The sequence below is a fragment of the Polaribacter aestuariivivens genome (genome assembly GCF_005885675.1).
GTDB classification, from domain to species: Bacteria; Bacteroidota; Bacteroidia; order Flavobacteriales; family Flavobacteriaceae; genus Polaribacter; species Polaribacter aestuariivivens.
Genome location: NZ_VANR01000007.1, coordinates 115,343 through 173,013 on the forward strand (window position 1 = coordinate 115,343; position 57,671 = coordinate 173,013).

The window sequence follows — 57,671 nt, forward strand, 5'->3', positions numbered from 1 at the left end:
CTTATTTTACAGACAATACAGGAACTAATGATATTGCTTTTGCTGGTTTTTTCAATGCAGGAAAAGGATATTCAGTTAAAAAAACAGCAGCAGGAACTTTAACTTTTTCAGGGTTGATACATACAGATGCAACACCAGTTGCAATTGTTGATGGAGTTTCGGGTGCTATTGGTAATAAATGGAATTTGGTTGGTAACCCATCTACAGCATTTATAAACTTGAATGATGATGCAGATGCCACAAACAACTTCTTAACAGTAAATGCGACTAAATTAGATCCTTTAAGAGTTGCTGTTTATATGTGGAATGGATCAGGTTATGATATTTTAAATCATTCTGGTTCAGCAGCGTATTATGCAGCTCCAGGTCAAGGGTTTTTTGTGCAGGCTAAAGATGGTGGAGAAACAATTAACTTTACAGAAGAAATGCAAAGCCACCAAACAGGAAAATCTTTTTTTAAATCATCAAATTTAACTCCAGAAATAGAAATACTTGTTTCTTCTAAAAATATTACTAAAAAAACACAGATAAAATATTTACAAAACACAACTACAGGTTTAGATCCTGGTTACGATGCAGGAACTTTTTCAGCTGAACCAAGTAGTTTTGATATTTATACACATTTAGTATCTAATAGTGAAGGTCATAATTTTGCTTTGCAATGCTTACCAAATTCAAATTACGAAACTATGATAGTTCCTTTAGGGGTTACTGCTGAAAAAGATGCAAACATTACTTTTACAAGTAAGCAATTAAATTTACCAACAGGAATTAATGTTTATATTGAAGATAAAGTGACAAACACTTTTACGCAAATAGATGCAGAAAAATCTTCTTACACAATTACCTTGAATGAAGCAGTAAACGGAATAGGACGTTTTTACATTCACACGACCTCTAATGCTCTAAATGTAAATACGTTTGAATCGCAAAACGTACAGATTTATAGTTCAAGTAAAAACACTATAGAAATTGCTGGCTTGCACAACAAAAAATCAAATGTGACAATTTTTGATTTAGTGGGTAAAAAAGTATTTTCTCATACTTTTGAAGCGAAAGGACATAATCAAATAAATCTTCCAAACTTAAAAGTTGGAGTGTATGTAGTAAACTTGCAATCAGAAAAAGGAAACATCTCTAAAAAGATAGTTTTAAAATAATCACCTCTTTTTTAAATTATTTTGCCATTATCAAACTAAAAAATTGATAATGGCATTTTATTTTTATAAGTTTTCTGTTTGTATCTTTGTTGTCTTCAAAATTCATAAAAAATAAGATAAACATTGATTAATTTTTTCATACAAATTTTAGTATCTGTATTTATCGGAGTTTGTTTTATTTACTTAGCTAACAGATTTAAAAAAAATAGAATAATATACTTTTGTGTTGGTTTTTTCTCATCTTTAACAATTCGAATTAGCTATTTGATTATTTACGGTTTTGCAACAGATTTTAAAATCCAACAAAATTTTCAAAATAACAGAAATTTATCAATCTTATTAAGTGTTATTGTACCATATTTTCTCTTTGTTTTTTTAAAAAGAAGGTTAAAAAAGAAAAACAACTATTACAAAAAGATAAATGAAATAGGAAAATAAGATGGAATATTTAAGTTATATTTTTATTTTTTATGTAGGTTTTTATTTTTTCAGACTAGCAGAAAATCATCAAAAAAATAAATGGCTATATGGTTTTTTAGGAATAATAACTTACTATTCAAGTAGTATTATCTTTATGTTATTCTTAAAAATTTTTCATGAAGAAGAAATTGGCGATTTCGATTTTGTTTCAATTACCATGAAATCTTTTTTAATAGGCTTATTAAGTATTTTTTTTCTATTTCAATCGCTTAGTTTTATTTGGGGCAGAAAGAAAAAAAATAAAGAAAAAGAAATAAATAAAATAGGAAAAGAATGAAAGCAGAAATCATAACCATTGGAGATGAGATTTTAATCGGACAAATTATTGATACAAACTCGCAGTGGATTGGAAAGGAATTAAATAAAATTGGCGTTTCTGTATATCAAATCACCTCTATTCAAGATGATAAACAACACATTTTAAATGCCTTTAAAGAAGCACAAGAAAGAGTAGATATTGTAATTATTACTGGAGGTTTAGGACCTACAAAAGATGATATTACTAAAAAAACCATTGCAGAGTTTTTTAATGATGCTAAAATGGTAGAATATGCAGAAGTTGTAGCGCACATAAAAAAACTTTTCAAAAAAATTAATCATCCATTTAAAGAAATTCAACGAACACAAGCACAACTTCCATCAAAAGCTACGTTATTAATGAATCATTTTGGTACAGCTCCTGGTATGTGGTTTTATGAAAATAACACTGTTTTTGTGTCACTTCCAGGTGTTCCTTACGAAATGAAAGGATTAATTACGAATGAAGTTTTACCAAGAATTCAACAGCAATTCAAATTGCCATTCATACTTCATAAAACTATTATGACGTATGGACAAGGAGAAAGTACAATAGCAGAAACTATAGAAGAGTTTGAAGATAATTTACCCAATCATATTAAATTGGCCTATTTACCTTCTTTTGGTAGAGTGCGTTTGCGTTTATCTGCCAAAGGCGAAAATAAAGTACTTTTAGAAAAAGAGTTAGATGAAAAAGTAGCAGAAGTTTACAAATTAATTCCAGATATTATAACAGGTTTAGATGATGATGCTTCTTTAGAAAAAAGAATAGGAGTACTGTTAAAGGAAAAAAATCAAACAATATGTACTGCAGAAAGTTTAACTGGCGGAAAAATTTCAGCTACTTTAGTATCCGTTGAAGGTTCATCAGCTTATTATAAAGGTAGTTTTGTAAGCTACTCAGAGGAAACAAAAATTAATTTATTAAATGTTTCATCAGAAACAATAAAAAAACATACTGTAGTTAGTAAAGAAGTAGCTATAGAAATGGCAAGAGGAGCAAAAGAAAAACTAAAAACAAACTTTGCAATTGCAGTTACAGGAAATGCAGGACCCACAACAGATAATAATGATAAAAGTTTAGGAACTGTTTTTATAGCAGTCATAAGCGATTCAAAAGAAGTAGTAAATGAATTTAACTTTGGTCAACCCAGAGAAAAAGTCATTAATAGAACCGTAAGTAAAGCCTTAGAAATGTTACAAAAAGAAATTCTTTAAAAATTTGTAAAATTGTTTTGTTCAATATTGTATTTATTTGTAGATTTGCACCTCGTTTAGAGATAACACTAAAAAACTGTCGAAAAGATGTCTAGAGTTTGTGAATTAACAGGTAAAAAAGCAATGGTTGGGAACAACGTTTCTCACGCTTTAAATAGAACAAAGAGAAAGTTTGACGCTAATTTAATGACAAAGCGTTTTTACATTCCAGAAGAAGATAAATGGATTACTTTAAAAGTATCTGCATCTGCTTTAAAAAATATTAACAAGAAAGGAATTTCTGCAGTTATAAAAGAAGCGAGAGCTAACGGATTTTTAACTAAATAAGCTCAAGCGATTTAAAATTTTATACAATGGCAAAAAAAGGAAACAGAGTTCAAGTAATTTTAGAGTGTACAGAGCACAAAGCAACTGGAAAACCAGGTACTTCTAGATACATTACAACTAAGAACAAAAAGAACAGTCCTGATAGAATGGAAATTAAAAAATTCAATCCTATCTTAAATAAAATGACAGTTCACAAAGAAATTAAGTAATTTAAATATCTAGAACTCAGAACAGAGCACATAGATTAAAAACATTTAGACAATGGCAAAAAAATCAGTAGCATCGTTACAAACAGGATCAAAAAGATTAAGTAAAGCTATCAAAATGGTAAGATCTCCAAAAACAGGAGCTTACATGTTTGTAGAAGCAATTATGGACCCTGCAGAAGTAAATAACTTTTTAGCAAAAAAGTAATTTTTACTATATAAAAAATTAAAAACTACTTTCTAATTTTAGAAAGTAGTTTTTTTTGTGCCTTATTATTGCGTATTTTTGGGTGTTCCCTTTCAGGTCGCGCTTTCGGCAGTCGCTCTTTTCAAGGAGCTCCAACAAAGCCTCAATCGCTAACACGTAAGGAAATTTTAATGACATTTTGACCAAACAAACTAACTGGCACGTTTTTTAATGTACCGTTATTAGTGTATAAAAAATAAATATGAGTTTTTTTAAAAAAATATTTTCGAAAGAAAAAAAAGAAACGTTAGATAAAGGACTTGAGAAAACAAGTACCAATTTCTTTGACAAACTTTCCAAAGCAGTTGCTGGAAAATCTAAAGTAGATGATGATGTTTTAGATAATTTAGAAGAGGTACTAGTAGCATCTGATGTAGGTGTAAATACCACTTTAAAAGTTATAGATAGAATTGAAGAACGTGTTGCTAGAGATAAATATATTGGTACTGACGAGTTAAATAAAATTCTAAGAGAAGAAATAGCAGGTTTATTATCGGAAACCAATGTTGGCAACGAAACAGAATTTACAATTCCAGAAATTCCAAATAATAGTGAAGGCAAAAAAATGCCTTATGTTTTAATGGTTGTTGGTGTAAACGGAGTTGGTAAAACAACAACCATTGGTAAACTAGCAGCACAATTTAAAAAACAAGGTTTAAAAGTTGTTTTAGGTGCTGCAGATACATTTAGAGCAGCTGCAATTGATCAATTACAAGTGTGGGCAGATAGAACAGGAGTGCCAATTGTACGTCAAGAAATGGGGTCAGATCCAGCCTCTGTAGCATTTGACACTTTAACTTCAGCAGTAAAACAAAATGCAGATGTTGTAATTATAGATACTGCTGGTCGTTTGCATAACAAAGTTAATTTAATGAATGAGTTAACAAAAATTAAACGTGTTATGCAAAAAGTGGTAGACAATTCTCCACACGATGTTTTATTAGTTTTAGATGGTTCTACAGGGCAAAATGCATTTGAACAAGCCAAACAATTTACTTTAGCAACAGAAGTTACCTCTTTAGCAGTTACAAAATTAGATGGAACAGCAAAAGGTGGTGTTGTTATTGGAATTTCCGATCAATTTAAAATACCTGTAAAGTATATTGGAGTAGGAGAAGGTATAGACGATTTACAAGTATTTAATAAAATTGAATTTGTAGATTCCTTTTTTAAATAGAAATATTATTTTAATAAATAAATGAGAACTCCTTTTACATTTTGTAAAAGGAGTTTTTTGTTTCTTATCTTTGACTACTAAAAATATTTAGAAATGAAAAAATTACTACTCTTTACCTTATTAATAACTTTTATTGTTAGTTGCCAGCAAAAAGAAATTATTATTAAAGATGCTTTTAAAAAATATGACGAGACAGAAGCACTAGCTCAATCTCAAGAAAATGAAAGTAATCGTATGAAATTTAAACTAATTCAATCTAAATATTTAGATATGAATGTCGTTTTTAAACCGTTTCAAAAAGAATTGGCTGGTTTTTCTGAAGAAAATTATGAAGAATTAAAACCATTAATTTTAGAACAAAATATTCCAAATCTTCAAAAAAGTGTAAAAGAAGGGAAATTATCTTATGAAAAACTGACGCTTTTTTATCTGTATAGAATCCGAAAATTCGAAAGTGACTCAACATTATCTTTAAATAGTATAATTGCTTTAAACCCAAACGTTTTAGAGGAAGCAAGAGAAAAAGACAAAAATAAATCAGATATTTCTGAATATTCTATCTACGGAATGCCAATTTTATTAAAAGATAACATCAACACAAAAGATATGAATACAACTGCTGGAGCAATTGCTTTGGCAGATAATAAAACTACTAAAGATGCATTTATCGTTGAAAAACTAAGAGAAAATGGTGCAATAATTTTAGGAAAAGTAAACTTAAGTGAATGGGCTTATTTTTTCTGTTCTGGTTGTCCTTTAGGCTATTCAGCAGTTGGTGGGCAAACTTTAAATCCTTATGGAAGAGGAAAGTTTGAAACAGGAGGAAGTTCAGCAGGAAGTGGAGTTACTGTTGCTGCTAATTATGCAGTTGCTGCAGTTGGAACAGAAACAGCAGGCTCAATAACATCACCATCAAGTCAAAATTCTGTAGTTGGTTTAAAACCAACCATTGGTGTTTTAAGTAGAACTGGAATTGTACCAATTTCATCAACATTAGATACTCCTGGTCCAATGACAAAAAATGTAATAGACAATGCTATTTTTATGAATGCAATGTTTGGTTTTGATAAAAACGACAATGCTTCAAAAAAAATAGAAGAAGATTACTTTCAAAACGGATTCAGAAATAAGTTTGAAGGAAGAAGATTAGGCGTTTTAAAACCACTTTTATCAGACTCTATTTATAATTTCACAGTAGAAAAATTAAAAAAAGTAGGAGTAGAAATTGTAGAAATTACTCCTCCAGAAATTTCTTTTAATGGTTTTGTAACATTGTTAAATATTGATATGAAACATGATTTACCAAAGTATTTAAAAAACAATGCGAGTAAAAATATTGAAGTAAAATCGGTTAAAGATGTAACTTTATTTAATTTACAAGACTCTATTTTAAGAGCACCTTATGGTCAGCAATTATTTGATGGTATTGTAAATGATAAAACAACTTTAAAAGAATTAGAGGTTATAAAAAATAATTTAAACACTGAAGGAAAAAAATACTTACAAGCTTTAATTGACGAAAATTTAGATGCAATTTTATCTATCAATAATTATCACTCAGGTATTGCAGCCGTTGCCAAATATCCTACGTTAACAGTTCCTATGGGATATAAAGAATCTGGTGAACCTGTAAGCTTAACCTTTGTAGGACTTCCTTATACAGAAAGAAAATTATTAGAAATCGGTTACGCTTTTGAGCAACTAACGAAAGTTAGAAAAATGCCTAAAAACTATCAATAGAAAAGTTTTAATCATTTAAAAAGCATTATTTTTGCACTCGTTTTAAAATAAAATTTTATTACCTAATATTAGTTGCTAAAAGCCAATGGCTAAAAGCTAAAAGCCATAAATATGCGTACAAAAACCATTAAAAAAAATAAAATTAATGTTGTTACTTTAGGTTGTTCTAAAAACATTTACGATTCGGAAGTGTTAATGGGGCAATTGAAAGCCAATGGTAAAAATGTAGTTCATGAAGATGAAAATGATGATGGAAATATCGTTGTTATAAACACTTGTGGTTTTATTGGAAAAGCTAAAGAAGAGTCTATTGATACTATTTTACACTATGCACAAAGAAAAGAAGCTGGTGAAGTAGATAAAGTATTTGTTTCTGGTTGTTTAAGTGAACGTTATAAACCAGATTTAGAAAAGGAAATTCCGAATGTAGATCAATATTTTGGAACTCACGATTTACCAAATTTATTAAAAGTTTTAGAAGCCGATTATAAACACGAATTAATTGGTGAGCGACTAACAACTACCCCAAAACATTACGCATATTTAAAAATTGCTGAAGGTTGTGACAGACCTTGTTCGTTTTGTGCAATACCGTTAATGCGTGGTAAACATAAATCAACTCCTATTGAAGATATTGTTACAGAAGCCACAAAATTAGCAGAAAAAGGTATCAAAGAAATAATGCTAATCGCACAAGATTTAACTTATTATGGATTAGATATTTACAAAAAACGTGCTTTGGCAGATTTGTTAGAAGCCCTTGTAAAGGTAGATGGAATTGAATGGATTCGAATGCATTATGCATTTCCAACAGGTTTTCCAATGGATGTTTTAGAGGTAATGAAACGCGAATCTAAAGTTTGTAATTATTTAGATATTCCTTTACAACACATCAATACAGAGCTACTAAAATCAATGAAACGTGGTACAACTCATGAAAAAACAACAGCTTTAATTCATAAATTTAGAGAAGTTGTTCCAGAAATGGCAATTAGAACTACGTTAATAGTTGGTTATCCTGGTGAAACTGAAGAAATGTTTCAAGAACTGAAAGATTGGGTAGAAGAAATGCGATTTGAACGTTTAGGAGCTTTTGAATATTCTCATGAAGAAAATACAGGAGCATATGTTTTAGAAGATGATATACCTGCTGAAGTTAAGTTTAAACGCGTGAATGAAATTATGGAAGTTCAATCTCAAATTTCTTGGGAATTGAATCAACAAAAAATAGGTAAAACGTTTAAATGTTTGTTTGATAGAAAAGATGGAGAATACTTTTACGGAAGAACTGAATACGATTCACCAGATGTAGATAACGATGTTTTAGTAGACGCAAGAGAACATTATATTAAAATTGGCGAGTTTATTGACGTGAAAATTCATGAAGCTGGTGATTATGATTTGTATGGTGTACCAGTTAAAAAACAAGAAAAACCATTACCATTACATCAAAAAAGAAAATAATTATAATCTTAAACAAAAAAACCACTCATTAGAGTGGTTTTTTTATATATAAAATTTTAAATTACTTTAACTTATCAGAATTTAACAAGAAAACAGCATTCGCCACAAATAATTTTCCGTTTTCCCAAAAAGCTCTAAACAAAGGATTATCAACCATATAAACAACACTTCCATTTCCTATGGGTTGTTCACCAATAAATAACGATTCTGGTACATTTTTCACAGCTTTACTACCTGCATAACCAGATACATTTTTGGTGTTTTCATTAAAATAACCAACGTTATAACCGTTTTTTAAATACTCGTAAGAAGTTCCACCTAATTTTAAAGAAAAATATTCTTTACCATAACCAAAAGCCAAAGGATGTGTATTGTCTAAAGTACTTTTAAAAATACTTCCCGTAATTAAATTGGCAACACTTTTCCTTTCTCTATCTGCAAAAGGCGTTAAATTATCATTTTTATTATCTGCTTTATGTTCAGAGGTTTTCTTTTTTAGTGAGAAACCATCTTTGTTTGCAAAACTGTTAACAGCATTTCCAATAGCAATTAAAGTTCCTCCAGAGCGTATCCATTTTTTTACTTTTTCTAAGGTAGATTTATTTAAAACGGAATTATAATAACCACTTGGCATGATAATTACATCGTATTTAGAAAGGTCTGTATAAGAAAAATTATCCGAATTAATATTGGTAATTGGGTATTTTAATTGTGTTTCAAAAAAGTGCCAAACTTCCCCAAAACTTAATGATGATGTTGCTTTACCAGAAATAACTGCAATTTTTTGTTTATTAATTGGTTTTACAGAAGCAGAGCCAAAATCAACACCAGATTGAGAAAAACCTGTTGAAACAGCTGTTAATTGGCGCATGTTTCTATCTGCAACTTTTATTAGTTTAGCATCAAAATCATCATTTCTATTATCGTTTCTTAAAATGATTAAAGTTCCTTCTTTGTAAGATTTTCCATCTGCAGAAAATGCTTTTTGAGAAAATCTTGGTATTATATCGTTTTTTAATAAATCAGCTAAAAATGTAGCATCATCTATACTATTCCATTTTGAAATGTATGCATAAGCTGTTTTATCTTCAACATTATCAAAAGTGTATTTTTTACTTTTTACAGAAGAATTTACTTGAGAAGTAGAAGCTATAGCGTTAATTCCATGAGCATATGGTAATGACCATGCTGTAATATCGTAGGTTAAAGAATCTGCTAATTTGGCATTTGGCTCAAATAAAACTTTTACCATTTTACCTTTTGGTTGATTTGTATGAATGACCAAATCATTAGCGGAAACATCAAATTTTTCATTTTTTTGATTTCTGTAATTATACCCTTTTACAGATCCATTTGTAGCATATTCATACTTGATTTCATGTTTGTCTAATAATGTTTTTAAACGATTCATTTTATCTTCATTATCGTTTTTTAAAACATAACTTTTATAGTTTAAACCTGTATTATTAAAGAATTTTTTAAATTCAATATTTAATTTTTCTGCATTTTGTGAAGAAATTTCAACAGTAGATAAACCAGTTGTCATATGATGAATTGCTCTGTCTTTTAAGGTTAAAACTTCTCCTTCATCTGTATTTATTCCTAAACCTGCCATTCCATGACCTGCTTGTTCGTAGGTCATTCCAATGGCACCCATATATGTTGGGTAGGTATCACCATAACTTGGGTACAACAAATCGAAACTTTCTTTTGTAAAATACAACCAACCTTCTTTGTCGAAATATTTTGCATGATTTTTACCTATTTGAGTTTGAAAATCACGTTGCCAATCCGTAATTATTTCGTGAAACGGTTCTGCAGCAGGCGCAAAATAATATGGGTTATTAATGTATTGTTCGTGAAAATCAACATGAATGTGTGGCATCCATTTGTTGTACATTTTAATTCTTTGTGCAGATTCCACTTGCGTAACCCAAGCCCAGTCTCTATTTAAATCGAATAAATAATGATTTGGTCTTCCACCAGGCCAAGGTTCAGAATGTTCTTTAGCATTTTGATCTACATTAAAAGGAGTGCTTTTTACTTGGTTGTACCAATTTACATATCTGTCTCTTCCATCAGGATTTATACAAGGATCTATAATTACAATAGTATTTTCTAACCAATCTTTTTTATTGGTAACCAATTCGTAAAGTGTCAGCATAGAAGCTTCTGTACTCGAAGCTTCATTACCATGAACGTTATAACTTAACCAAACAATTGCTTTTTTATTAGTGGCATTTCCTGAAACAATTCCGCTTTGAGAAAGGTTGTTTTTTCTAATTTGGTCTAAATTATTGATGTTTTCTTGTGAAGAAATATAGCTCAAATACAAAGGTCTGTGTTCGTTTGTTTCTCCATATTTTTCCATTTTAACGTTCGATAAGGTTTTACTAACGTATTGGAAATAATCTACAACTCTATGATGTCTCGTAAAACGAGAGCCAATTTCATACCCCAAAAATTCGGATGGAGATTGAACTGTTTGAGAAAATAACGTTCCAGTAAAAAGAACAAGAACGACTAAAAATGCTTTAATTTTCATGTAAATAATTGATTAGAAAACCAAAAGTAATGATTATTTTTTTTAATATTTTGAAACTCTTTTTTTAAGTTGTTAAAACTTTGTTAGATTGAAAATGAAGTTCCGACAAAGCTTAAAATATTTGTATTTTTATAAAAAATTAAACGCGCCAAATGAATCTAACGTCAGAAATTGATTGTTGCCTTAAAAGTGTTATTATATAATGAAAGTAACACAAATTCCTTTTAAAAACACTGGTTTTTTCTCTAAAACCATGCTCGATTATTTAGAGCAAAAAGAAACAATTCAACCGTTTTATAATAATTTTCCTGATATTACAGGTTTTCATAATCAGATTGAAGAAAAAGAAAAATCTTACAGATTACAATCTAGGTTGACTTTGGTAAATGCGTTGGAAAATCAATACAAAGGTTTCAATGTTTCAGAAAAAACGAAAGAAAATATTGCTTTATTAAAACAGCAAAATACATTTACAGTAACAACAGGACATCAATTAAACTTATTTACAGGTCCTTTATATTTCTTATATAAAATAATTTCTGCAATTAATTTAGCGGAAGAATTATCAGAAAAATTTACCGAAAAAAATTTCGTTCCAATTTATTGGATGGCAACTGAAGATCATGATTTTGATGAAATTAATTATTTCAATTTTGAAGGTAAAAAAGTATTGTGGAATAGAACAGATGGTGGCGCAGTTGGGCGATTTTCTACAGAAGGTTTAGAAACTGTTTTTGAAGTTTTTTCAAATCAATTAGGAAATTCTAAAAATGCAGAAAAATTAAAAAAACTCTTTAAAAAAGGATACTTAGAGCACACTAATTTAGCAGATGCTACTCGTTTTATAGCCAATGAGTTATTCAATGAATTCGGTTTGGTAATTATTGATGGCGATGATAATTCTTTAAAAGAACTGTTTATTCCGTTTGTTAAAGACGAATTAGCGCATGAAACCTCTTTTAAAGAAGTGTCTAAAACCATTACTGAATTAGAAAAGGAATATAAAATACAAGTAAATCCAAGAGAAATTAATTTGTTTTATTTGAGTGAAAACTCTCGTGAACGAATTGTTTTTGAAGAGGGAGTTTACAAAGTAAACAATACAGAAATAATTTTTTCTAAAGACGAAGTTTTAAAAGAAGTAGATGAAAATCCGTTAGCATTTTCGCCAAACGTAATTATGCGACCTTTGTATCAAGAGGTTATTTTACCTAATTTATGTTACATTGGTGGAGGAGGAGAGATGGCGTATTGGTTTGAGTTAAAGAATTATTTTGAAAAAGTAAATGTTCCTTTTCCTATTTTATTATTGCGAAATTCTGTGCAAGTTCTTTCGGAAAAACAGCAGAAAAAATTGCATAATTTAAATATTTCTCATCAGGAATTATTTTTGAATCAGCATGAATTGTTGTCTAAAAAAGTAGTAGAAAATTCTAACATTAAAATTAGCTTTGGAGATAAAATCAGTTATTTAGAAAAACAATTTTCCGAATTAAAACAAGTCGCAGAAAAAACCGATGTTTCTTTTATTGGCGCTGTAAAAGCCCAAGAAGTAAAACAAATAAAAGGATTAAAGAATTTAGAAAAACGTTTGTTAAAAGCTGAAAAAAGAAGACAAAACGATTTAGTGGAAAGAATTACAGCATTGCAAAATCAAATTTTGCCAAACCAAAGTTTAGAAGAACGTCAACGTAATTTTTCTGAGTATTATTTAGAATATGGCGAAGATTTTATCGATGCTTTAAAGAAATCTTTAAAGCCTTTGAAATTAGAGTTTACGATTTTAGAGTTGTAGGTTAATCAATTTAAAATGATGTCTCCTCGAGCATTACTGAAATCAAAATTATTTTTGATTGAAAGTAACGAACGCAGTTCTCGAGAGGTTATAAATAAGTTCTGACTGCGCTCGAACAGACATTTAATACATGAAAGATAAAGGATTGCACCCAAAAAACAAATTTAATAAAGGTTATGATTTTAATGATTTAATCAAAGTAAATCCATCTTTAAAAGAATTTGTTTCGGAAAATAAATATGGAACAACAACTATTGATTTTTCCAACCCAAAAGCTGTAAAAGAACTCAATAAAGGGTTACTTTTTTCTTATGATAAAATTGCTGTTTGGGACTTTCCTGACGAGAATTTATGTCCGCCAATTCCTGGACGATTAGATTATATTCATCATTTGGCAGATGTACTTGCTGAAGAAAAAAATATAAAAATATTAGATATTGGTACAGGAGCAACCTGTATTTATCCGCTTTTAGGAGTTGCAGCATACAATTGGAATTTTGTGGCTACAGATATCGATTTAGATTCTTTGGACACTGCACAAGATATTATAGGCGATAATAAATTGGAGCAAAATATTACTTTAAGGCAGCAATTTGATGAAAACCATATTTTAAAAGGAATTATCGAAGAAGGAGATTCATTTACAGCCACCATGTGCAATCCGCCTTTTTACAAATCTGCAGAAGAAGCACAAGGTGCCAACAGACGTAAAAATAGAAATTTAGGAAATAGTGCTGTTCGAAATTTTTCTGGAAACAACAACGAATTATGGTATGTTGGAGGAGAAAAAGCGTTTTTACACAATTATTTATACGAAAGTTCTTTGTATAAAACGTCAAGTAAATGGTTTACAAGTTTGGTTTCTAAAAAGGAAAATGTGGAGAGTTTAGAAAAATCATCTAAAAAACTGGGTGCAACAGAATTTAAAGTAATTCCATTAAGTCAAGGAAATAAAGTAACTAGAATTGTTTGTTGGAGGTTTCAGTAGGTGTTTTTTAGTTAGCAGTCTTCAGTTATCAGTTCTCAGTCAGAAGTTGGCAGTCATTTGAATGAATAACAAGTAATAATCTGTTTAATCCGTAAAATTTGTGTCTTTTTTCTATATGCACCTCTGTGTATTCTTTGTGAATCTCTGTGAAATTACTAGTTAAAAACAACATCATTTATTTTATATTTTTTGCAAACAAAATGTAAAATAGTGTATACCAACATATGCACAAAAACCAAGCAAATAAAAGCATATAATGGAACACCAAAAATCTGGTAAGGCCAATAATACGTCCAAACGCCTAAATAAATAGTTATTACTTCACCAAAAGCAGGAAGAATTAAAGCCAAAATAATTGCCAAAATAATTTTATTTTTCTGACTTTGATTTTTCAACAAAGGAATTAAGTTTCGCTCTAATTTATATAAATAATGGAAAGCCAGCATCCAAGCAAAAGGCAACCATAAAGGCAATTCTCTGGTAACTTCGTGATATTCCCAATAACCATTTGCAACGCCCCAAGTTTCACCCACAATTCCGCCAAAACCAGTTAATAACATTCCTAGCAATAACAACCATTTTTTATTGATTTTTGGTTTTATAATCTCTTTGTAAATATTATGAATAATTTTTAGAATTAAAATCCCTGCAATAATTGCATCGTATTGTTTTAACAAACCAATTAAAACACCAGCAAGAATCAATTTAATAATAGCCTTAATAAATTCAAAAATGAAACGTTTTTTTTGAAGAATCATCTAATATTTATATAGTTTTAAAAAGTTTGGCGCGTAAAATAATAAAAAGCCGAAGTAAAAACTTCGGCTTTAATTTTAATAGATAATTTTTACAAATTAGGAATTACTAATTCTTGTCCAGGATGAATAACATCTGGATTTTTTAAGATGTTTCCATTCGCTTTAAATATTTCTGTGTATTTAGAAGCTTTACCATAATACTGTTTTGCAATTTTACCTAAAGTTTCTCCTTTTTCTACAGTATGTCTTGCGTAAACAGAATCATCTTCTACTTTTATATCTGCCATAATATCAGTTGGATTTTCACCACCAACTCTTTTAATTTCATCCCAAATTAAGTTTTTTTCATAAGGTGTTTTAGCAGTTCCCCAAACTTTTAATTGTCCGTTTTCTTCCTTAACGTCACCATCTTTAATATTTAACTGTTCTCCTAAATCTAAAACACTTTGATATTTTGCTTTCATTTTAATTCTTTTTTTAATTGTTATTTTAATGACTTAAAGATACAAAAAAACCGAAGTAAATTACTTCGGTTTTCGATAAATGTATCTATTTTCTCGATGAAATTCTTTTCAAGTGTAAGAAAATCGAGAATTTTTTATTTTATAAATGAATTACTTCATCATAAGCATCTGCAACAGCTTCCATTACAGCTTCACTCATGGTTGGGTGAGGGTGAATTGCTTTTAAAACTTCATGTCCAGTAGTTTCTAACTTACGTCCTAAAACTGCTTCTGCAATCATATCTGTTACACCAGCACCAATCATGTGGCAACCTAACCATTCACCATATTTTGCATCAAAAATAACCTTTACAAAACCATCTGGAGTTCCAGCTGCTTTTGCTTTTCCAGATGCAGAAAATGGAAATTTACCAACTTTCAATTCGTAACCAGCTTCTTTTGCTTTTGCTTCAGTCATACCAACAGATGCAATTTCTGGAGTTGCATAGGTACAACCAGGAACGTTTCCATAATCAATAGGTTCTGTATGCAAACCAGCCAATTTTTCAACACATGTAATACCTTCAGCAGAAGCAACGTGTGCCAAAGCTTGTCCTGGAACTACGTCTCCAATTGCATAATAACCAGGAATATTTGTTTGGTAGTAATCGTTTACCAAAATTTTATCTCTATCTACAATAATACCAACATCTTCCAAACCAATATTTTCAATATTCGATTTAATTCCAACTGCCGATAATAAAATGTCTGCTTTTAGAGTTTCTTCTCCTTTTTTTGTTTTTACAGTTGCAACAACACCTTCACCAGAAGTATCTACAGATTCTACTGAAGAATTTGTCATTACTTTAATACCTGCTTTTTTAATAGAACGCTCAAATTGCTTTGAAATATCTACATCTTCTACAGGAACAATATTTGGCATATATTCTACAATAGTAACCTCAGTTCCCATTGCATTATAAAAATGTGCAAACTCAACACCAATCGCACCAGAACCTACAACAATCATAGATTTTGGCTGACTTGGCAACGTCATTGCTTGTCTGTAACCAATTACTTTTTTACCATCTTGTGGTAAATTTGGCAATTCACGAGAACGTGCTCCAGTTGCAATAATAATATTATCTGCACTGTATTCTGTTACAGTTCCGTCTTCAGCAGTAACATCTACTTTTTTACCAGTTTTTATTTTTCCAAAACCGTCAATAATATCAATTTTGTTCTTTTTCATTAAAAAAGCAACACCTTTGCTCATTCCATCTGCAACACCACGACTTCTTTTTATTACAGCTTCAAAATCTTTATCAATCGCTTCTGCTTTTAAACCATATTCATCAACATGTTTTAAATAATCGTACACTTGAGCCGATTTTAGCAACGCTTTTGTTGGGATACAACCCCAGTTTAAGCAAATTCCACCTAAAGATTCTTTTTCTACAATCGCAACTTTAAAACCTAATTGAGAGGCTCTAATTCCAGTCACATAACCTCCAGGTCCACTTCCAATAATAATGATGTCGTATTTCATTCTTTTATATTTTAATGATTTGGGCGTTTTAACAGGCTTTCCATTATATCTTTTTTTCGTTCCTCAAAAAAGGATGCCATTTCAATCCTTAACGCGTGCTAATTTACTAACTTTTGTCCTTACTGCCAACTGCGTACTGCAACTGTTGACTTATTTTTACATTCTCTCAGGAACCTGAATTCCTAATAAAGAAAATGCTTGTTTTATAGTATCAGCTACTTTTTTAGACAACTGAACTCTAAATACTTTTTTATCTTGATTATCTTCTCCTAAAATATGCACATTTTGATAAAATGAATTAAATTCTTTTACCAAATCATAGGTATAATTTGCAATAATTGCTGGCGAATAATTGGTAGCCGCTTGCTGAACTGTTTCAGGAAACAACTCCAATTGTTTCAATAATTCTTTTTCTTTTTCGTGTAATTCAATCGAAACTTGTTTCGAATAATCAAAATCTGCTTTTCTAATGATAGACTGAATTCTTGCATAGGTATATTGTATAAAAGGTCCTGTGTTTCCTTGAAAATCTACCGAACTTTTTGGGTCAAATAAAATTCTTTTTTTCGGGTCAACTTTCAAAACAAAATATTTTAAAGCACCCAAACCTATGGTTTTGTACAATTCAGCTTTTTCTTCGTCAGAATAACCATCTAATTTTCCTAATTCTTCTGATATTTCTTTGGCTGTAGTAGTCATTTCTACCATTAAATCATCAGCATCTACCACAGTACCTTCTCTCGATTTCATTTTTCCTGAAGGTAAATCTACCATTCCGTAACTTAAATGATGCAATTGTTTTGCCCAATCAAATCCTAATTTCTTCAATATCAAAAACAATACCTGAAAATGATAATCTTGCTCATTTCCAACAGTATATACCATACCACCTACGTCTGGAAAATCTTTTACACGTTGTATGGCTGTACCTATATCTTGCGTCATATAAACAGCTGTTCCGTCTGAACGCAATACAATTTTTTCATCTAATCCATCACCTGTTAAATCGCACCAAACTGAACCATCTTCTTTTTTATAAAAAACGCCTTTTTCTAAACCTTGTGCAACAACATCTTTTCCTAATAAGTAAGTGTCACTTTCATAATACAACGTATCAAAATTTACACCCATGTTTTTGTAAGTAACATCAAAACCGTTGTAAACCCAATTGTTCATGGTTTTCCAAAGTGAAACTACTTTTTCATCTCCAGCTTCCCATTTTTGCAACATTTCTTGAGCTTCAATTAAAAGTGGTGCTTCTTTTTTTGCTTCTTCCTCGGTTTTTCCTGCTGCAATTAACTGAGAAATTTCCTTTTTATATTCTTGGTCAAATTTTACATAATAATTCCCAACCAATTTATCGCCTTTTAAACCGGTAGATGCTGGAGTTTCTCCGTTTCCAAATTTTTCCCAAGCCAACATCGACTTGCAAATATGAATTCCTCTATCGTTTATAATTTGCGTTTTATATACTTTTTTACCTGCTGCTTTTATTATTTCAGCAACAGAATAGCCTAATAAATTATTACGAACGTGACCTAAATGTAAAGGTTTGTTAGTGTTTGGTGAAGAATATTCAACCATTACAGCTTTTTCATCTGCCTTTGGTGAAACAATACCAAAACTTTCATCAGCATACATTGCATTGAAGAAGTTCGTGTAAAAAGCGTCATCAATTACCAAGTTTAAAAAGCCTTTTACAACATTATAATTGGTGATTTCTGGAATAGTTGAAACAACATATTTTCCTAAATCTTCTCCTATTTGAATAGGATTTCCTTTTTTGTAACGCAACATAGGAAAAACAACAACGGTAATATCTCCTTCAAATTCTTTTCTGGTTGCTTGAAATTCCACAGTAGGAATTTCTACATTATATAATGCTAAAAAACCTTCTTTTACTTTGGTTTCTATAGTGTTTTGAATATTCATTTACTTTCGAAAATTGAATTGCAAAATTAAGAATTTTATTTGTTTTTCAGATTGATTTTTGTGGAAGAATAATTGTAATTTTGTAAGATGGAAAAACGCTTACAAGAACTCCCAAAATTAGCACAGGAAGCAAAGAAAGAAAACGAAAAATATTTTGCGAGATTAAAGAAACGTACACCTAAAAGATTGGATTATTTAATGCAAGAATTGCATGATAAAGAGTTTGAAAAAACAGACTGTTTAACGTGTGGAAATTGCTGTAAAACTACCAGCCCTATTTTTACAGATACGGATGTAGAAAGAATTGCAAAACATTTAAAAATGAAAGTTGCTACTTTTGAAGATCAGTATTTACGTAGAGATGAAGATGATTTTAAGGTTTTAAAATCATCACCTTGTTCTTTTTTAGATTTGTCTGATAATACTTGTTTTATCTACAAAGTAAGACCCAAAGCGTGTGCTGAATATCCGCATACAAATCGAAAAAAATTTATTGGAATTACCGATTTAACTATTGCAAATACAGCCATTTGTCCTGCAGCTTATAATATTGTAGAGAATTTAAAAGAAGTTTTACCTTTAGAAGGAAATAAGAAGGTTAGGAGAAAGTAGATTTTAATATGTTTTCACTATTTTAGTACCAAATATAATTATTTTGGAAACTATTTTTAATTATTTCGAAACCATACCTTCTTCTCATAGAAGCATTATTTTAGTAGGCGGAATTACTTTTTTCTGGTTATTAGAAGGTGCAATTCCGTTGTTTAAATTCGATTACAAAAAATGGAAACATGCTATACCTAATTTGTTTTTTACGTTAACAACTGTTATCATAAATTTTGCATTGGCCTTTTTATTGTTAAAAACAGCTGATTGGGTTTCTGCAAATAATTTCGGAATTATCAATTGGCTTCCAGAAATGCCATTGTGGTTGTATGTAGTTTTGGGTGTTTTATTTTTAGATTTTTTTGGAGCCTATTTAGCACATTATACAGAGCACAAAATAAAACCTTTGTGGATGGTGCATTTAGTACATCACTCAGATCATAAAGTAGATACAACAACTGCAAACAGACATCATCCTATAGAAAGTGTGATTCGTTTTGCATTTACGTTATTAGGTGTTTTTGTAGTTGGAACTCCAATTGCAATTGTGTTTATTTATCAATCTATGTCGTTGATTTTTACACAATTTACCCATGCAAATATTAAAATGTCACCAAAAGTAGATAAATTTTTGAGCTATTTTATTGTCTCTCCAGATATGCACAAGGTGCATCATCATAATATGTTGCCATATACAGATTCTAATTATGGAAATATCTTTTCTATTTGGGATAGAATTTTTGGAACGTATTTAGAATTAGATAGAGAGAAAATCGTTTATGGTGTAGATACTTTTCCAGATGAAGTAAAAAATTCGTCTTTAAAAGAACTATTAAAACAGCCTTTTCAAGGTTATCAAAAGCCTACTGGTGTTGAGGAAGTTTAGTAATTTGTCATGAATAGAAAAACAAAACTATTCATATATCAAATATTTCTCACGAACAACTTTAAACTTCTCCAAACCATCAATCCAAGTCGCTCTAATTTCTTCTTCAGATAGACCTTGTTCTATTTGTTGTTGCAATTTTGTATTTCCAGCATGAATGGTAAAAGTACTGCCAAAGAACTTTTCTATTTTAGGAGTTTGTTTGTAAGCATTTATTAAAAAAGATAAGTCAATTTTTGATAAATGTGGAGTTTTACTTAAATCTACACCATAACAAATTTTCCCTTTGTGTTTAGGATATTTTGCGCCTTCATTTGCTTTTGGAGTGTAAGAGAAATCTGTTTTCTTAAAAAATGGTGCTCCATATCTTTGAAATTGATACTTAGTTCCACGTCCAGCATTAATGGTAGTTCCCTCAAAAAAACCTAAACTTGGGTATAAGTTGATGCTTTTATCATTTGGTAAATTTGGTGAAGGTTTTATGGGTAAAGAATACTTAGATTGATGTGTGTAATTTTGCAAAGGAATCACTTTTAAATCGCATTGTATTTCGTTTTTCAGCCATTTTTCGCCATTAATCATTTGTCCATATTCGCCAATGGTCATTCCGTAAACTACTGGAACTGGATGTTTACCAACAAAACTAGTGTGTTTCATTTCTAAAATAGGACCATCTATATAATGTGCATTTGGGTTGGGTCTGTCTAAAATAATCACAGGTATTCCATTTTCAGCACAAGCTTCCATTACATAGTGCAATGTTGAAATATAGGTATAAAATCTTACGCCAACATCTTGAATGTCAAAAATCATTACATCAATTCCTTTTAATTGTTGTGCAGAGGGTTTTTTGCTTTTTCCATACAAAGACACTATTGGCAAACCTGTTTTGGTATCAAGACCGTCTTTTACCAATTCAGCAGCATCAGCTTTTCCACGAAAACCATGTTCTGGAGAAAATACTTTTTTTACGGTAATTCCGCTATAATTATGCAAATAATCTACCAAATGATGTGTTACCTTTTTAGATCCCATTACATTAGGTTTAACTTCAGCTCTTTGTAAAACGGATATTACAGAAGTTTGATTTGCTGCTATACCAACATTTTTGTTTTTTAATAAATTTAAATACAAATCAGTTCTTTCTGCACCTGTTTTAATTTCTAAAACTTCATTTTGTGAACTTTTAACATTCAAGTTTAAATCCTTAACCTTTTTCTGGGCACAAGAAATCAGCTGAAAATTCAACAATAGAAATAAGAATAAATATGTACTTTTGAAAGGTTTAAAAATCATTATCAATTTGAATTACGAGTTATTTATTGCAAAACGTATTATTACTGGCAAAAAGTATAAAAATAGCATTTCATCACCAATAATAAAAATTGCAGTAACTGCAATTGCATTAGGAATTATTATTATGCTAATTGCTGTAGCCACTGCAACAGGATTGCAAACTAAAATACGCGATAAAATGGCTGGTTTTAAAGGTCATGTTCAAATTGTAAATTATGATAATAATAATTCAGATGTTTCTACGACACCCATAAATATTGAACAAGATTTTTATCCAGAATTTAACTCAATTGAAGGTATTAAAAATGTACAAATTTTTGCAAATAAAGTAGGAATTTTAAGAACTGAAACCGATTTTGAAGGTATTGTTTTTAAAGGTGTTTCATCAGATTACGACTGGACTTTTTTTAAGGAATATTTGGTAGCAGGAATTTTGCCAAATTTTGATAAACCAAGAACAAGAGATGTGCTACTATCGCAAACTATTGTAAATCGTTTACAATTAAAATTGAATGATACTATTTCTGCAACGTTTTTAAAAACAAGAACTAGTAAAATACCTTCAATAAAAAAATATGTAATTACAGGAATATACAACTCTGGTTTTGCTCAGTTTGATAAAAATATGATGATTGGTGATATTAGAGAAGTTCAAAACCTAAATAAATGGACAGAAAACCAAGTAGGTGGTTTTGAGGTGGTTTTAAATAGTTTTGATGATATTGTAGAAAAAGGTGAAGAAATTTACAGCGAAATAGGAGCAACTTTAAATAGTAAAACTATTTTAGATATGTATCCAACCGTTTTTGAGTGGATAAAATTATTTGATAACAATGTTTGGGTAATAATTGCAATTATGATTTTGGTTGCAGGTATTAATATGATTACTGCTTTACTTGTTTTAATTTTAGAACGTGTACAAATGATAGGTGTTTTAAAAGCTTTAGGAAGCACTAATACCAGTATCAGAAAAGTATTTTTATACAATGCGTCTTATCTTATTTTAAAAGGACTTTTTTGGGGAAATGCAATTGGTTTGTCCATTATAGGTATTCAACATTTTTTTGGTGTAATTACATTAAATCCAGAAACTTATTACGTAAGTATTATGCCGGTTTATATTTCTTTAAAAGCAATTATTTTGTTAAACCTTGGTACACTTTTAATGTGTTTTTTAATGTTGATAATTCCAAGCTACATCATCACAAAAATAAATCCATCAAAATCTATAAAATTTGCCTAATAAATTTCATGGTTTAAAAACCAAGAAAAATTATTTTTTATAGTTTCCTTTTTGTTATTTTCAATATGACTTTTAAATGCTTTCGCAACTGTAGACAGGTTTTTAGTTTTTAACCAAATTAAATTCCAGTTAGTTTCTAAAGGTAAGTTATGAATATTTAAAATTTGTAAATCGCCATTTTGTAATTCATTTTTTATACCAATAATTGGCATTATTGAAATTCCTAAACCAGCAATAACTGCTTGTTTTACAGCTTCATTTGAGGTTAGCTCCATTTTTTTATGAATTTCTACTTTGTTTTTTACTAAATAGCGCTCCATAGCTAAACGTGTTGCAGATCCAGGTTCTCTAAAAATAAATAAAGGTTTGTTTAAATCTTTTAGAGTCCCTTGCTTTTCTGGAAATTTAAAATTTTTATTCGCAACAAAATAGAGTTTGTTTTTCATTAACTCTATGCGCTCTATATTTAGCTTTTTAGGTATGGTAGAAACCATAGCAAAATCACAGTCATTATTTTCTAAACTTCTAATCACAGCCATTTTATTAGTAACATCCATAGTTAAATCTACCATTTCATTCTGTTTTATAAAGTTTGATAAAAAATATGGCATTGCATATTTTGCTGTAGAAACAATAGAAATTTTTAATTTTCCAGCAATTTTTCCTTCAAAAATGGCAGATTTGTAATTAATAGCAGCAACTTCTTCTAAAATTTTACTAGCAGCTAAAGCTATTTCTTTACCAAATTCTGTAATGTATAACTTTCTAGAAACCACTTCAAATAAAGGAAGTTTAAACTGGTCTTGAAAATTTTTTAACTGAATAGAAACAGCAGGTTGTGTTAAAAATAATTGCTCAGAAGCCTTTGTAACACTTTCTGTTTCTGCTATTTTTTTAAATATTTCTAATTGATGTAAAGTATAGTTCATAAAATGTATTTATGTATTTCATAATAAATATAAATAAAAATATATAAAAAAAACATCATTTCTTTGTAAAAAATTAAAACAATGGGACAAACACTATTCAATCCAACAGAACAAACTAAAAGTTTAAGTAACGAAATTGTAATTCAAATCACAAAAAAGCAAATCATTGTTTTTTGTAGGTTTTTAGTAATCATGTCTATGTTAGCTTTAAACGCATTGGCAATTTCAATTTCAAGCCCTTTTTTAAAAGAGCTATTAATTTCTCAAGCTATTTTACTGCTTGTATACTTTATAAAAACATCAAAATCTAACACTATCTTAAAATAATAAAATCATGAATAACGAAACATTACAAGCACCAGAAACTAAAAGTGAAAAAGTGAATCAACAATTAAAATTAATTGAAGGTAAGTTTACAAAAAGAGAGGCATTAAGTATTATAAATAATGTTGTAGATGTGAAAATTAATTTTCACAAACTACAAAGATTATCTAAAACAGAAGGCAATATAAACGATGCTTGTAAATATGATAATTCTAGAATTACAGAATTAATTGATGATAAAGCAGATATAAAAGCCTTTTTAATGGCTTTACAAACAAATGAATGTAACATAAAAATATCTAGTACAATAAATATCACAGTAGAGTAGTAATAAATATTTAAGTTGAATTTTTGAGTAGGAAAGACTGTCTGTAAAAGGCTTTCCTACTTTTTTTACGCTAAATTTTAAACAAAATGGACTTACATTATCTTGTAGATAACTTAACAAACCCAGCACTTTTATTTTTCTTTTTAGGCTTAATTGCTGTAAACTTAAAAAGCGATTTAAAAATACCAGAAAACTCTTCAAAATTTATATCTCTATACCTGTTGTTGGCTATAGGTTTTAAAGGAGGTCAAGAATTAGCACACAGTATTATTACTTTAGAAATTATTGGATCTTTATTATTTGGAGTTTTGTTAGCACTCTTAGTACCAATTTATTGCTATTATATTTTACGCTTAAAACTAAGTGTAGAAAATGCTGGAGCAATAGCATCAGCTTACGGTTCTGTAAGTGCTGTAACTTTTGTAACTACCATTTCATTTTTAGAAATGTCTAACATTCCTTTTGGAGGTCACATGGTAGCAGTTATGGCTTTAATGGAGGCACCATCTATAATTGTAGGAGTTTTATTAATTGCAATTTATAGTAAAGACAAAAAGAATAAAACTTCCTTTAAAAGTGTAATTCACCATTCTTTAACAAACGGAAGTGTTGTTTTAATTATAGGAAGTTTGTTAGTTGGTTACTTTACAAATGACGCACAAGCTGCAGGAATAAAACCATTTACCACAGATATATTTAAAGGTTTTTTAGCCGTTTTTTTATTAGATATGGGAATTACAAGTGGAGGCAAAATAAAAGCATTAATTAAAAAAGGCTGGTTTACAGTTTCTTTTGCTATTATAATTCCGTTAATTAATGGTTGTTTAGTGGCTGTAATTAGTGGTTTTTTTATGGAAGAAATAGGCAATAGACTTTTAATGGCAATTTTAGCGGCAAGTGCATCTTACATAGCAGTTCCAGCAGCAATGAAGTTAGCAGCCCCAAAAGCAAATCCTGGTTTATACATTCCTATGGCTCTGGCAATTACCTTTCCATTTAATATAACTTTAGGCATGCCACTGTATTTGTGCATTATTGGAGTTTGTTAAAATTATTGGGAGTTCTCAAGAGGTCACGTTTTGAATTTATCTTGAGCGCAGTAGAAAGGTTATATTTTCATGCTTCAAAAAAGGATGCCAATGCAATCGCTAACGCAAAAAATTTATAGTCTTTTATTGTAAATGATTAGCTTTTAGAAACTCTGCGTTAGCGATTGAATGGTTTGTTTGAGCTCTTTAACACTTCTTAAAAAGTGTTAAAAGCGAGTAATGAAAGCGCGACCTTTAGGGAACGCCCTAAAAATAATTTATCTTTGCAATCGAAAACAAAGATATGAACTACGCAAAAAATATATTAGAAACTATTGGAAACACTCCACTAGTAAAATTGAATGTTTTAACCAAAGATTTACCTTGTTTAGTACTTTCTAAATACGAAACATTTAATCCAGGAAATTCTGTAAAAGATAGAATGGCATTGCAAATGATAGAAGACGCAGAAGCAGATGGACGTTTAAAACCTGGAGGAACCATTATAGAAGGTACATCTGGAAACACAGGAATGGGTTTGGCTTTAGCTGCAATTGTAAAAGGTTATAAATGTGTTTTTGTAATGGCAGACAAACAATCAAAAGAAAAAATAGATATTTTAAGAGCAGTTGGAGCAGAGGTTGTTGTTTGTCCAACAAATGTAGAGCCTACAGATCCAAGATCATATTATTCAGTTTCTAAACGTTTGGGTGAAGAAATTCCGAATTCTTGGTATGTGAATCAATATGATAATCCAAGTAATTGCAAAGCACATTATTTAAGTACAGGACCAGAAATTTGGGAACAAACTGAAGGAAAAGTAACTCATTTTGTAGTTGGAGTAGGAACTGGTGGAACAATTTCAGGAGTAGGTTCTTATTTAAAATCTAAAAATCCGAATATTAAAATTTGGGGAATTGATACATATGGATCTGTTTTTAAAAAATATCATGAAACAGGTATTTTTGACGAAAATGAAATTTACCCATACATCACAGAAGGAATTGGAGAAGACATTTTACCAAAAAATGTAAACTTTGATGTTATTGATGGTTTTACAAAAGTAACCGATAAAGATGCTGCAATTTTTACCCAACGTTTGGCAAAAGAAGAAGGTATGTTTTTAGGGAATTCTGCTGGAGCAGCTGTAAAAGGTTTGTTGCAGTTAAAAGAACATTTTACAAAAGACGATGTTGTTGTGGTGTTGTTTCACGATCATGGAAGTAGGTATGTGGGTAAAATGTTTAATAACGACTGGATGCGTGATAGAGGTTTTGTAGAGGAAGATATTAAAACAGCTGCAGATTTAGTTGAAAGTCATAACGATAAACCTTTACTTTCTGTACAAACAGAAGAATTGGTTTCACATGCTATTGAGCGTATGAAAAGTTTAAAAATATCTCAGCTTCCTGTAAAAGATGTAAATGGTTTTGTGGGTTCTTTAGATGAATCTGTATTAATACATCATTTTATGAGTGATAAAAATATTGCAGATAAACCTGTAAAAGAAATTATGGGAAAACCTTATCCTGTAGTAAAAAAATCTGCTAAATTAGAGGAGATTTCTAAATTGATAAGTAAAGAAAATCAAGCTGTTTTGGTAGATTTAGAAAATGGAAACCATCAGATTATAACAAAATATGATATTATTAGTGCTATCTAAGTAGTAGTTAAATACTAAATACTATCAGTCTATTTTAAGTAACGATTTTTAATAAATCAAAAAACCATCTCTTTCGAGATGGTTTTTTTAACTAACTAATTCAAATAATTTACACAATGAAAGAGGTTTACTACGTCTCTTCGAAATGTATTTTACAAGCATCGTGCCAAAAATGATTTTTATAAATAAAATTGCTATTTTTTTTATAATTTTTATATTTCTTTAACAAAAAAACGATTCCTGAAAAGGAATCGTTAGTATTTGGTGTATTTTGTTATTGATTATAATTGTTTTTCTTGAAAAATTTATCAACCTAAAAAGATTTACTTAGCGTGTTTATGTGCTTTGTAAGAAGAACGAACTAAAGCGCCACTTTCAACATACATAAAGCCCATTTCTAATCCTATGGTTTCGTATTTTTTAAATTGTTCTGGAGTTATAAATTCTTTAACAGGTAAATGCATTTTTGTTGGTTGCAAATATTGACCAATAGTTATGATGTCGCAATTTACTCCACGCAAATCTTTCATGGTTTGTATAACTTCCTCTTCAGTTTCACCCAAACCTAACATTAAACCAGTTTTGGTACGCATTCCGTTTTCTTTTAAGTATTTTAAAACACCTAAACTTCTATCATACTTTGCTTGAATTCTAACTTCACGTGTTAATCTTCTTACAGTTTCCATGTTGTGAGAAACTACTTCAGGAGCAACTTCAATAATTCTATCTATTTGCTTAGTGTTTCCTTGAAAATCTGGAATTAAAGTTTCTAATGTGGTATTTGGGTTTGCTCTACGAATCGCATCTACAGTTTCAGCCCAAATAATAGAACCTCCATCTTTTAAATCATCTCTATCTACAGAAGTAATTACAGCATGTTTAATGCTCATAATTTTTATAGAACGTGCTACTTTTTCTGGTTCATCCCATTCTACAGTTTCCGGTCTTCCAGTTTTAACACCGCAAAAACCACAAGAGCGTGTACAAATATTTCCAAGAATCATAAAGGTTGCAGTTCCTTCTCCCCAACATTCGCCCATGTTTGGACAACTTCCACTTGTACAAATGGTATTTAGTTTGTATTTGTCTACTAAACCTCTTAATTCCGTATATTTTTTACCAACAGGTAATTTAACACGCAACCATTTTGGTTTTTTTGGTCTTTCAGGAAGGATTACAGAGTCTACAGCCATTTTCTTTCTTTATTAGATTGCAAATTTACAAAGAAAAGATTTAAATATTCGTTAAAAACCAAATACTAAACCCTATTAAAAATAGAATGCCAACAATGCTTAATGTTTTTAAATAAATTCCTGGTTGATGTTCTTTAGGGGTATGTTTTCCTGTGATTAAAATATAGTTTAAAATGGCATAAAAGGGTGCTGTTAAAAAAGATAATATAGTAGCTATTTTTACTAAAAGCCCCATATCATCCATAAAATATTTTAAAATTAAAAAAGTACCCGCAAATAAAAATACAATCCAAAACCAGTAACCATATTTTAATTTTTTATTGAATAATAATTTTGAGGTTTTATTCATGGCTCTTGGTGAAGCATCTAAGGTTGTAATTGTAGTACTAAACATGGTGGTAAAAGCTGCAATTGCAATAAAAATATATGAAAATTCACCTAAGTTTTTAGTGTATAGGTTTATCAATTGAGAGGCAAAAACAGTACCTTTATTAGAAAAGGTTTCACCAGATTTATACATTACCAAAGCTCCTAAAAGTACAAAGCAAATTCCTAGAAAAAGTGTTCCTAAATAACCAATGTTAAAGTCGAAAATGGCATCTTTTGGTTTTGTTTTTATTACAGTTAGTTTGTCTTTTTCAACAGACCAAATAGAGTGCCATATAGAAATATCTAATGGCGCAGGCATCCAACCTAAAAAAGCAATTAAAAAAGTGATTTCTACAGTACCAGAAGGTAAAATTTGTGTAACATCAAAAGCTTCTTTGGTACTAAAAAGTGCTACTAAAACTGCAATTATGGTGCTAATTGTTAAAATAACAATGATGTATTTCATTAAATTATCTAACAGTTTATATTTACCAACCACTAAAAAAAATAAACTTACAATTAGTAAAATGGTAGACCATAATACCAAATCGTTTGTGAAGCCAAAAAGCTGTGAAGCCAAACCAGCAGTAACAATAGTTACAGCAGCTTGAATGGTAAACATTGTTGCAAAGTTTATAATATAATACGCAATTAAAACGCCTTTGCCTAATTTGCGATAACCATCTAACAATGTTTCACCTGTAGCTGTTGCATAACGTGGACCAAATTGAAAAAACGGATATTTAATAATATGCACCAACAACAAAGCCCATAACAAACCAAAACCAAATTCTGCACCTGCTTTTGTAGATTGCACCAAATGCGAAACTCCAATTGCTGCACCTGCAAATAATAAACCTGGTCCTATAGATTGTAAAAAGGATTTTTTCATAGTTATTCCATTTTCCAATTTTTATTAGCAATTGAAATACACTTTAAAAGTAATTTATTATCAGATTTTACAACAGAAATTAAACGACTCACTTTCTCTAAACATTTTCTGTTTTTGGACCAAATAGCTATTCCTTCTGCTTCATCGTCAAATCTAATTTGAGTTAAGATTTTATCATCAGATAATTTAATTGCACCGTAAATAATTCCTGACCAACTTGCGCCACCAGACTGATAGCCTTTATTTTTTAAAAATTCCATATGAGAATCCTTTTCATAAACATCATAGTAATCCAATCTGTATTCATTTTCAATTTTATGAATTTGACCTCGGGGAATAATGTTATTATCTATTAAAGCTTTTACAAGTTCTGGTGATTTTTCTTCTTGGCTAGTACAACTAAAAACAAATAATGAAAAAAGAATTAAAATTATACCTTTCTTCATAACTAACTTCTTTTAATAATCTCCGATAACAACTTTTTAGCACGTAAAAGTTTTACTTTTACGTTGTTCATAGGTTCATTAATTTGTTCAGAAATTTCTTTATAACTTAATTCTTGAAAGTATCGTAATTGAATGACTTCTTGGTATTTAGGTTTTAATTGCTTGATGTCTCTTAACAATTTTGCCAAATTTTGTTCTCTAATAATTTTGTCTTCAGGTGTTGGGTTTTCATCAACCACTAAAAAAACTTTATCTTCTTGCTCTTTAGTAGTTTCTACAGAAATAGAACTGTTTTTCTTACGAAGTAAATCGATATGAACATTTTTAGAAATAGTAATTAACCAAGTTTTAAAAACATATTTATCATCAAAAGTGTGTATTTTATCAAATGCTTTCGAAAAAGTTTGAATGACAATATCTTCTGCGTCGTTTTCACTTTTCGTTCGCTTTAATTGATAGTTGTAAACATCTGCCCAAAAGGAATTCAATAAAAACCGAAATGCAGCTTGACTTCCGTTTTTTGCTTTCGTAATATTTTGTTCGATGTTGTTTTTATCTATTTCCAATGATTTGGTTTTGATATCAAATTTGTCATAAATATACTAAATTGAAATAATAATAGTCCAATTTCCAGAAAAGGTAATAAAACAACAATATTGGTTTCCTTCATTTTTTTTGCTGAAAAACCAACAACTAAAAACTGAACAAAATAATATAAAATTAAAATTGATAAGATAATTTTCCAAGGATAAAAGAAAAACAAAATACTTGCTAATAGTAAACAAAACACTTTGGAAATGAAAAATAAACCCAATAAAAATTGATATTGAATTTTATAGTAATTAGCGGTTGAAATATGACGTCTTTTTTGCTGAAACCATTTAGTAAACGAAGTAGGAGCAATGGATTCAGTAAAGCTATTATTTGAAGTACAAATTGTAGTATTATTTTTATTTGCAGCATCTTGTATGAATAAATCATCGTCACCAGATTTCACTTGTATGTGATTTATAAAACCTTTTACATTAAAAAACTCTGTTTTTTTGTAAGCTAAATTTCTACCAACAGCCATATATGGAGCACCTAATTTGGCATAGCTAAAATACTGTATGGCAGTTAATAATGTTTCAAAACGTACAAATAAATTTACCAAAGATTTTTCTTTTTTATATTTTCCATAACCTAAAACAATCGATTTTTCTGAAGAAAATTTTTTGCTCATCTCCGTAATCCAATTTTTAGAAACTGGTTTACAATCGGCATCTGTAAATAATAAATGTTCGTTTTTTGAAGCTTTTATACCTAATGTTAATGCGTATTTTTTATTGCCCCAAAAAGCTTCTGTATTTTCTACATTAATTAATTTTATGTTTGTGTGTTTTGCTTTGAATGCTTCCATAACATCTTGAGTTTCATCAGAAGAAGCATCATTTATCAGTACAATTTCAAAATCGGAATAATTTTGAGCAATAATGTAAGGAAGAAATTTTTGAAGATTTTTAGCCTCGTTTTTAGCACAAATAATTACAGAAATAGGAGTTTCATTAACTGGTTTTTCTGATTGTTTTTTATCAGAAAATAAAAAAGACGTAAAAAAAAGATAATATGTGATTTGTATGCCTGCAAAAACTACAAAGGCGTAGAAAAGTACAGGTAATATCATAAATAAAATATGGAATTAGTTATGTTGAGGTTCAGAACAATTTTCGAACTGATCTGGGGTTTTTCCACAAAAACCACAAGCTTCACCTTCTTGATTTAACATAGGGTTTTGGCTAGCGCAAGTTCCTGCAAATTTACCATCTTTTTTTGCCCAAATTTTTATGGCAATTCCAACAACAGCAAATGCTAATAAACCTAAAGTGATAAAAAATAATTTCATAAAATATAATTGTTTTACAAAGATACAAAAACTAACTATTTTCTTTTGAGAATTTTCTCTTTAAATCAATTATTAAAGAGATTTCAAATAAGTATAATTGCTAAATAACATTCACTTCAATTTCTAAAGCAATTCCGAAGTTTTTTAGAACTGTTTTTTGAATTTTTTGCGCAAGCTGATAAATTTCTTTACCAGAAGCGTTTCCATAATTTACCAAAACCAATGCTTGTTTTTTATGTACACCTGCATCATCAAAACGTTTTCCTTTAAAACCACTTTGTTCAACTAACCAACCAGCAGGAACTTTTATTTCATTTTCAGAAACATTGTAACTTGGTATATTTGAGTGTTTTTTTTGAAGTTCTAAAAACTGTTCTTTGGAAATTACAGGATTTTTAAAAAAACTACCACTGTTTCCAATTTCTTTTGGATCAGGAAGTTTTGATTTTCTGATGGCAATAACAGCGTCAGAAATATTTTTTAAAGTTGGTTTTGTAATATTTTTAGAAGCTAATTCAGTTTCTATGGCTCCGTAAGAAGTATTTAATTGATGATTTTTTTTTGTCAATTTAAAACTCACAGCAGTTAAAATTACTTTTCCTTTTAATTCATTTTTAAAAATGGAATTTCGATATCCAAATTGGCACTGTTCATTAGAAAAAGTAATTCTCTTTCCAGTTTCAATTTCAATAGCTTCTACTTTTGTAATGGTATCTTTGACTTCCACTCCGTAAGCTCCAATATTTTGAATTGGACATGTACCAACATTTCCAGGAATTAAAGATAAATTTTCAATTCCACCATAATTTTCAGCAATACAAAAAAGTACAAAATCATGCCAATTTTCGCCGGCATTTACTGTGATGTATACAAAATTATCATCTTCATTATCAATAGAAATGCCTTTTATATCAATATGAACAACTAATTTTTCAATATCTTTTGTAAGTAGCATATTACTTCCTCCAGAAATTAAAAAAAGATTTTTTTCAATCTTTAAAAGTTGCTGTAAATCGTAATAAGAGGTAATAGAAACAAAACGTTTGGCATTTACAGAAATACCAAACGTGTTGTAATTTTTAAGCGATATATTTTGTTGAATATTCAATTAATCTTTATAAACTTTTAAAGCTTCTTTTAAAATTGAAATTGCGTCAATTAAACTTTCTTCTTTTAAAACGTACGCAATTCTTATTTGATTTAAGCCTACATTTGGAGTAGAGTAAAATCCTGCTGCAGGTGCAACCATAATTGTTTTTCCATCTACTTCAAACGATTCTAAAAGCCATTTTGCAAAATGGTCAGAATTTTTAACTGGTAGTTCTACAATACAATAAAAAGCGCCTTTTGGTTTTGCTACTTTTACACCATCAATTTTTTGTAACTCTTCAATCAAAGTATTTCTTCTTTTTACATACTCTTCTTTTACTTCATCAAAATAACTTTGTGGAGTGTCTAAAGCAGCTTCAGAAGCTATTTGCGCTAATGTTGGTGGGCTTAATCTTGCTTGTGCAAATTTAAGAGCAGTACTAATTACTTCTTTATTTTTTGATACTAAACAACCAATTCTTGCTCCACACATACTGTATCTTTTAGAAACAGAATCTATTACAATTGCATGTTTTTCTAAACCAAAATCGGCTAAAATAGAGTGGTGCTTTATACCATCATAAGCAAATTCACGATATACTTCGTCTGCAACTAAAAACAAGTCATGTTTTTTTACGATTGTAGCTAGTTTTTTAATTTCTTCTTTGCTGTACAAATAACCAGTTGGGTTTCCAGGGTTACAAATTAAAATAGCTTTTGTTTTTGGTGTAATTAATTTTTCAAACTCTTCAATAGCAGGTAAAGCAAAATTATTTTCAATTTTAGAAATAACAGGTACAATAGTTACGCCAGAAGCTGTAGAAAAACCATTATAATTCGCATAAAAAGGTTCTGGAATAATTACTTCATCATCTGTATCCATAATACTTCCAAAAGCAAAAAGTAATGCCTCAGAACCACCTGTGGTAACAATAATATCATCGTGTTTTACATGAATATCGTGTTTGCTGTAGTACTTAGCAATTTTAGTTCTATATTCTTCAGATCCTTCAGATCTAGAATATTCTATAGTTGTTAAATTACTGTTTGCAACTGCTTTTAGAGCTACTTCTGGTGTTTTTATATCTGGTTGTCCAATATTTAAATGATAAATTGATTTTCCTTTTTTAGAAGCTATTTCAGCAAAGGGTACCAATTTTCTTATTGGAGATTCTGGCATTTTTAATCCTTTTTGAGATATTGAAGGCATATTTTTGTGTTGAGTTATTATCTCTGCAAATTTGCAAAATTTATTTGAAACAACACAGCCTAACAAAGGAAACTTAATGGTTAAAAGTTTCCTAAAAATAATTATAATCGAAACTTAAATTGTATTTTTATAAGGTATCTTAAAATTTATTTTTTTGAAAAAAATATTCATCTTTTTAACCCTTCTTTTTTTTAGTTCGCTTTTTAAAGTGCACTCACAAAATGGGTTTCGTTTTTTAAATTCTAACGATAAAAAACAACGCGTTAAATTTCAATTAATTAATAACTTAATCATTGTTCCTGTAGAAATTAATGGAAAAAAACTTTCTTTTATTTTAGATTCTGGTGTTAATAAAACCATCATATTTAACTTGTCTGAAAATGATAGTATTGGATTGTTAAACACAGAAAAAGTAAACTTAACTGGTTTGGGCGGTGGTAAACCAGTAGAAGCTTTGTTATCTAAAAACAATAAATTATCAATAAAAGGAATAGCTAGTTTTAACGAATCTGTTTATGTAATTTTAAAAGATTATTTTGATTTATCAGGTAAAATGGGGACTACAATTCACGGAATTATTGGCTACAATTTACTGCGTAATTTTATCATCAAAATTAATTATAGAACCAAAAAAATAGATTTTTATAACCCTGAAAAATATAGTTACAAGAAATGCAGAAAGTGTGAAGTTTTACCAATTCAATTTTACAGGAAAAAACCATTTGTAAATGTAAAAGTTCAATTAGATACAATTGGAAATGAGTTAACAAATGTAAAGTTGTTAATTGATTCTGGAGGGAGTGATGCGCTTTGGCTTTTTGAACACACAAAAAAAAATATAGTAACTCCTAAACGTTATTTTAATGATATTTTAGGAGAGGGTTTAAGCGGATCTATTTATGGAAACAGAAGTAGAATACCAAAACTAATTATAGGTCAGTTTGAAATTGAAGAACCCACTGTTTCTTTTTTAGATACAGTTTCTACAAAAAATGCAAGAAAATTTAAAAGAAGAAATGGTAGTATTGGAGGGAATATTTTAAAACGATTCAAAGTTTGGATGGACTATCCAAACAAACAAATAATGCTTAAAAAAAACAGTTCGTTCAAAAGTGATTTTAACTATAATATGAGTGGCTTAGATGTTGTTTACGCTGGCAAACAATTGGTAAGGGAAAAAGAGGAAATTAGAGTTTCTGATGCGTATAATAATGATGTAAACAAAAACAGCACTATTTCTTTTGTAACAAATTTTTCATACAAATTTAAACCAATCTTTAAAATTAGAACTGTTGTTAAAAATTCTCCAGCAGATAAAGTAGGTTTGCAGGCTAATGATTTAATAGTACAAATAAATGAAAAAGCAGCCCACAATTATACTTTAAACGAAATTATAAGTAAGTTTCAAGAGAAAGATAAGAAGAGAATTCGAATGACTGTAAATAGAAATGGAGATATTATAAAATTTGAGTTTAGACTAGAAAAAAAGGTTTAATTATCATCAGAAAGTAAACTTTTTTCTTTTTCTAAAGAAATTCCATCCGTTACAAAACCTTTAATTTTCAAAACTTTTCTATCTTTTTTTGCGTTTGAAGTAATTATAATTTGTTTCGAAAAACCTCCAGTAATTTTAGTGTTATATACAACTTTAATTTCTCCTTTCTCACCAGGCATAATTGGCTTTTCTGGTTTTTTTGGTACTGTACATCCACAAGAAGACTGTATGTTTTTAATAATCAAAGGAGCGTCACCAATATTTGTAAATACAAAAATACGCTCTCCATTCGCTTCTTTTGCTATTTTTCCATAATCAATTGTTTCTTTTTCAAACTTAAATTCTTGTGAATTAATTGAAAAAGTAATAAAAAGTAACATAAAAAAAATACCAAAAGTTCTCATAACTAATATTTTATATCGTAAAATTAAGATTTATATTTTGTATTAAAAAATCAACTACTAATTTTCTCTTGAAAATAGATAATTGTACTTTTGTCAACTATATATCAAAAACGATTCCAAAGTATGAATATTCCATCTAAATATGATGCAAGAAAAGTAGAAGATAAATGGTACGATTACTGGATGAAAAATAATTATTTTCATTCAATACCAGATGAAAGAGAGCCATATACTATTGTAATTCCGCCACCAAACGTAACTGGTGTTTTGCATATGGGGCATATGTTAAATAATACCATTCAAGATGTATTAATTCGTCGTGCACGTTTGTTAGGTAAAAATGCTTGTTGGGTTCCAGGAACAGATCATGCATCTATTGCTACAGAAGCAAAAGTTGTGGCAAAGTTAAAAGAGCAAGGAATTAGTAAAAACGATTTAACTAGAGAAGAATTTTTACAACATGCTTTTAATTGGAAAGATGAATATGGAGGAAAAATTTTAGAACAACTAAAAAAGTTAGGTGCATCCTGTGATTGGGAAAGAACTGCTTTTACGATGGATCCAGAAATGTCGGAATCTGTAATTAAGGTTTTTGTAGATTTATATAATAAAGGCTTAATTTATAGAGGATACAGAATGGTAAACTGGGATCCTGAAGCAAAAACAACACTTTCAGACGAAGAAGTAATACATGAAGAAAGACAAGGAAACTTGTACTATTTAGAATATAAAATCGAAGGTTCAGAAGATAAATTAACAATTGCAACAACGCGTCCAGAAACTATCTTTGGAGATACAGCAATTTGTATCAACCCAAATGACGAACGTTTTACCCATTTAAAAGGAAAAAAAGCAATTGTGCCTTTATGTGGAAGAATTATTCCTATTATTGAAGATGAATATGTAGATGTAGAGTTTGGAACAGGTTGTTTAAAAGTTACTCCTGCACATGATGAAAATGACAAGAATTTAGGAGACAAACACAATTTAGAAGTAATTGATATTTTTAATGACGATGCTTCTTTAAATTCATTCGGATTGCATTATCAAGGAAAAGATAGGTTTGTAGTTCGTAAAGAAATTTCTAAAGAATTAGAAGAAAAAGGATTTTTAGTAAAAACAGAAGTTCATACCAATAAAGTAGGTACTTCTGAAAGAACAAAAGCAGTTATAGAGCCAAGGTTGTCTGATCAATGGTTTTTAAAGATGAAAGATCTTGCACAACCAGCTATTGATGCTGTTTTGGGCGAAGATACAGATATCAACTTATATCCAAAGAAATTTGAAAACACTTATCGTCATTGGATGGAAAATGTTCGTGATTGGAACATTTCTCGTCAACTTTGGTGGGGACAACAAATTCCTGCATTTTATTACGGTGATGGAAAAGAAGACTTTGTAGTTGCAGAGAATATTGAAGAAGCACTTTTACTTGCAAAAGAAAAAACTTTAAACTCTCAGCTTCAAACTTCCGACTTAACACAAGATGAAGACGCTCTTGATACTTGGTTTTCTTCTTGGTTATGGCCAATATCGGTATTTGACGGTATTAGAAATCCAGAAAATGAAGAAATTAACTATTACTATCCAACAAACGATTTGGTTACAGGACCAGATATTCTTTTCTTTTGGGTAGCAAGAATGATAGTTGCTGGATATGAATATAAAGATGAAAAACCTTTTCAAAATGTTTATTTAACAGGTTTGGTTCGCGACAAACAACGTCGTAAAATGTCTAAATCTTTAGGGAATTCTCCAGATGCATTAAAATTAATTGAAGAATTTGGTGCAGATGGTGTACGTGTTGGTTTGCTATTAAGTGCTCCAGCAGGAAACGATATATTATTTGATGAAGACTTATGTCAACAAGGAAAAGGTTTTGCCAACAAAATTTGGAATGCTTTTCGTTTGATAAAAGGTTGGGAAATTGATGCAGATTTAACACAACCAGAAACTGCAAAAACTGGTTTAAAATGGTACGAAGCAAAGTTTCAAAAAGCACTAGCAGAAATAGAAGATCATTTTTCTAAATATCGATTATCAGATGCATTAATGGTAATTTACAAGCTAATAATGGACGATTTTTCTTCTTGGTTATTAGAAATTGTAAAACCAGCATACCAACAACCAATTGATAAAAAAACGTATGATGCAATTATTAAAGTTTTAGAAGATAATTTGAAAGTATTGCATCCATTTATGCCATTTTTAACTGAAGAAATTTGGCAATATATTTCAGAAAGAACTCCTGAAGAAGCTTTGATTATTGCAAAATATCCAGTGATTAAATATTTTAATGAAGATATTATTGCAAACTTTGATTTTGCAACAGATGTTATTTCTGGTATTAGAACTATTAGAAAAGATAAAAATATTTCTTTTAAAGATGCAGTTGAGTTGTTTGTAATAAATAATGATAAAACCTCACAAGAGTTTGATAATATCATTCAAAAGTTAACAAATACAGCATCCATAAAATACGTTTCAGAAAAAGTAGATGGAGCTTCATTCAGAGTAAAATCTAATGAGTATTTTGTTCCAATTTCAATTGAAAGTATTGATATTGTAGCTGAAACAAAAAAGTTAGAAGCAGAACTAAAAAGAGCTGAAGGTTTCTTATTTGGTGTTCAAAAAAAATTATCAAATGAGCGTTTTGTATCTAACGCACCAGAGCAGGTAATTACTTTAGAACGTAAAAAAGAAGCAGATGCTTTAGCAAAAATTGAAACGATAAAAAGTAGTTTAGCAAGCATGCAATAGAAATACTATTTCATACTCACTTAAAAACCCTTCAAAATTTACTTGAAGGGTTTTTTATTTTCAAAATATATTTTTACTTACATAATTTATTTGTCAACAATTTATAAAAGCGGAAAACTTAAGTAACCTTTAACATTTTTAGTTAACATTTATTAAAATATGCAAAAGAATATTTATTTTAAAGAATATCTTCTTTTTTAAAGCGTTTTAATAGCAACTATAAAAACTATAAAAACTATAAAAATTAAAAAAGATGAAAAAATTTTTTATTCCAGTTGCATTAGTTGCAATTTTAACAACTTCATGTGTTTCAAAAAAGAAATACACAGCATTAGAAACTAAATATGTAAATACAAAAGGAAACCTTCAAAAAACGACTTTAGAAAAAGAAGCTTTAGAAGCAAAATTTGCAAAAATTGAAGATCGTGTAGAAAACTATAATAATAAAATTAATTCTTTAAAAAGTGATAATGTAACTTTAAAAAACGAAAATGATATTAAGTTAGATATGGTTGGTAATACAGCTGTAATATCAAACAATACAAGAAAAAGAATGAATGAAACTTTAGCAAAAGTAGATCCTGAAAAATTAGCAAAAGCTAAAACTTTAAAAGATTCTTTAAACCTTGCTGTTTCATATAATCTAATAAATAATGTAGGGCTTTCTGATATCAAAAACTCAGAAGATATTGATATTAATATAGATCAAACAGTTGTAATGATATCAGTTTCAGATAAATTATTATTTAATACAGCAAGTTATAGAGTTAAAAAAAGTGCGTACAAGCTAATAACTCAATTGGCAGATATTATTAAATCTGAGCCAAGTATGGATGTAATGATTGAAGGACATACAGATTCAAGAACCATAAATAACGCAGTAATTGAAGATAATTGGGATTTAAGCGTAAAAAGAGCCACTTCAATTGTAAGATTGTTACAGAACAAGTTCGATATTGAAGGAAGTAGATTAATTGCTTCTGGTAGAGGAGATACAATGCCATTGTTTCCAAATACAAATAGTGAAAATAGAGCAAAAAACAGAAGAACAAGAATTGTTATTCTACCAAATTTAGATAAGTTTTTTGCATTGTTAGCAAATGAAGGGGTAATAGAAAAACAATAGTAGTTAAATAAGTTTAATCAAAAAAAAACTCCCAAATGGGAGTTTTTTTTATTCGTTTAAGTTTTCTTTATCATGATTTTTGTAAAACTGCATAATTATAAATGCACCAATAACAGAAGAAGCCATACCTTCAATTAATAAAGTAATTACTATTTCTGATAAAGATAAATCTCCTCCAATTAAAAAGGAACTATTCATCACAGCTAAAAACTCAGGATTAATAAAGTGTACATACAAAGCAACACCAATAATAGAAACTACCACTGCAATTGCTGATGTTTGTATTCCAATACCCAAATTAGTTGCATAATTGGTTTCTTTGTTTTTAAAAATACTAGTTTTAATTGCTTGTCTAATACCAATAATTACAAATAGAAGATTTAAAAATCTTAAATACGGATTTTCTTCTAAGCCAAGTAATTTACATAAAAAGAAAAAACCACCTATTAATAAGATAATTAGTAAAGCATATTTTATAATAATTTTAGTTGAAGTCATTTTTGTTTATTTTTTTTAGTTAGTTATTAAACAAATTTAAAAAAAGATACGAGTCTTTCTCATAAAAAAATGATAAAAACAAATTTTATCGTTTAATTATGTTTTTAAATTAAAATTTGAAAATGAAAAACCGAATTCTAAAAACTCGGTTTTTCTATTTTTTTTTGGTTAATATTATAATGGTTTTCTACCTGAAATAATGTTATATAGAATTACTATAACAGCAATTACTAATAATATGTGTATTAAGCTTCCAGTGGCAATTCCTTGAACCAGACCTAAAACGCCTAAAGCCCAAATAATAATACAAACAACGGCTACAAGCCATAAAATACTTCTCATAATAATAATTTTTTTTGTTCATTCAAAATTAAAAAAAACGTTAGGTGAATATTAACTCTATTCATTTAAATATTATCTTTGATGCATTTAAAATAAGTCTATGAAAATCATTGCCATGATTCCTGCACGTTATAGTGCTTCTCGTTTTCCAGGAAAATTAATGAAAGATTTAGGAGGCGAATCTGTAATTTTAAAAACCTATAAAGCTGCTTTAAATACCAATTTGTTTAGTGAAGTTTACGTAGTTACAGATTCTGAAATTATTCAAAAAAATATTTCAGACGCTGGAGGAAAGGTATTAATGAGCAAAAAAGAACACGAATGTGGTTCTGATAGAATTGCAGAAGCAGTAGAAAATATAGAAACAGATATCGTAGTAAATGTTCAAGGAGATGAACCTTTTATAGACGAAGTTTCCTTATCTAAATTAATAGATGTTTTTAAAAAAGATACACATCAAGAAGTAGATTTAGCCTCTTTAAAAGTACAAATTACAAATAAAGAAGATATTGAAAACCCCAACAATGTAAAAGTAATTACAGATGTAAATAATATGGCAATTTACTTTTCTAGAAGTGTTATTCCATACCATAGAGATGCTGCAGTAAACGTAAAATATTACAAACATAAAGGGGTATATGCTTTTAGAAAACAAGCATTATTAGATTTTTATAAAACACCAATGACACCTTTAGAAGCAGCAGAAAAAATTGAAGCAATTCGTTATCAAGAAATTGGTAAAAAAATAAAAATGGTTGAAACAACAGTAGAAGCTGTTGGAATTGATACTCCTGAAGATTTAGAGAAAGCCAAAAAATACTTAAACTTATAATGTTTAATAAAATTAAAGTTATTGCATTTGATGCAGACGATACTTTGTGGATAAATGAAACTTATTTTAGAGAAGCAGAGGAGGAGTTTGCAAAATTAATATCCAAGTACGAAACAAAAAACAAAATAGATCAAGAGCTTTTTAAAACCGAAATTAAAAATTTAGTGCATTATGGTTATGGGGTTAAGGGTTTTGTTTTATCTATGGTAGAGTGTGCTTTGGAGCTGTCTAACTACAAAATTCCTCAAAAAACAATCGAAAAAATAATAAATATTGGTAAAGATATGCTTCAAAAACCTGTTGAAGTTTTAGAAGGAGTTGAAGAAGTATTAGAACATTTACAAGAAAAATATAAATTAATTGTTGCAACGAAAGGCGATTTGTTAGATCAGGAAAGAAAACTAGAAAAATCTAACCTGTTAAAATACTTTCACCATATTGAAGTTATGAGTGATAAGAAAGAAAAAGATTATACAAAACTCATCAATCATTTAGATATTCAACCTTCCGAATTTTTAATGATTGGAAATTCACTAAAATCAGATGTTCTTCCCTTGTTAGAAATTGGTGCTTCTGCAATTCATATTCCTTTTCATACAACTTGGATTCATGAAGAGGTTTCAAAAGAAGAGCAACAAAATGCAGATTATGCCACTTTAACAAATATCAAAGAAGTTTTATCGCTCATTTAAATAAATAGCCTAAATTTGCATAATTATAAATAAAAAAGGACTTATGGCAAGTATTAAAAACTTAAAAAAAGACATCAACTATACTTTAGGAGATATTATAGGATACGTTTCAGAAAAAATGCATGCAAATGCTGATAAAAAGAAAGCAGAAGCAATAATAGATGAAACAATTGAAACTTTTGACACGTTAATTGCGAAAATAAATGCAAAAGTAGATAATAAGAAAGCACATTTAAAAGAAGTTAGTGCAGAATTGGAAACAAAAGCAAATGCATTAATTGAAAAAGCAAACAAACTGTAACATTAACATTTTGTAAACATAATTTAACAACCATCAACTTACAATTGATGGTTTTTTTAGTTAAATTTGACAAGAATTATACTAAAAATATAATTGTTTTCGTTTTAATTTAAATACCTATTAAAATGGCTAGAGCAATGTTTGAGTACACCAAAACTGTTTTAAAAAAAGTAAGTTTTAATTCAGATTTGTTTTGTAAAGAATTAGAAAAAGCATTAAAAAGATTGTTACCTTACGAAATAAACGAGTTAACAATTTGGTTAAAACAGTTTACAGCAAATAAACCAGAATTGTTTGTTTGCATGACGTTAATAAATAAATAAAAAAAAGAGGTTATAAATATTTATAACCTCTTTTTTTTATGAAACGTTTTTTATTTTTTATTTCTTTTACCATATCTACGCATTAACTTTCGTGCAAATTCTTTTTCAGAAATATGGAGTTTTAATATTTTTTTATAAGGTAAAAATTTAGAAACTTTTTTAAGAAAATCTTCTTTCTCTAAAATCATTTTTTTACCAAGATCTTCATTCATTAAAACCAATTTTTTAGCTTCAGCTTCACTTAAGCCTTCTAAATTGCCAGCATCTTTAATTTTATTTTTAATATCAACTCTCCACTTGTTTCTTAAATTGTCCATTTTTTCTTCATGCACATTATAAATAGGCCAAAATTTTTGCGCCTCAGAGCTAGAAAGTTGTAATTCTGCAGTTAAATAAGATACTTTTAAAGCCTTAATTTTTTCTCTACTTTCTTTTTTTTCTTGTGCGTTTATTTGTAAAATTCCTAGCAACAAGAAACTAATAGTTAAAATATATTTTTTCATTTTATTACTTTTCGTTTAAAATAGAAATGTTATCTGTTGTTATGATATAGTCTTCTATAGCATCATCTTTTAGTTCTGCAAAAGCAAAATCGTTTTCATTTACAATGTCACTATTTAAAACATTTGCAAAATCATCTTTAGTTAAATCGTTGGAGTTTTCTATAATCCAATTTTCAATATCTAGCTGAGCAATAGAATCAAAGGTTATTTCTGCTTTATTATTAATTGTATTGAAATAAGTTATTCCTAAAAATAAAGCAATACAAGCAGCAGAAGCAACAGGTATAATTTTTAAAAACCTAGATTTCAAAGAAATTACTTTTGTTTCTTTTGTAGGAAAAGCTTTGTTAATAATTTCATTCTCTAAATTTTCAAAATAAGAATCTGGTGTTTTAAAAGAGTTTTCTTTTGGTAAAGATTCTTCAAAAATAAATGAAGAAAAACGATCTTCTGCAGTATCAAAATAATTTGATGGTGCTGAAAAACCAGTATTTTTACCAGTAATCGATTTTAAAAAATCTTCGTTATTTTTAATATTATTTTCCATACGTACTTTAGACCTTTTTTTTTTGAAAAGGTTTAATCTGTTTTTGATTTTATATAATTTTCTATTTTCTTAACTGCATGAAAATAAGATGCTTTTAGTGCTCCAACAGAGGTTTCTAATATTTCAGAAATTTCTTCATATTTTAATTCGTCAAAATACTTCATGTTAAAAACTAATTGTTGTTTTTGAGGAAGTGTGGCAATAGCTTTTTGCAAAATTAATTGAATTTCGTCTCCTGAAAAATATACATCACTTTCTAAAGTTGATGCTAAATGTTGTTGAACATCTGTAATATCTACATTACGTTCTTTGGCTCTTTTATTAATAAAGGTGATAGATTCGTTAGTGGCAATTCTGTACATCCAAGAAAAAAGTTTGCTTTCTTGGTTAAACTTATCAATATTTCTATACACTTTTATAAACGTGTTTTGCAAAACATCATCAGCATCATCATGAGAAATTACAATTTTTCTTATATGCCAATACAAACGCTGTTTGTAGAGCAAAATAAGTTCTCTAAACGCTTTTTCTCTTGTCGAAGTATTTTTAAGTTGATTTATTAAAACAATTTCGTCTGTCAAAATTGGGTTTTTTAGTTAGACAAAATTTTTCAAAAAAGGTTTAATTTAAGGGTGTTTATTTTTTTAAGCGAGTTTTAGAGTAACCAAACAAACGCTTTTGTTTTATAAGTTCAGCAATTCCTTCTGGTAACATTTTTTCCCAACCTTTTTCACCATTTGTAATCATTTTTAGAACGGTTCTTGAGAAAATTTCAAGAATTTCTGGATCAAAATCTTTAATATCTATAAGTTTTCCATTGTTCTTAAAGAATTTATACAATTCTTTCATTCTTGGATGCACTTTTAAATTTTCACTATTTATATAATCACCAGACGCTTTGTCTTTATAAGGATACATGTAAACTTTTAAATCTCTATAAAATAGTTTACCGAAAGCTTCTAAAATTCCACCACTTAAATTACGGTAATATTTCTCGTCAAAAATTTGAATTAAGTTGTAAACTCCCATAGCAAGCGCCATTCTTTCTTTGGTGAATTCGCTAAAATATTCTACGAGCTTAAAATATTGTTGAAAACTGGTAATCATAACATTTTGTCCTAGAGAACAAAGTAATTCAGCTCTGTCTAAAAAATCTCTTTCGTTAATTTTACCTTCTGCAGTTAAATTGCTTAAGGTAATTTCAAAAATTATTTGTGTACGATCTTCTTCAACTTTATTTTCTGCTAAAAAAAGTTTTTTTGCATTTTCAAACATATCCATATTTACTTTTGTAACAGGTCTAAAACTACCTCTTAAAGCCAATATGTTTTTTTTGTACAATACTTGTGCTGGTAATAAGTTGTTTCCATCTGGACCAAACATTACAGCATTTGTCATACCGTTTTTAAGTAATTGCAAACTCATTAAACGATTGTCTACATACATAAAACGAGGTCCAGAGAAATTAATCATGTCAATTTCTAGTTGGTCATTACTTAAATTATGGTAAAAAGATTTTACCAATTCTTTAGGATTGTCATTTAAATAAAATGCTCCGTAAATTAAATTTACACCTAAAATACCTAATGTTTCTTGTTGTAAACGCGCATCAGTTTCTTTAAAACGTAAATGTAAAATAATTTCATTATAGCCCTCAAGAGGATCTAGTTGAAAACGAATACCAACCCAACCATGACCTTTAAACTTTTTAGCAAAATCTATGGTTGTAACTGTATTTGCGTAACTAAAAAATAATTTATCAGGATGTTTTTCTCTACTTAATCTGTCTTCAATTAAATCTATTTCATGACCTAACATTTTTTTAAGACGTGGTTGTGTTACATAACGTTTATCTTGTTCTATACCATAAATAGCGTCCGAAAAATCTTTGTCATATGCACTCATTGCTTTTGCAATAGTACCACTTGCAGCACCAGATCTAAAAAAATTACGAGCTGTTTCTTGTCCAGCTCCAATTTCAGCAAAAGTTCCGTAAATGTCTGTGTTTAGGTTAATTCTTAAAGCTTTATTTTTAGTTGTAGGTACACTACTTATTTCTTGATCTCCTCTTAAAGAAATTGCCATAAATTTATTTTTAATTACGTTCTAACAAATGTAGTGAATAAGTGTACTATCAGTCAATTTTTATCTTATTTTTGTTGAGATGATAACTATTAAAAAACTGTTAAAGGTTACTTTTTTAGGAACAGGAACTTCGCAAGGTATTCCAATGATTGCAAGTAAAGACCCAGTTTGTTTATCTAACAACTTAAAAGATAAACGTTTAAGGTCTTCTGTTTTAATTTCTTGGGATGATGTTTCATATGTGATTGATTGTGGTCCAGATTTCCGCCAACAAATGCTACGTGAAAATGTACAATGCATAAAAGGCGTTTTATTTACGCATGAACATGCAGATCATACTGCAGGATTAGATGATTTACGACCATTTTGTTATCAAATAGGAGAGATGCCTATTTATTTAAATAGCAGAACATTAAAAAGTTTAGAGCAACGATTTGAGTATATTTTTTCCAAAGAGAATAGATATCCTGGAGCTCCAAGCGTTACTCCTGTAGTTGTAGAAAATTCTACATTTTTTATTGAAGACTTACAAGTAACTCCTATACAGGTTTTACACGGAAAATTGTCAATTTTAGGTTATAGATTTCAAAATTTAGCTTATTTAACTGATGTGAAATATATTGCTGAATCTGAAAAATTAAAACTTAAAAATTTAGACGTTTTAATTGTAAATGCATTAAGAATAGATTCGCACCCAACACATTTAAATTTAGACGAAGCTTTGGAGTTGGTAAAAGAATTGCAACCTAAAAAAACTTACTTTACACACATAAGTCACAAATTAGGTTTTCATGAAGAAATCTCAAAAAAACTACCCAAAAATGTGTTCTTAGCTTTTGATGGATTAAAAATTGAAGTCTAAATTTTTAGTAATTATTTTTTAATGTATATTTGTTTGAACAGCTTTTTATAATTTACATTGTAATCTGTAAAGTTTATCAAACATTCCCATAAATTAACTCAACTAAAATATACATGGAAAAAAAGTCAGAAAAAAGCAAAGCTCCAGAAACAGCGCAAGAAGTAGATAGCAGAATTGCTGCAGTAAGAGACCTTATTTTTGGTGAAAATATTCAGCAATACAATACTGAATTTGCAGATGTTTACGATAAAATAAAAGCGCTACAAAACGAAACCAGAACTAATTTATCAGAAGCAGTTTCTAATCTTGAAAACAAACTTGCAGATTTAGAAAGTTTAATGGATCATAAATTTCAAGATTTAAACGACGATTTAGATAAGAGATTGGCAGATTTAGATGATGATAAAGCAGACAGAAGAAAGTTAGGAAAAGCGCTAGAAAAAATTGCACTAATGTTGCAAGAATAGATGAAAAAGCCCACTGAAGATAACAAAAAAGACAATCGTTTTGAGTTGCTCAGAGAACTTTTATTAGAAGATGATAGAGAAAAATTTACTGCTTTAAGTGAAGAAATTATTGAAAAAGAGAAGCTCTCAAAAAGAGTACAACCTCTTGTAGATGAAAAAATTGAAGATCTTCGTCAAAAATTTCCAGAATATTTTGGAGATACCATTACAGAAACCATAAAAGTTCAAATTAGAGACTCTCAAGATGAAGTTGTTGAAGCTCTGTACCCAATTATGGGTAAATTAGTTAAAAAAGCTATTGTGAGTGAAATAACAAAGTTATCTGACAATATAAACAGAACAATTCAAGAGAAATTTTCACTAAAACAAATACTTACACGTTTTTTTAAAGGAAAAAATAATGATGCAGGAGTTGTGCTTCAAGAAGTTTTTGAACCTATAATAGAAGAAGTTTTTGTGATTGAAAAAGATTCTGGTTTACTTGCTGGTAATTTTACAAGAGGAAACATTGCCGATAAAGATATGGTATCTGGAATGTTAACTGCCATCAAATCTTTTGCAGAAGATGCTTTTTCTAAAGAAAATCAAAACTTAGAAGATATTAAATTTGATAGTTTTCAACTTACCATAAAAAACTTTAAAACTATTTATATTGCTATTGCAACTTCAGGAGTTTTAAATTCAGAATTTAGAGATCAATTAGCAGATAATGTAAATAATTTGGCAGAAGTTATTTTAAGAGATCGAACGTATTTAAAAGACGAATTAAAGCTAAATGCTTTAATTGAAACCTATTTAATTACTCAAAATTAATGATTGCTAAAAAAGTTTTATTAGTAGGTAATTTTGGTGTTGGTAAAACCTCACTTATTAGAAGGTTTGTGTTAAATCAATTTTCAGAAGATTACATAAGTACCATTGGCGTTCGTGTAAGCTCTAAAGTTGTAGCTTATGAAAACCAAGAAATAAAATTATTAATTTGGGATGTTGCAGGAACTAGTGGAGATGAAAAAATACCCAAAGCCTATTTTTTAGGTGCAAGTGCAGCCATGTTTGTGTTTGATGTGAGTAGAGAAGAAACGTATTTAACAATAGACCAACATTTGGCGAGTATTAAAGCCCTTTCTGGTTTGCAAAACATTACCATTGTTGGCAATAAAAAAGACTTGCTTTCTAAAGACGAATTAGAGGCAGTTCTAGCAAAAATTACCGTAAAAATAGACTTGATTACAAGTGCAAAAGAAGACGAAAATGTAGAAGACGCATTTTTAAAATTAACCGCTCAAGCTTTAAAATAAACCTCTTGATACCTGCAAAAATAGAAGATGTTTTTATACAAGTTACTACAGATTTTTCTGGAGTAATAACAAACATTGTAGCAGGTAAATTTGCAGAAAAAGCATTCCAAATTCACAGTTCTATTTTCAAAACATGCCCTTTTTTAGAAGGTACACTCGAAGCTTTGGAACACCAACAACAGTTTACATTAGAGACTATGGTTATTGACTTTAATTCTGTTGAATATAATGTAGATATTGAACTTTTTAAAGAGGAACAAAATATTAGTGTTTTAATTCATAACAGAACCAATGTTTACAAAATTGTAGAGCAGCTAAACCAAAACAGAAACGATATTTTTTTTATAAAGAGAGAGCTTGCAGAAAAAAACGAAGAACTTAAAAAACTACGTAAAATTGCAGACAAAGCGAATGAAGAAAAATCACGTTTTTTAGCAATGATGAGTCATGAAATTAGAAATCCGTTAAATGTTATTTTAGGATATTCTGAAATGATTTCTCAAGAAAAAATTAATGATAACGTAGCACAATACGCAAAATTATTAGCAATTTCAGGAAATAATTTAAAAGTAATTGTAAACGATATTTTAGATTTATCTAGAATTGAAGCTGGTAAATTAGAGTTGATACATACAGTAATAAATATCAACGAAATTGTTACAAACTGTGTTGAAAACTATAGATTACAAAATAAAAATTCAGCAGTAGAATTACTCTTAAATATTGAAAATAAAATCCCTGAAAATATTTTAGGTGATCAAGTACGAATCAATCAAATTTTATCAAATTTACTTTCAAACGCAGTAAAATTTACTCAAAAAGGCAAAATTTCAGTAGATGTTAAAATGGAATATGATAATAGTGATTCTACAAAAATAGTATTTCTAGTATCTGATTCTGGTAGAGGAATGACTAGTTTACAGGCTTCTAAAATTTTTGACGAATATCAACAAAATAAAAAAAGTGATAATAGAGTTTTTGGAGGTGCAGGTTTGGGTTTGTCAATCGTAAAAAGACTATTGAAAGAAATGAAAGGAAGCATTTCTGTAAAAAGTACCTTAAATGAAGGAAGTGTTTTTAAAGTTGAAATTCCTTTTTTAAAAGGAAACAGCTCAAAAATAATTGAATCTGAAATAGAGGAAAATTCAAGTATTAAAAGTATTGTAAATAAAAGAATTTTAGTAGCTGATGATGATGCTTTAAATCAAACCATTGTAGCTCACATACTCGCAAAAGAAAATGTAATTTTAACCCAAGTTAAAGATGGGTTAGAAGCTTTAAATATTTTAAAAACAACTACTTTCGATTTGGTGTTATTAGATATTCACATGCCAAACATTACTGGCGAACAACTAATGCAACAAAAAAATGAATTTCATCAATCTAACAGAGTAACTCCTTTTTTAGCGTTAACAGCAAACACAACTAAAGAAGATTTAGAAAGATATTACCATATTGGTTTTGTAGATGTTATTTCTAAGCCTTACACTGCTGTTGAGTTTGTCGAAAAAATGAAGAAGAATATATAGTGATTTTTATTTTTCGAAAACTTGTTTGTATATGTATAGTAGCGGATTTTAATGTTATTAATTTTCAGATTTTAATATACTTTAATAAAATGAAATAGCGGTTCAAGTTGATACTCAAACCGCTATTGCTTATATAGGTTGTTAGGCACTGGCTTTATTTCACCAATTTAATTATGTTTTCTACCATTTCTACTCGAGCACTCGTTATAAATCCATCAAATTGCTCTTTGGTCATATTCGGATTCTCGACAAATTCATAGTTTGATGTCCAAACAATCATCGATTTGTTAAACCCTAAATCAACTACTTTAATCATATTGTTCATGTTTTTAGCTGGCACGCCTTCTATTACTTGATACGAATACGTTCGGGTTTTATCATCAAATCCTGTTATCTTTTCCTTGAAATAACCATTTCCGTCTGCAGAAGTACAAACTCTTTCGCCACCAATACCTTTTGGACCTTTCCATTGTACTTTTGATACAAAAGATGATAGCTCATCAATATTGTCCATTTTTCGAATTTGCTCCCAAACTTTATCTGCTGAACTTTCAATTTCTGTTACTAATGGCGTTTGAGCTTGCAACATCGTAGTTGCAGAAATTAATAAGATAAATAAAATTGTTACTTTTTTCATGTTTTTGATTTTTAGATGTTAATTAAAATTTTTATTTATGTTTTTATTACTGTTGCTTTCGGATATTTCTTTAGTAAAAGAATTGTTCAAGAATAATTTTTCCATTTTCTACTTGATAGAGAATAATTTCATCTAATTCTGCCTTATTTCCATCTTTTAAAGTAAATGACGCTTTGTAGGGTAAAGCAATAAAATCTTTACTGGTAATGGCTTCTCCAACTTCCATAGAATGAAATTCAGCAATGTTGCCTCTCATAATTTCATCTTTTTCTTTTATGGCTTTTACACCTTTAATATCAGAAAAGTAAGGCGATTGTGGTTCAATGTGTTTTACCTTCTCTTGGTCAAACAAAGTATCATAAACTTCATCAAACTTTCCTTCTTTTAAAAGAGAGGTCAACTTTTCAGCGATTTGTTTTGTTGTCATGTTTTATATTTTATGTTGTTTATTATTTGGATACCAAACTTGTTGATGTGTTACAAAACTCATGCAACTTTGTTAGAGAATTTTTCAATTTCTTTCAATTTATTTGTACTTGGTTTTCCAGTTTCTACATAGTTTTTCAAGTCATTTGGAATATGCTCAATTTGTTTTTTTAGTTGCATTTTCATCATAGGATTCATAATACTACCTACCAAACCTTTAGTCTTTACTATAAGATGCATATCTACTTTAGTTCTCTCAGAGCTTATTGAGGTTAGTTGCCAATTATTGATTGCAGAATCAACAAAAAAGGGAAAGCCTTCAATGACTTCGTATTCGAGGATATGATTATTTGCATCAAATTTTCTGATAACTTCTTTAATTTTTCCAGATGGTAGTTCGCAAGATCTATTATTTGAAGGTGCTCCTTTAATCACTGGTGGACTATATGCTTTAGAATGATTTAAACCTGATGCCCATTTGTATACATCACCAAATTGATTTCCCAATATGTCCCAAACAGCTTTTATTGGCTTGTTAATAGTAATTTCTTTTTTAAATTCCATGTTAATAAATTTTATGTTATTTATTATTTTGATACATGAATTTATAATGTGTTACAAAACCAAAAAAAGGTTACCTCCGTTAGAAGTAACCTTTTCATTTTCAAACTGAAATCTCAACTTAATTTATATTTTGAAATAGTTTGAAAGTTTATCATTGTTTATAAGCTCTTTAATGATAGTATCTTTTTCAAAATCATCTTTTACTGGATGCTCTTGAAATAATTTAGTGTAAGTTGTCGTAAAATCGTCTAAAGCTTCTTCGTGGTTATTTTCTACAAAATCTTTTACTTTCATTTTGGTTTTGATGTTGAATAGCATTTTTTCTTCATCTAAAACACCCATTTCTTTCAAGGCTTTTGCTTTTTTAGGGCATCTACAAGGATTTTCTTTGTTTACCAAACCACACTTATTATTCATATAATTAAACAAATCTTTGCGCGCTCTGTGAAGCTTTATTCTAAAATTTTGAGTACTTACACCAAAAATATCAGCTCCAAGTGTGTGGTCAATACCAAAACTTGTGCCTAAAATAAATATTAGACGTTGTTCTCTGTTTAAGCACATAATCATTCCGCTCATACACTGAATTTGCATTTCCTTAGATAACTCTTGGTAACTAATTTCTTCTTCAATACTTAATTCTGGGTTTGGAACTTGGTCTAAACGTTCTTCATAGTCATCAAAATCTGAAAATTGTTTTTCGCTTTTTCTTCTTTTGGATTGTAAAAATTCGTTAACCACGATACGATACAACCATGTTCTAAATTTACTTTTGAAGTTGAACTGCCCTAATTTGGTAATAACTTTGATGAGTACTTCTTGAGTTAAGTCTTGAGCATCTATAGGGTTGTGACACATTTTCCAAGCTACATTATAGATAAATGGCTGATGATAACTTATAATTTCATTTAAAGATTCTTTGTTGCCATCTATAGCTTGTTTAACAAGGTTTTGTTGTTCTGTATCTGAATATGATTTACTAAAAGGAAACTGCATAATTAAAAGGTTTTATGTTTAGATACAGAATAGTCGAAGGTGTTACAAAAGTTGCTTTTTTTTTCAGCTTGTGCCTAACTTAAGAAGATTATGACATCTGTTTTAATGACTTATAATCGTCTTTAGTGAAGTTGTGTTTTTTAAAGTTTATGAACAAACAAAATTAAATTTCATAAAAGCTTAGTACCAACGTTTTTTCTTCTTTTTTGAAGCTTCCGATTTTCTGCCTTTTTTATTTTTGCTAATGGTATTAGGTTGTTTTTTGGTGTGTTTTGGTTTGTTAATTACATAAGGATGCTCAGTAACTACTTTTATTGGTTTTTCAATTAAGGCTTCAATTAGCTTAATATATCCGTTTTCATCTGGCGAACAAAAAGAAAATGCAATTCCAGATTTTCCTGCTCTACCTGTTCTACCAATTCTATGAACATAGGTTTCAGCAACATTTGGAATGTCGAAATTAATAATGGCATCTACGTTTGTAATATCAATGCCACGTGCAGCAACATCTGTAGCAATTAAAATATGAGCTTTTTTATCTTTAAAATCTTCAATAGCTTTATTTCTTACAGCTTGTGTTTTATCTCCATGAATACTGGCAACTTTGTACCCATTTTTAAGTAAGGTTTGCTCTAGTTTATCAACTCCAAATTTTGTACGTCTAAATATGATAATTCTTCCATTTATCGTGGTTCTTAATAAATGCAAACACAAATCTGTTTTGTTTTTTTTAGGTAGATAATACAAAAGTTGACCAACATTTTTTGCAGTAGTTTCTTCGGGATTAATTTCAACTTTTACAGGGTTTTTAAGAACTTTATTGGCTAATTCTGTAATGGAATCTGGTATTGTAGCAGAGAAAAGTAGTGTTTGCTTATTTTTTGGGCATAAAACTTCTATTTTTTTAATGTCTTTGATAAAACCCATATCTAACATTAAATCGGCTTCATCTAAAACAAAAATTTCAACCGAGTTTAAATCAATATTTCCTTGCATTTGCAAGTCAATTAACCTTCCAGGAGTTGCAATTAAAATATCTATACCTTCCGCTAAAATTTCTTTTTGAGGCTCTAAAGAAACACCACCATAAACTGCTGTAGTTTTAAGGGTTGTGTATTTGTTGAAACTATTAAAATTCTCGAAAATTTGAATGGCCAATTCACGAGTTGGAGTAATTATTAACGATTTTATTTTCTTTTTTTCCACATCTTTAACCTCATTATTCATTAATAAATGAATAATAGGTAATGCAAAAGCAGCTGTTTTTCCTGTTCCTGTATTTGCAGAAACAATTACATTTTTCTTTTCTAAAACTAAAGGAATGGTTTTTTGTTGTACTAAAGTTGGCGTATGAAAACGTGCTTCAGCAACTGCTTTTAAGATAGATTTATCAAGTGGAATTTCAGAAAACTGCATGTATTAATTTTTATACAAAGATAGTTTAAAAGAAAGTAGGAGTGGAGTTGAGAATTAAATTAAAGAAATTGATTTTTTAATTTTGCGAAAGGATTTGTGTAAGCGTCAGTAAAAGTGGAAATGTGCGATTATTTCCCTTGACATACTAAAGATAACAAAACGTGTTGAACTTATGATTAGTAAGTTCAACCGTTATTTGCTTAAACACTGGTGTAGTATTTATTCTTTTCTCCATTTAAAACTTGACCTAACAATACATACTAGAGCTAATATTTCTATCGAAAGATGAAAAATATCGTCCATATCTGTTGGTGGCGAAGTAAGTAAGATTAACGGCATAATACTACCTGCTAACATATTTAATTTTCTACTAATAGCTTGCTTGGTAAAAAGAGACACTAAAAGCATACTGATTGGGATGTTAACAACAAAAGCGCCAAAAAGCATAATTATTTCTGTAACTTCCATTCCATTATAATAGCCTGTTAGTAACATTTCAAGATGAGATTTTAGCGTCATCTGATGAATATCTCTAAAAATAATGTTAAACAGGATGAATAACCATAAAGCGAAAATTTTTAGTCGTTCATTTTTCCAGCTAATTGTGATTTGTTCCATAAATTTTAATTTTAAATTATTTATGCAACAAAATTCTTAAAATCTTAAGTTAGATTCTTGATTTCAAAAGTCAATTACTTGACTAAAAAGTTCAATCTGTATTTGGAAGGGGAAATTCCATATTGTTTTTTAAAAGCACGACTTAAATGTTCTGGAGATTCAAAACCACATTCGTAACCAATACTGTTTATTGGACTGTCTGTTGTTTTAAGTAAACTAGCTACCTTTGTTAGTTTTATTTCAAGTCTATATTTAGCAGGAGTTGTGTTGTATAATTCTTTAAATTTTCTTTTAAAAGTGGAAACAGAACTATTCGTGACTAATGCAAGGTTTTCAATTGAGGCTGTATGTTCAATATTTGCTTCTACTAATTCTTTAAATGAGAATTCTCGTTCGGAGAATAAACTTTTAATAATATTTCTAACATAATCTGAATTATCAGTTTGAAGTAGAAAAAGTATTATTTCTTTTAGCTTAATTTTAAGTATAGATTCTGTAATGGCTTCCTTATTTTCAAAAAACTTAATAATTGTATCAAAATAATATTTTACCATTTCAGAAGCAGCAGACTGAATGACAAATTGAGTTACTGGTTTTTCCAATTCCTCCCATAGTTCTGGTTTTTCTCCTTCAAAAACTTTATTCAAAACAGTTCTATTAAAATGAACGACTATTGAATAGATATTACCATTGGGTTGATTTGAAAGCATACCTCCTAAAGTTAGTCCGCACAAAGAAAGGATGGCGTGATTAGTTTTAGCAATAATGTTTTCAGATTCAGAAAATATTTGTTCATCTCCTTCAATGATATAAGCTATGCAAGCATCTGAAGGTAAATTTAAATTCTCCTCTGATGGAGTTTCCAAATTCACAATAGTGAACAATGGATAATCAAATAGTAATATATTGTCTTTTCTCTTAATCATTTTTTATTACCTACAGCTTGTTCACTGATATGACGTCTGTTTTAATGACTTATATCAGTAGTTAGCGAAGTTAGTTTTTTACACGGAAAAATGAAAGGATGAAAATACCCTTTTTTTTGGGCAGTTTTACAAGCGTGTTTCAATCCAACTCTTAAAACTATAAAAGTTTTGAGGTGCAACTCCATGACCCACATTATACTCCGAATACACATTTTCTACTCTCAATTTATCTAAAAATGGTTTGGTGTTTCTTGCCCAATCTACAGGTAAAACTTGGTCCACAGTTCCATGAGAACTATAATATTCCGTTTTTAAATGGGTTGGCATATTTTGAGGTAATAACTCTGTGTTTATATAGCCACTTAAAGCAATTACATAATTTACCTTTTTTGGGTAGAAAAAACTTAAAGAGTAGCTTAAAATAGCACCTTGACTAAAGCCTAATAGAAATGTTTTGTCAGAATTTGTATTGTATTTTTTCTTTATTTCGTCAATAAAAGTGGCAATTTTATCAATAGATTCTTTGGCTTCTTTTAAATCTGAGAATTTTCCATTTACATCGTCAAAATTAATAGTATACCAAGCATAGCCTCCAAATCCCATAGAAAGTGGTGCTTGTGCGCTAATAATTAATAATTCGTCTGGCAATTCTTCTGCAAAAGAAAATAAATCTTGTTCGTTACTTCCATAACCATGCAGTAAAATTAACAAAGGCGGATTTTCGGATGCTTTTTTAGGTTGTCTTACTAAATAATGTAAATCGCTCATGCTAGATAAAATCTATTTAAATATTTTTAAACCATTCTTGAAATTTCTCTCCAACAACAGGTACTAATTTTTCTTCTTCTTGTAAAGCACTTATGGCTCCAATAACAAAAAGTATTAAAATTAAAATTCTTAAACCCCAACCAATATTTGAGTTAAAGTATTCGAAAATAATCCATTTATTGGCAAAGTATAAAACATGCAAACCAATACTTTGTCGAATATGAAAACTTGCAAAGTAATTTTTTTTATCTCTATTTAAAATTAAAGAAATAATAAGACCAACTATAGTAAAATAACTTACTAAAGCAATTGTTTTTCCTTCTTTGGTAGTGTAATTTTCCAATTTTTAAGAATTTAAAATCAATTGGTTGTTTGCAAAAATACCATACACTTTTCCAGTCAGTTTTTTATTGATAAAAGGACTGTTTTTAGAGGTTGATAAAATATTTTCTTTCGCAAACGTATATTTTTCATCAGGGTTAAAAAGAGAAATGTCTGCAGTTTTTCCTTCAGAGATGGAAGTAGTTTCTATACCAAAAATTTGTCTTGGATTTGTGGTAATTTTTTCTATAAAATTTTCTAATTCTAAAACCGAATTTACAGCGCCAAAAGCAGTTTCTAAACCAATTACACCATCTTTAGCTTCACTAAATTCCACTTTTTTATGTTCAATATCCATAGGATTGTGATCGGAAGTAATGACGTCAATTACACCAGAATTTACCCCTTTTTGTAAGGCTTTGGTATCTGTATCTGTTCTTAAAGGCGGATTTGTTTTAAAATTACTATCAAACTCATGCAATTCATTATCGGTTAAAACCAAATTATGCGAAGCCACACTACAAGTAACTTGCAAACCTTTCTTTTTAGCATCTTTAATTAATGTTACAGATGCTGCTGACGATATTGTTGGTATGTGTAATTTTCCTCCAGTATATTCTAGCAAAAATAAATCTCTAGCAATTTGAATGTGTTCTGCCAAAGCAGGAGCTCCTTTTAAACCTAACTTAGTACTGTTTATGCCTTCGTGCGCGATCCCAGCACCTGCAATGGCATTGTTTTTTGGAAAACTAAGTACCAAACCATCAAAATTTTGAGCATATAAAAGTGATACTTTCATCAAATTATCATTCTCAATTGGTTTTTTGTAATCTCCAAAAGCAATGGCTCCAGATTGTTGCATGTCGTACAATTCAGCCATTTCAATTCCATTGCTACCTTGTGTTAAGGCTGCAATTGGATAAAGTTTTGTGGCAAATCCGTTTGCTTTGTTTATTAAAAATTCTACGGCAGATTTATTATCTATTACAGGATTTGAATTGGCGTTTACAGCAACAGCAGTAAAACCACTTTTCGCAGCAACTTGCAATCCGTTTTTTATAGTTTCACGTTCTTCAAAACCTGGTTCACCAAAAGAAACACTTGTGTCAAACCAACCACAAGAAATATGCAGGTTTTCTTTTTCTACAAGTTGATATTCTTTTTTATTGGGAATGGAATCAGCTATTTTTTTTATAATTCCATCACTAATTAAAATGTCTTTTGT

The 57,671-nt window shown here is 29.2% G+C and carries 62 protein-coding genes (2 of these 62 running past the window's edge); 30 read left to right on the plus strand and 32 right to left on the minus strand.

From position 1 onward, the window contains the following. From FDT66_RS12945 to rimO, 9 genes are all read left to right on the plus strand, one after another. A protein-coding gene (locus FDT66_RS12945; protein WP_138537217.1) for a T9SS type A sorting domain-containing protein crosses the window boundary here: on the plus strand, positions 1 to 1,160 show its end. The gene continues 2,131 nt to the left of window position 1, outside the view; the window shows 1,160 of its 3,291 coding nt (coding positions 2,132-3,291); its start codon lies beyond the left edge, outside the window; it ends in the stop codon at positions 1,158 to 1,160. Between the two features lie 439 nt (positions 1,161 to 1,599). Then, positions 1,600 to 1,917: a hypothetical protein gene (locus FDT66_RS12950; protein WP_138537219.1), complete on the plus strand. Its 318-nt coding sequence runs from the start codon at positions 1,600 to 1,602 to the stop codon at positions 1,915 to 1,917. Then, on the plus strand, positions 1,914 to 3,155 hold the full coding sequence (locus FDT66_RS12955; RefSeq protein WP_138537221.1) for a competence/damage-inducible protein A: 1,242 nt from the start codon (positions 1,914 to 1,916) through the stop codon (positions 3,153 to 3,155). Before FDT66_RS12950 ends, FDT66_RS12955 begins: the two co-directional genes overlap by 4 nt. Positions 3,156 to 3,242: 87 nt before the next feature. After that, on the plus strand, positions 3,243 to 3,482 hold the full coding sequence (gene rpmB, locus FDT66_RS12960; protein WP_077809621.1) for a 50S ribosomal protein L28: 240 nt from the start codon (positions 3,243 to 3,245) through the stop codon (positions 3,480 to 3,482). A 26-nt stretch (positions 3,483 to 3,508) separates the two neighbouring features. Beyond that, on the plus strand, positions 3,509 to 3,691 hold the full coding sequence (rpmG, locus tag FDT66_RS12965; protein ID WP_138537223.1) for a 50S ribosomal protein L33: 183 nt from the start codon (positions 3,509 to 3,511) through the stop codon (positions 3,689 to 3,691). A gap of 52 nt (positions 3,692 to 3,743) precedes the next feature. Continuing rightward, positions 3,744 to 3,896: a DUF4295 domain-containing protein gene (locus tag FDT66_RS12970; protein WP_138537225.1), complete on the plus strand. Its 153-nt coding sequence runs from the start codon at positions 3,744 to 3,746 to the stop codon at positions 3,894 to 3,896. A 241-nt stretch (positions 3,897 to 4,137) separates the two neighbouring features. Next, positions 4,138 to 5,112, plus strand: a complete 975-nt coding sequence (gene ftsY / locus FDT66_RS12975) for a signal recognition particle-docking protein FtsY (protein WP_138537227.1) — start codon at positions 4,138 to 4,140, stop codon at positions 5,110 to 5,112. A 93-nt stretch (positions 5,113 to 5,205) separates the two neighbouring features. Further along, a complete protein-coding gene (locus FDT66_RS12980) occupies positions 5,206 to 6,852 on the plus strand; it encodes an amidase family protein (RefSeq protein ID WP_138537229.1) in 1,647 nt (548 codons plus the stop codon). Between the two features lie 111 nt (positions 6,853 to 6,963). Beyond that, positions 6,964 to 8,316: a 30S ribosomal protein S12 methylthiotransferase RimO gene (rimO, locus tag FDT66_RS12985; protein ID WP_138537231.1), complete on the plus strand. Its 1,353-nt coding sequence runs from the start codon at positions 6,964 to 6,966 to the stop codon at positions 8,314 to 8,316. 61 nt (positions 8,317 to 8,377) lie between these two features. Here the strand turns inward: rimO and FDT66_RS12990 are convergent, their stop codons facing one another. After that, complete coding sequence (locus FDT66_RS12990) at positions 8,378 to 10,861, minus strand: M14 family metallopeptidase (RefSeq protein WP_138537233.1); 2,484 nt, start codon at positions 10,859 to 10,861, stop codon at positions 8,378 to 8,380. Between the two features lie 202 nt (positions 10,862 to 11,063). Here FDT66_RS12990 and bshC point away from each other — a divergent pair, with 202 nt between their 5' ends. Both bshC and rlmF read left to right on the plus strand, forming a co-directional pair. Beyond that, positions 11,064 to 12,656 (plus strand): bacillithiol biosynthesis cysteine-adding enzyme BshC, encoded by a 1,593-nt coding sequence (gene bshC, locus FDT66_RS12995; RefSeq protein WP_138537235.1) that lies wholly within the window; start codon positions 11,064 to 11,066, stop codon positions 12,654 to 12,656. A gap of 130 nt (positions 12,657 to 12,786) precedes the next feature. Continuing rightward, positions 12,787 to 13,644: a 23S rRNA (adenine(1618)-N(6))-methyltransferase RlmF gene (gene rlmF, locus FDT66_RS13000; protein WP_138537237.1), complete on the plus strand. Its 858-nt coding sequence runs from the start codon at positions 12,787 to 12,789 to the stop codon at positions 13,642 to 13,644. Positions 13,645 to 13,799: 155 nt separating this feature from the next. On the opposite strand, the gene FDT66_RS13005 is transcribed toward rlmF, so the two are convergent. The 4 genes from FDT66_RS13005 to argS all read right to left on the minus strand — a co-directional run bounded on the left by FDT66_RS13005 (position 13,800) and on the right by argS (position 18,326). Continuing rightward, positions 13,800 to 14,402 carry a hypothetical protein gene (locus FDT66_RS13005; protein WP_138537239.1) on the minus strand — a complete coding sequence of 201 codons (603 nt, stop codon included), beginning with the start codon at positions 14,400 to 14,402 and terminating at the stop codon, positions 13,800 to 13,802. An 89-nt stretch (positions 14,403 to 14,491) separates the two neighbouring features. Beyond that, on the minus strand, positions 14,492 to 14,866 hold the full coding sequence (locus tag FDT66_RS13010) for a LysM peptidoglycan-binding domain-containing protein (protein ID WP_138537241.1): 375 nt from the start codon (positions 14,864 to 14,866) through the stop codon (positions 14,492 to 14,494). A 139-nt stretch (positions 14,867 to 15,005) separates the two neighbouring features. Beyond that, positions 15,006 to 16,394, minus strand: coding sequence for a dihydrolipoyl dehydrogenase (gene lpdA, locus FDT66_RS13015; RefSeq protein WP_138537243.1), 1,389 nt, complete (start codon positions 16,392 to 16,394; stop codon positions 15,006 to 15,008). A gap of 156 nt (positions 16,395 to 16,550) precedes the next feature. Beyond that, positions 16,551 to 18,326, minus strand: coding sequence for an arginine--tRNA ligase (gene argS / locus FDT66_RS13020; protein WP_138537245.1), 1,776 nt, complete (start codon positions 18,324 to 18,326; stop codon positions 16,551 to 16,553). Between the two features lie 87 nt (positions 18,327 to 18,413). Here argS and FDT66_RS13025 point away from each other — a divergent pair, with 87 nt between their 5' ends. Beyond that, positions 18,414 to 18,938, plus strand: coding sequence for a YkgJ family cysteine cluster protein (locus FDT66_RS13025; protein ID WP_138537247.1), 525 nt, complete (start codon positions 18,414 to 18,416; stop codon positions 18,936 to 18,938). A 43-nt stretch (positions 18,939 to 18,981) separates the two neighbouring features. Next, the gene (locus FDT66_RS13030; protein ID WP_138537249.1) at positions 18,982 to 19,818 is read left to right on the plus strand and encodes a sterol desaturase family protein; all 837 of its coding nucleotides are present in this window, start codon (positions 18,982 to 18,984) and stop codon (positions 19,816 to 19,818) included. 27 nt (positions 19,819 to 19,845) lie between these two features. On the opposite strand, the gene FDT66_RS13035 is transcribed toward FDT66_RS13030, so the two are convergent. Beyond that, positions 19,846 to 21,114 (minus strand): exo-beta-N-acetylmuramidase NamZ family protein, encoded by a 1,269-nt coding sequence (locus FDT66_RS13035; RefSeq protein ID WP_171032388.1) that lies wholly within the window; start codon positions 21,112 to 21,114, stop codon positions 19,846 to 19,848. A gap of 7 nt (positions 21,115 to 21,121) precedes the next feature. Between FDT66_RS13035 and FDT66_RS13040 the strand changes: the two genes are divergently transcribed. After that, positions 21,122 to 22,357, plus strand: coding sequence for an ABC transporter permease (locus tag FDT66_RS13040; RefSeq protein WP_138537363.1), 1,236 nt, complete (start codon positions 21,122 to 21,124; stop codon positions 22,355 to 22,357). On the opposite strand, the gene FDT66_RS13045 is transcribed toward FDT66_RS13040, so the two are convergent. Further along, a complete protein-coding gene (locus FDT66_RS13045; protein WP_138537252.1) occupies positions 22,354 to 23,286 on the minus strand; it encodes a LysR family transcriptional regulator in 933 nt (310 codons plus the stop codon). The two genes, FDT66_RS13040 and FDT66_RS13045, sit on opposite strands and share 4 nt — an antisense overlap. Before the next feature lie 81 nt (positions 23,287 to 23,367). Here FDT66_RS13045 and FDT66_RS13050 point away from each other — a divergent pair, with 81 nt between their 5' ends. The 4 genes from FDT66_RS13050 to FDT66_RS13065 all read left to right on the plus strand — a co-directional run bounded on the left by FDT66_RS13050 (position 23,368) and on the right by FDT66_RS13065 (position 26,629). After that, positions 23,368 to 23,613, plus strand: a complete 246-nt coding sequence (locus tag FDT66_RS13050) for a hypothetical protein (protein ID WP_138537254.1) — start codon at positions 23,368 to 23,370, stop codon at positions 23,611 to 23,613. 7 nt (positions 23,614 to 23,620) lie between these two features. Further along, the gene (locus FDT66_RS13055; RefSeq protein ID WP_138537256.1) at positions 23,621 to 23,938 is read left to right on the plus strand and encodes a hypothetical protein; all 318 of its coding nucleotides are present in this window, start codon (positions 23,621 to 23,623) and stop codon (positions 23,936 to 23,938) included. An 86-nt stretch (positions 23,939 to 24,024) separates the two neighbouring features. Further along, positions 24,025 to 24,987 (plus strand): sodium-dependent bicarbonate transport family permease, encoded by a 963-nt coding sequence (locus FDT66_RS13060; protein WP_138537258.1) that lies wholly within the window; start codon positions 24,025 to 24,027, stop codon positions 24,985 to 24,987. 283 nt (positions 24,988 to 25,270) lie between these two features. After that, on the plus strand, positions 25,271 to 26,629 hold the full coding sequence (locus FDT66_RS13065; RefSeq protein ID WP_138537260.1) for a pyridoxal-phosphate dependent enzyme: 1,359 nt from the start codon (positions 25,271 to 25,273) through the stop codon (positions 26,627 to 26,629). Between the two features lie 323 nt (positions 26,630 to 26,952). Here the strand turns inward: FDT66_RS13065 and lipA are convergent, their stop codons facing one another. The 8 genes from lipA to FDT66_RS13105 form a co-directional block, all read right to left on the minus strand. Further along, on the minus strand, positions 26,953 to 27,822 hold the full coding sequence (gene lipA / locus FDT66_RS13070; protein ID WP_138537262.1) for a lipoyl synthase: 870 nt from the start codon (positions 27,820 to 27,822) through the stop codon (positions 26,953 to 26,955). Between the two features lie 40 nt (positions 27,823 to 27,862). Further along, positions 27,863 to 29,083, minus strand: a complete 1,221-nt coding sequence (locus FDT66_RS13075; RefSeq protein ID WP_138537264.1) for an Nramp family divalent metal transporter — start codon at positions 29,081 to 29,083, stop codon at positions 27,863 to 27,865. Between the two features lie 2 nt (positions 29,084 to 29,085). Next, entirely contained in the window at positions 29,086 to 29,529 is a 444-nt protein-coding gene (locus tag FDT66_RS13080) for an Imm51 family immunity protein (protein ID WP_138537266.1), read from the minus strand. A gap of 2 nt (positions 29,530 to 29,531) precedes the next feature. Continuing rightward, positions 29,532 to 30,095, minus strand: a complete 564-nt coding sequence (locus tag FDT66_RS13085; RefSeq protein WP_171032389.1) for an RNA polymerase sigma factor — start codon at positions 30,093 to 30,095, stop codon at positions 29,532 to 29,534. Continuing rightward, positions 30,086 to 31,192 (minus strand): glycosyltransferase, encoded by a 1,107-nt coding sequence (locus tag FDT66_RS13090; protein ID WP_171032390.1) that lies wholly within the window; start codon positions 31,190 to 31,192, stop codon positions 30,086 to 30,088. The genes FDT66_RS13085 and FDT66_RS13090 overlap by 10 nt, the downstream gene beginning before the upstream one ends. Positions 31,193 to 31,207: 15 nt before the next feature. Next, entirely contained in the window at positions 31,208 to 31,411 is a 204-nt protein-coding gene (locus tag FDT66_RS13095) for a membrane or secreted protein (RefSeq protein ID WP_138537269.1), read from the minus strand. A 100-nt stretch (positions 31,412 to 31,511) separates the two neighbouring features. Next, positions 31,512 to 32,519 (minus strand): UDP-N-acetylmuramate dehydrogenase, encoded by a 1,008-nt coding sequence (gene murB / locus FDT66_RS13100; protein WP_138537271.1) that lies wholly within the window; start codon positions 32,517 to 32,519, stop codon positions 31,512 to 31,514. Further along, positions 32,520 to 33,710, minus strand: coding sequence for a pyridoxal phosphate-dependent aminotransferase (locus FDT66_RS13105; RefSeq protein ID WP_138537273.1), 1,191 nt, complete (start codon positions 33,708 to 33,710; stop codon positions 32,520 to 32,522). 154 nt (positions 33,711 to 33,864) lie between these two features. On the opposite strand from FDT66_RS13105, the gene FDT66_RS13110 reads away from it, so the two are divergent. After that, positions 33,865 to 35,205 (plus strand): aspartyl protease family protein, encoded by a 1,341-nt coding sequence (locus FDT66_RS13110; protein ID WP_171032391.1) that lies wholly within the window; start codon positions 33,865 to 33,867, stop codon positions 35,203 to 35,205. Here the strand turns inward: FDT66_RS13110 and FDT66_RS13115 are convergent. Further along, positions 35,202 to 35,609, minus strand: coding sequence for a DUF1573 domain-containing protein (locus tag FDT66_RS13115; protein ID WP_138537277.1), 408 nt, complete (start codon positions 35,607 to 35,609; stop codon positions 35,202 to 35,204). The genes FDT66_RS13110 and FDT66_RS13115 overlap by 4 nt on opposite strands. A gap of 123 nt (positions 35,610 to 35,732) precedes the next feature. Here FDT66_RS13115 and FDT66_RS13120 point away from each other — a divergent pair, with 123 nt between their 5' ends. Both FDT66_RS13120 and FDT66_RS13125 read left to right on the plus strand, forming a co-directional pair. Continuing rightward, positions 35,733 to 38,369, plus strand: coding sequence for a valine--tRNA ligase (locus FDT66_RS13120; RefSeq protein WP_138537279.1), 2,637 nt, complete (start codon positions 35,733 to 35,735; stop codon positions 38,367 to 38,369). A gap of 253 nt (positions 38,370 to 38,622) precedes the next feature. Then, the gene (locus tag FDT66_RS13125) at positions 38,623 to 39,495 is read left to right on the plus strand and encodes an OmpA family protein (RefSeq protein ID WP_138537281.1); all 873 of its coding nucleotides are present in this window, start codon (positions 38,623 to 38,625) and stop codon (positions 39,493 to 39,495) included. Between the two features lie 48 nt (positions 39,496 to 39,543). On the opposite strand, the gene FDT66_RS13130 is transcribed toward FDT66_RS13125, so the two are convergent. After that, positions 39,544 to 39,993, minus strand: a complete 450-nt coding sequence (locus tag FDT66_RS13130; protein WP_138537283.1) for a hypothetical protein — start codon at positions 39,991 to 39,993, stop codon at positions 39,544 to 39,546. A gap of 174 nt (positions 39,994 to 40,167) precedes the next feature. Further along, positions 40,168 to 40,335, minus strand: coding sequence for a lmo0937 family membrane protein (locus tag FDT66_RS13135; RefSeq protein WP_138537285.1), 168 nt, complete (start codon positions 40,333 to 40,335; stop codon positions 40,168 to 40,170). A gap of 100 nt (positions 40,336 to 40,435) precedes the next feature. Here FDT66_RS13135 and kdsB point away from each other — a divergent pair, with 100 nt between their 5' ends. From kdsB to FDT66_RS13155, 4 genes are all read left to right on the plus strand, one after another. Continuing rightward, a complete protein-coding gene (gene kdsB, locus FDT66_RS13140; protein ID WP_138537287.1) occupies positions 40,436 to 41,167 on the plus strand; it encodes a 3-deoxy-manno-octulosonate cytidylyltransferase in 732 nt (243 codons plus the stop codon). Then, positions 41,167 to 41,859, plus strand: coding sequence for an HAD family hydrolase (locus FDT66_RS13145; protein WP_138537289.1), 693 nt, complete (start codon positions 41,167 to 41,169; stop codon positions 41,857 to 41,859). Before kdsB ends, FDT66_RS13145 begins: the two co-directional genes overlap by 1 nt. Positions 41,860 to 41,902: 43 nt before the next feature. Continuing rightward, positions 41,903 to 42,160, plus strand: coding sequence for a hypothetical protein (locus FDT66_RS13150; RefSeq protein WP_138537291.1), 258 nt, complete (start codon positions 41,903 to 41,905; stop codon positions 42,158 to 42,160). A gap of 125 nt (positions 42,161 to 42,285) precedes the next feature. Then, a complete protein-coding gene (locus FDT66_RS13155) occupies positions 42,286 to 42,483 on the plus strand; it encodes a hypothetical protein (protein WP_138537293.1) in 198 nt (65 codons plus the stop codon). A gap of 50 nt (positions 42,484 to 42,533) precedes the next feature. Here the strand turns inward: FDT66_RS13155 and FDT66_RS13160 are convergent, their stop codons facing one another. Genes FDT66_RS13160 through FDT66_RS13175 form a run of 4 tightly spaced genes read right to left on the minus strand, consistent with a single transcriptional unit; the run spans position 42,534 to position 45,618 of the window. Then, on the minus strand, positions 42,534 to 42,986 hold the full coding sequence (locus FDT66_RS13160; protein WP_138537295.1) for a sensor of ECF-type sigma factor: 453 nt from the start codon (positions 42,984 to 42,986) through the stop codon (positions 42,534 to 42,536). Between the two features lie 4 nt (positions 42,987 to 42,990). Beyond that, a complete protein-coding gene (locus tag FDT66_RS13165) occupies positions 42,991 to 43,533 on the minus strand; it encodes a hypothetical protein (RefSeq protein ID WP_138537297.1) in 543 nt (180 codons plus the stop codon). A gap of 32 nt (positions 43,534 to 43,565) precedes the next feature. Continuing rightward, positions 43,566 to 44,114, minus strand: a complete 549-nt coding sequence (locus FDT66_RS13170; protein WP_138537299.1) for an RNA polymerase sigma factor — start codon at positions 44,112 to 44,114, stop codon at positions 43,566 to 43,568. Positions 44,115 to 44,169: 55 nt separating this feature from the next. After that, complete coding sequence (locus FDT66_RS13175) at positions 44,170 to 45,618, minus strand: TonB-dependent receptor (protein ID WP_138537301.1); 1,449 nt, start codon at positions 45,616 to 45,618, stop codon at positions 44,170 to 44,172. Positions 45,619 to 45,697: 79 nt separating this feature from the next. Between FDT66_RS13175 and FDT66_RS13180 the strand changes: the two genes are divergently transcribed. The 5 genes from FDT66_RS13180 to FDT66_RS13200 all read left to right on the plus strand — a co-directional run bounded on the left by FDT66_RS13180 (position 45,698) and on the right by FDT66_RS13200 (position 49,774). Further along, a complete protein-coding gene (locus FDT66_RS13180) occupies positions 45,698 to 46,480 on the plus strand; it encodes an MBL fold metallo-hydrolase (RefSeq protein WP_138537303.1) in 783 nt (260 codons plus the stop codon). A 113-nt stretch (positions 46,481 to 46,593) separates the two neighbouring features. Next, positions 46,594 to 46,947, plus strand: a complete 354-nt coding sequence (locus FDT66_RS13185; protein ID WP_138537305.1) for a fructose 1,6-bisphosphatase — start codon at positions 46,594 to 46,596, stop codon at positions 46,945 to 46,947. After that, positions 46,948 to 47,760 (plus strand): cell envelope biogenesis protein OmpA, encoded by an 813-nt coding sequence (locus FDT66_RS13190; protein WP_138537307.1) that lies wholly within the window; start codon positions 46,948 to 46,950, stop codon positions 47,758 to 47,760. It begins immediately after the preceding gene. Then, entirely contained in the window at positions 47,760 to 48,245 is a 486-nt protein-coding gene (locus FDT66_RS13195) for a Rab family GTPase (RefSeq protein ID WP_138537309.1), read from the plus strand. Before FDT66_RS13190 ends, FDT66_RS13195 begins: the two co-directional genes overlap by 1 nt. 5 nt (positions 48,246 to 48,250) lie before the next feature. Continuing rightward, positions 48,251 to 49,774, plus strand: coding sequence for an ATP-binding response regulator (locus FDT66_RS13200; RefSeq protein WP_138537311.1), 1,524 nt, complete (start codon positions 48,251 to 48,253; stop codon positions 49,772 to 49,774). A gap of 154 nt (positions 49,775 to 49,928) precedes the next feature. Here the strand turns inward: FDT66_RS13200 and FDT66_RS13205 are convergent, their stop codons facing one another. The 10 genes from FDT66_RS13205 to FDT66_RS13250 form a co-directional block, all read right to left on the minus strand. Then, entirely contained in the window at positions 49,929 to 50,411 is a 483-nt protein-coding gene (locus tag FDT66_RS13205; protein ID WP_246034878.1) for an SRPBCC family protein, read from the minus strand. Between the two features lie 70 nt (positions 50,412 to 50,481). Further along, positions 50,482 to 50,838: a SnoaL-like domain-containing protein gene (locus FDT66_RS13210; RefSeq protein ID WP_138537315.1), complete on the minus strand. Its 357-nt coding sequence runs from the start codon at positions 50,836 to 50,838 to the stop codon at positions 50,482 to 50,484. A gap of 59 nt (positions 50,839 to 50,897) precedes the next feature. Beyond that, positions 50,898 to 51,401 carry an SRPBCC family protein gene (locus FDT66_RS13215; RefSeq protein WP_138537317.1) on the minus strand — a complete coding sequence of 168 codons (504 nt, stop codon included), beginning with the start codon at positions 51,399 to 51,401 and terminating at the stop codon, positions 50,898 to 50,900. 123 nt (positions 51,402 to 51,524) lie between these two features. Then, complete coding sequence (locus FDT66_RS13220; RefSeq protein ID WP_138537319.1) at positions 51,525 to 52,397, minus strand: RNA polymerase sigma factor; 873 nt, start codon at positions 52,395 to 52,397, stop codon at positions 51,525 to 51,527. Positions 52,398 to 52,577: 180 nt separating this feature from the next. Continuing rightward, complete coding sequence (locus FDT66_RS13225) at positions 52,578 to 53,813, minus strand: DEAD/DEAH box helicase (protein WP_138537321.1); 1,236 nt, start codon at positions 53,811 to 53,813, stop codon at positions 52,578 to 52,580. Between the two features lie 219 nt (positions 53,814 to 54,032). Further along, positions 54,033 to 54,431: a DUF6326 family protein gene (locus tag FDT66_RS13230; protein WP_222927922.1), complete on the minus strand. Its 399-nt coding sequence runs from the start codon at positions 54,429 to 54,431 to the stop codon at positions 54,033 to 54,035. A 74-nt stretch (positions 54,432 to 54,505) separates the two neighbouring features. Beyond that, positions 54,506 to 55,357: a helix-turn-helix transcriptional regulator gene (locus tag FDT66_RS13235; RefSeq protein ID WP_138537323.1), complete on the minus strand. Its 852-nt coding sequence runs from the start codon at positions 55,355 to 55,357 to the stop codon at positions 54,506 to 54,508. A gap of 126 nt (positions 55,358 to 55,483) precedes the next feature. Next, positions 55,484 to 56,125, minus strand: a complete 642-nt coding sequence (locus tag FDT66_RS13240; RefSeq protein ID WP_138537325.1) for an alpha/beta hydrolase — start codon at positions 56,123 to 56,125, stop codon at positions 55,484 to 55,486. Between the two features lie 16 nt (positions 56,126 to 56,141). Next, positions 56,142 to 56,468, minus strand: a complete 327-nt coding sequence (locus FDT66_RS13245; RefSeq protein WP_138537327.1) for a hypothetical protein — start codon at positions 56,466 to 56,468, stop codon at positions 56,142 to 56,144. Positions 56,469 to 56,471: 3 nt separating this feature from the next. Further along, positions 56,472 to 57,671: the 3' portion of a dihydroorotase gene (locus FDT66_RS13250; RefSeq protein WP_138537329.1), read on the minus strand. 60 nt of this gene lie beyond the right edge of the window; 1,200 of the gene's 1,260 nt are visible here — the last part of the coding sequence; its start codon lies beyond the right edge, outside the window — the gene reads right to left on this strand; the stop codon is at positions 56,472 to 56,474.

What these genes read in the sequence shown, in the direction of transcription:
- FDT66_RS13010 (WP_138537241.1), bottom strand. Translation starts at nt 14,866, where the DNA reads ATGAAAGCAAAATATCAAAGTGTTTTAGATTTAGGAGAACAGTTAAAT.
- FDT66_RS13055 (WP_138537256.1), top strand. Translation starts at nt 23,621, where the DNA reads ATGAATAACGAAACATTACAAGCACCAGAAACTAAAAGTGAAAAAGTG.
- FDT66_RS13220 (WP_138537319.1), bottom strand. Translation starts at nt 52,397, where the DNA reads ATGCAGTTTCCTTTTAGTAAATCATATTCAGATACAGAACAACAAAAC.
- FDT66_RS12980 (WP_138537229.1), top strand. Translation starts at nt 5,206, where the DNA reads ATGAAAAAATTACTACTCTTTACCTTATTAATAACTTTTATTGTTAGT.
- FDT66_RS13155 (WP_138537293.1), top strand. Translation starts at nt 42,286, where the DNA reads ATGGCTAGAGCAATGTTTGAGTACACCAAAACTGTTTTAAAAAAAGTA.
- FDT66_RS13025 (WP_138537247.1), top strand. Translation starts at nt 18,414, where the DNA reads ATGGAAAAACGCTTACAAGAACTCCCAAAATTAGCACAGGAAGCAAAG.
- FDT66_RS13125 (WP_138537281.1), top strand. Translation starts at nt 38,623, where the DNA reads ATGAAAAAATTTTTTATTCCAGTTGCATTAGTTGCAATTTTAACAACT.
- FDT66_RS13120 (WP_138537279.1), top strand. Translation starts at nt 35,733, where the DNA reads ATGAATATTCCATCTAAATATGATGCAAGAAAAGTAGAAGATAAATGG.
- FDT66_RS13185 (WP_138537305.1), top strand. Translation starts at nt 46,594, where the DNA reads ATGGAAAAAAAGTCAGAAAAAAGCAAAGCTCCAGAAACAGCGCAAGAA.
- FDT66_RS13160 (WP_138537295.1), bottom strand. Translation starts at nt 42,986, where the DNA reads ATGAAAAAATATATTTTAACTATTAGTTTCTTGTTGCTAGGAATTTTA.
- FDT66_RS13045 (WP_138537252.1), bottom strand. Translation starts at nt 23,286, where the DNA reads ATGAACTATACTTTACATCAATTAGAAATATTTAAAAAAATAGCAGAA.
- FDT66_RS13165 (WP_138537297.1), bottom strand. Translation starts at nt 43,533, where the DNA reads ATGGAAAATAATATTAAAAATAACGAAGATTTTTTAAAATCGATTACT.
- FDT66_RS13150 (WP_138537291.1), top strand. Translation starts at nt 41,903, where the DNA reads ATGGCAAGTATTAAAAACTTAAAAAAAGACATCAACTATACTTTAGGA.
- FDT66_RS13090 (WP_171032390.1), bottom strand. Translation starts at nt 31,192, where the DNA reads ATGATATTACCTGTACTTTTCTACGCCTTTGTAGTTTTTGCAGGCATA.
- FDT66_RS13080 (WP_138537266.1), bottom strand. Translation starts at nt 29,529, where the DNA reads ATGAAGAAAGGTATAATTTTAATTCTTTTTTCATTATTTGTTTTTAGT.
- FDT66_RS13115 (WP_138537277.1), bottom strand. Translation starts at nt 35,609, where the DNA reads ATGAGAACTTTTGGTATTTTTTTTATGTTACTTTTTATTACTTTTTCA.
- kdsB (WP_138537287.1), top strand. Translation starts at nt 40,436, where the DNA reads ATGAAAATCATTGCCATGATTCCTGCACGTTATAGTGCTTCTCGTTTT.
- ftsY (WP_138537227.1), top strand. Translation starts at nt 4,138, where the DNA reads ATGAGTTTTTTTAAAAAAATATTTTCGAAAGAAAAAAAAGAAACGTTA.
- FDT66_RS12990 (WP_138537233.1), bottom strand. Translation starts at nt 10,861, where the DNA reads ATGAAAATTAAAGCATTTTTAGTCGTTCTTGTTCTTTTTACTGGAACG.
- FDT66_RS13065 (WP_138537260.1), top strand. Translation starts at nt 25,271, where the DNA reads ATGAACTACGCAAAAAATATATTAGAAACTATTGGAAACACTCCACTA.
- FDT66_RS13195 (WP_138537309.1), top strand. Translation starts at nt 47,760, where the DNA reads ATGATTGCTAAAAAAGTTTTATTAGTAGGTAATTTTGGTGTTGGTAAA.
- FDT66_RS13060 (WP_138537258.1), top strand. Translation starts at nt 24,025, where the DNA reads ATGGACTTACATTATCTTGTAGATAACTTAACAAACCCAGCACTTTTA.
- FDT66_RS13135 (WP_138537285.1), bottom strand. Translation starts at nt 40,335, where the DNA reads ATGAGAAGTATTTTATGGCTTGTAGCCGTTGTTTGTATTATTATTTGG.
- FDT66_RS13005 (WP_138537239.1), bottom strand. Translation starts at nt 14,402, where the DNA reads ATGATTCTTCAAAAAAAACGTTTCATTTTTGAATTTATTAAGGCTATT.
- FDT66_RS13105 (WP_138537273.1), bottom strand. Translation starts at nt 33,710, where the DNA reads ATGCCTTCAATATCTCAAAAAGGATTAAAAATGCCAGAATCTCCAATA.
- bshC (WP_138537235.1), top strand. Translation starts at nt 11,064, where the DNA reads ATGAAAGTAACACAAATTCCTTTTAAAAACACTGGTTTTTTCTCTAAA.
- rlmF (WP_138537237.1), top strand. Translation starts at nt 12,787, where the DNA reads ATGAAAGATAAAGGATTGCACCCAAAAAACAAATTTAATAAAGGTTAT.
- FDT66_RS13240 (WP_138537325.1), bottom strand. Translation starts at nt 56,125, where the DNA reads ATGAGCGATTTACATTATTTAGTAAGACAACCTAAAAAAGCATCCGAA.
- FDT66_RS13075 (WP_138537264.1), bottom strand. Translation starts at nt 29,083, where the DNA reads ATGAAAAAATCCTTTTTACAATCTATAGGACCAGGTTTATTATTTGCA.
- FDT66_RS13215 (WP_138537317.1), bottom strand. Translation starts at nt 51,401, where the DNA reads ATGGAATTTAAAAAAGAAATTACTATTAACAAGCCAATAAAAGCTGTT.
- FDT66_RS13210 (WP_138537315.1), bottom strand. Translation starts at nt 50,838, where the DNA reads ATGACAACAAAACAAATCGCTGAAAAGTTGACCTCTCTTTTAAAAGAA.
- FDT66_RS13205 (WP_246034878.1), bottom strand. Translation starts at nt 50,411, where the DNA reads ATGAAAAAAGTAACAATTTTATTTATCTTATTAATTTCTGCAACTACG.
- rpmB (WP_077809621.1), top strand. Translation starts at nt 3,243, where the DNA reads ATGTCTAGAGTTTGTGAATTAACAGGTAAAAAAGCAATGGTTGGGAAC.
- FDT66_RS13050 (WP_138537254.1), top strand. Translation starts at nt 23,368, where the DNA reads ATGGGACAAACACTATTCAATCCAACAGAACAAACTAAAAGTTTAAGT.
- FDT66_RS13180 (WP_138537303.1), top strand. Translation starts at nt 45,698, where the DNA reads ATGATAACTATTAAAAAACTGTTAAAGGTTACTTTTTTAGGAACAGGA.
- FDT66_RS12970 (WP_138537225.1), top strand. Translation starts at nt 3,744, where the DNA reads ATGGCAAAAAAATCAGTAGCATCGTTACAAACAGGATCAAAAAGATTA.
- argS (WP_138537245.1), bottom strand. Translation starts at nt 18,326, where the DNA reads ATGAATATTCAAAACACTATAGAAACCAAAGTAAAAGAAGGTTTTTTA.
- FDT66_RS13095 (WP_138537269.1), bottom strand. Translation starts at nt 31,411, where the DNA reads ATGAAATTATTTTTTATCACTTTAGGTTTATTAGCATTTGCTGTTGTT.
- lpdA (WP_138537243.1), bottom strand. Translation starts at nt 16,394, where the DNA reads ATGAAATACGACATCATTATTATTGGAAGTGGACCTGGAGGTTATGTG.
- FDT66_RS13035 (WP_171032388.1), bottom strand. Translation starts at nt 21,114, where the DNA reads ATGATTTTTAAACCTTTCAAAAGTACATATTTATTCTTATTTCTATTG.
- FDT66_RS13230 (WP_222927922.1), bottom strand. Translation starts at nt 54,431, where the DNA reads ATGGAACAAATCACAATTAGCTGGAAAAATGAACGACTAAAAATTTTC.
- FDT66_RS12955 (WP_138537221.1), top strand. Translation starts at nt 1,914, where the DNA reads ATGAAAGCAGAAATCATAACCATTGGAGATGAGATTTTAATCGGACAA.
- FDT66_RS12950 (WP_138537219.1), top strand. Translation starts at nt 1,600, where the DNA reads ATGGAATATTTAAGTTATATTTTTATTTTTTATGTAGGTTTTTATTTT.
- rimO (WP_138537231.1), top strand. Translation starts at nt 6,964, where the DNA reads ATGCGTACAAAAACCATTAAAAAAAATAAAATTAATGTTGTTACTTTA.
- FDT66_RS13235 (WP_138537323.1), bottom strand. Translation starts at nt 55,357, where the DNA reads ATGATTAAGAGAAAAGACAATATATTACTATTTGATTATCCATTGTTC.
- rpmG (WP_138537223.1), top strand. Translation starts at nt 3,509, where the DNA reads ATGGCAAAAAAAGGAAACAGAGTTCAAGTAATTTTAGAGTGTACAGAG.
- FDT66_RS13175 (WP_138537301.1), bottom strand. Translation starts at nt 45,618, where the DNA reads ATGGCAATTTCTTTAAGAGGAGATCAAGAAATAAGTAGTGTACCTACA.
- lipA (WP_138537262.1), bottom strand. Translation starts at nt 27,822, where the DNA reads ATGGCTGTAGACTCTGTAATCCTTCCTGAAAGACCAAAAAAACCAAAA.
- FDT66_RS13225 (WP_138537321.1), bottom strand. Translation starts at nt 53,813, where the DNA reads ATGCAGTTTTCTGAAATTCCACTTGATAAATCTATCTTAAAAGCAGTT.
- FDT66_RS13145 (WP_138537289.1), top strand. Translation starts at nt 41,167, where the DNA reads ATGTTTAATAAAATTAAAGTTATTGCATTTGATGCAGACGATACTTTG.
- FDT66_RS13130 (WP_138537283.1), bottom strand. Translation starts at nt 39,993, where the DNA reads ATGACTTCAACTAAAATTATTATAAAATATGCTTTACTAATTATCTTA.
- FDT66_RS13190 (WP_138537307.1), top strand. Translation starts at nt 46,948, where the DNA reads ATGAAAAAGCCCACTGAAGATAACAAAAAAGACAATCGTTTTGAGTTG.